54 protein-coding genes (2 of these 54 running past the window's edge) are annotated in these 56,511 nt (G+C 63.4%); 20 read left to right on the top strand and 34 right to left on the bottom strand.

Annotation, left to right across the window (positions count from 1 at the left end):
• The 13 genes from NKI35_RS04770 to NKI35_RS04710 form a co-directional block, all read right to left on the bottom strand.
• A protein-coding gene (locus tag NKI35_RS04770) for a hypothetical protein (protein WP_023668784.1) crosses the window boundary here: on the bottom strand, positions 1-169 show its 5' portion. The gene continues 257 nt to the left of window position 1, outside the view; 169 of the gene's 426 nt are visible here — the first part of the coding sequence; the start codon lies at positions 167-169; its stop codon lies off the left edge, out of view.
• Between the two features lie 10 nt (positions 170-179).
• The gene (gene ptsP / locus NKI35_RS04765) at positions 180-1,763 is read right to left on the bottom strand and encodes a phosphoenolpyruvate--protein phosphotransferase (RefSeq protein ID WP_352738821.1); all 1,584 of its coding nucleotides are present in this window, start codon (positions 1,761-1,763) and stop codon (positions 180-182) included.
• Positions 1,747-2,049 carry an HPr family phosphocarrier protein gene (locus NKI35_RS04760; RefSeq protein WP_023684207.1) on the bottom strand — a complete coding sequence of 101 codons (303 nt, stop codon included), beginning with the start codon at positions 2,047-2,049 and terminating at the stop codon, positions 1,747-1,749. Before NKI35_RS04760 ends, ptsP begins: the two co-directional genes overlap by 17 nt.
• A 21-nt stretch (positions 2,050-2,070) precedes the next feature.
• Entirely contained in the window at positions 2,071-2,460 is a 390-nt protein-coding gene (dhaM, locus tag NKI35_RS04755; protein WP_023690004.1) for a dihydroxyacetone kinase phosphoryl donor subunit DhaM, read from the bottom strand.
• Entirely contained in the window at positions 2,457-3,059 is a 603-nt protein-coding gene (gene dhaL, locus NKI35_RS04750; RefSeq protein ID WP_352738818.1) for a dihydroxyacetone kinase subunit DhaL, read from the bottom strand. Before dhaL ends, dhaM begins: the two co-directional genes overlap by 4 nt.
• Before the next feature lie 70 nt (positions 3,060-3,129).
• Entirely contained in the window at positions 3,130-4,773 is a 1,644-nt protein-coding gene (locus tag NKI35_RS04745; protein WP_352738816.1) for a dihydroxyacetone kinase subunit DhaK, read from the bottom strand.
• A gap of 60 nt (positions 4,774-4,833) precedes the next feature.
• Positions 4,834-5,847 carry an ABC transporter ATP-binding protein gene (locus NKI35_RS04740; protein ID WP_352738814.1) on the bottom strand — a complete coding sequence of 338 codons (1,014 nt, stop codon included), beginning with the start codon at positions 5,845-5,847 and terminating at the stop codon, positions 4,834-4,836.
• Positions 5,840-6,952, bottom strand: coding sequence for an ABC transporter ATP-binding protein (locus tag NKI35_RS04735; protein WP_352738812.1), 1,113 nt, complete (start codon positions 6,950-6,952; stop codon positions 5,840-5,842). Before NKI35_RS04735 ends, NKI35_RS04740 begins: the two co-directional genes overlap by 8 nt.
• 2 nt (positions 6,953-6,954) lie before the next feature.
• Positions 6,955-7,158: a hypothetical protein gene (locus NKI35_RS04730; protein ID WP_023668776.1), complete on the bottom strand. Its 204-nt coding sequence runs from the start codon at positions 7,156-7,158 to the stop codon at positions 6,955-6,957.
• 214 nt (positions 7,159-7,372) lie between these two features.
• Entirely contained in the window at positions 7,373-8,323 is a 951-nt protein-coding gene (locus NKI35_RS04725; protein WP_023690009.1) for a carbohydrate ABC transporter permease, read from the bottom strand.
• Positions 8,320-9,267, bottom strand: a complete 948-nt coding sequence (locus tag NKI35_RS04720) for a carbohydrate ABC transporter permease (RefSeq protein ID WP_352738963.1) — start codon at positions 9,265-9,267, stop codon at positions 8,320-8,322. The genes NKI35_RS04725 and NKI35_RS04720 overlap by 4 nt, the downstream gene beginning before the upstream one ends.
• A 229-nt stretch (positions 9,268-9,496) precedes the next feature.
• A complete protein-coding gene (locus NKI35_RS04715) occupies positions 9,497-10,828 on the bottom strand; it encodes an ABC transporter substrate-binding protein (RefSeq protein ID WP_352738809.1) in 1,332 nt (443 codons plus the stop codon).
• A 254-nt stretch (positions 10,829-11,082) separates the two neighbouring features.
• Positions 11,083-11,781, bottom strand: a complete 699-nt coding sequence (locus tag NKI35_RS04710) for a PIG-L deacetylase family protein (RefSeq protein WP_352738807.1) — start codon at positions 11,779-11,781, stop codon at positions 11,083-11,085.
• 26 nt (positions 11,782-11,807) lie between these two features.
• Between NKI35_RS04710 and NKI35_RS04705 the strand changes: the two genes are divergently transcribed.
• The 5 genes from NKI35_RS04705 (at position 11,808) to nhaA (ending at position 18,769) form a co-directional block, all read left to right on the top strand.
• Positions 11,808-12,698, top strand: coding sequence for a DMT family transporter (locus tag NKI35_RS04705; RefSeq protein WP_023831190.1), 891 nt, complete (start codon positions 11,808-11,810; stop codon positions 12,696-12,698).
• A gap of 40 nt (positions 12,699-12,738) precedes the next feature.
• A complete protein-coding gene (gene hrpB, locus NKI35_RS04700; protein WP_352738805.1) occupies positions 12,739-15,201 on the top strand; it encodes an ATP-dependent helicase HrpB in 2,463 nt (820 codons plus the stop codon).
• A gap of 32 nt (positions 15,202-15,233) precedes the next feature.
• Positions 15,234-16,559 carry an ActS/PrrB/RegB family redox-sensitive histidine kinase gene (locus NKI35_RS04695; RefSeq protein ID WP_023729620.1) on the top strand — a complete coding sequence of 442 codons (1,326 nt, stop codon included), beginning with the start codon at positions 15,234-15,236 and terminating at the stop codon, positions 16,557-16,559.
• Positions 16,560-16,645: 86 nt separating this feature from the next.
• Positions 16,646-17,209 (top strand): ActR/PrrA/RegA family redox response regulator transcription factor, encoded by a 564-nt coding sequence (locus NKI35_RS04690; protein ID WP_112560594.1) that lies wholly within the window; start codon positions 16,646-16,648, stop codon positions 17,207-17,209.
• Positions 17,210-17,581: 372 nt separating this feature from the next.
• Positions 17,582-18,769, top strand: coding sequence for a Na+/H+ antiporter NhaA (gene nhaA / locus NKI35_RS04685; protein WP_023732524.1), 1,188 nt, complete (start codon positions 17,582-17,584; stop codon positions 18,767-18,769).
• Positions 18,770-18,822: 53 nt separating this feature from the next.
• On the opposite strand, the gene NKI35_RS04680 is transcribed toward nhaA, so the two are convergent.
• Positions 18,823-19,323 (bottom strand): MmcB family DNA repair protein, encoded by a 501-nt coding sequence (locus NKI35_RS04680; RefSeq protein WP_352738802.1) that lies wholly within the window; start codon positions 19,321-19,323, stop codon positions 18,823-18,825.
• A 511-nt stretch (positions 19,324-19,834) separates the two neighbouring features.
• On the opposite strand from NKI35_RS04680, the gene rhuM reads away from it, so the two are divergent.
• Positions 19,835-20,830 carry a RhuM family protein gene (gene rhuM, locus NKI35_RS04675; RefSeq protein WP_352738800.1) on the top strand — a complete coding sequence of 332 codons (996 nt, stop codon included), beginning with the start codon at positions 19,835-19,837 and terminating at the stop codon, positions 20,828-20,830.
• A gap of 168 nt (positions 20,831-20,998) precedes the next feature.
• Here the strand turns inward: rhuM and NKI35_RS04670 are convergent, their stop codons facing one another.
• Genes NKI35_RS04670 through NKI35_RS04660 form a run of 3 tightly spaced genes read right to left on the bottom strand, consistent with a single transcriptional unit; the run spans position 20,999 to position 22,837 of the window.
• Positions 20,999-21,289: a hypothetical protein gene (locus NKI35_RS04670; protein ID WP_156932586.1), complete on the bottom strand. Its 291-nt coding sequence runs from the start codon at positions 21,287-21,289 to the stop codon at positions 20,999-21,001.
• Positions 21,290-21,826, bottom strand: a complete 537-nt coding sequence (locus NKI35_RS04665; protein ID WP_023703554.1) for a Panacea domain-containing protein — start codon at positions 21,824-21,826, stop codon at positions 21,290-21,292. It abuts the gene before it with no gap.
• A 57-nt stretch (positions 21,827-21,883) separates the two neighbouring features.
• A complete protein-coding gene (locus NKI35_RS04660) occupies positions 21,884-22,837 on the bottom strand; it encodes an IS1595 family transposase (RefSeq protein WP_352738796.1) in 954 nt (317 codons plus the stop codon).
• On the opposite strand from NKI35_RS04660, the gene NKI35_RS04655 reads away from it, so the two are divergent.
• A complete protein-coding gene (locus tag NKI35_RS04655; protein ID WP_023703553.1) occupies positions 22,836-23,264 on the top strand; it encodes a hypothetical protein in 429 nt (142 codons plus the stop codon). The two genes, NKI35_RS04660 and NKI35_RS04655, sit on opposite strands and share 2 nt — an antisense overlap.
• 259 nt (positions 23,265-23,523) lie before the next feature.
• Here NKI35_RS04655 and cueR read toward each other — a convergent pair whose 3' ends face one another.
• Positions 23,524-23,943: a Cu(I)-responsive transcriptional regulator gene (cueR, locus tag NKI35_RS04650; RefSeq protein WP_352738794.1), complete on the bottom strand. Its 420-nt coding sequence runs from the start codon at positions 23,941-23,943 to the stop codon at positions 23,524-23,526.
• A gap of 238 nt (positions 23,944-24,181) precedes the next feature.
• Here cueR and NKI35_RS04645 point away from each other — a divergent pair, with 238 nt between their 5' ends.
• Positions 24,182-24,799 (top strand): L,D-transpeptidase, encoded by a 618-nt coding sequence (locus NKI35_RS04645; protein ID WP_023692663.1) that lies wholly within the window; start codon positions 24,182-24,184, stop codon positions 24,797-24,799.
• Between the two features lie 183 nt (positions 24,800-24,982).
• Here the strand turns inward: NKI35_RS04645 and NKI35_RS04640 are convergent, their stop codons facing one another.
• The 6 genes from NKI35_RS04640 to NKI35_RS04615 form a co-directional block, all read right to left on the bottom strand.
• Positions 24,983-25,552, bottom strand: coding sequence for a NifU family protein (locus tag NKI35_RS04640; protein WP_023685140.1), 570 nt, complete (start codon positions 25,550-25,552; stop codon positions 24,983-24,985).
• A gap of 187 nt (positions 25,553-25,739) precedes the next feature.
• Positions 25,740-26,231, bottom strand: a complete 492-nt coding sequence (locus NKI35_RS04635; protein ID WP_023672856.1) for a universal stress protein — start codon at positions 26,229-26,231, stop codon at positions 25,740-25,742.
• A 101-nt stretch (positions 26,232-26,332) separates the two neighbouring features.
• Positions 26,333-27,400, bottom strand: a complete 1,068-nt coding sequence (trpS, locus tag NKI35_RS04630) for a tryptophan--tRNA ligase (protein WP_023672858.1) — start codon at positions 27,398-27,400, stop codon at positions 26,333-26,335.
• Between the two features lie 172 nt (positions 27,401-27,572).
• The gene (gene murJ, locus NKI35_RS04625; RefSeq protein ID WP_352738792.1) at positions 27,573-29,180 is read right to left on the bottom strand and encodes a murein biosynthesis integral membrane protein MurJ; all 1,608 of its coding nucleotides are present in this window, start codon (positions 29,178-29,180) and stop codon (positions 27,573-27,575) included.
• 58 nt (positions 29,181-29,238) lie between these two features.
• On the bottom strand, positions 29,239-32,034 hold the full coding sequence (locus NKI35_RS04620; RefSeq protein WP_023685137.1) for a [protein-PII] uridylyltransferase: 2,796 nt from the start codon (positions 32,032-32,034) through the stop codon (positions 29,239-29,241).
• A 33-nt stretch (positions 32,035-32,067) separates the two neighbouring features.
• On the bottom strand, positions 32,068-32,910 hold the full coding sequence (locus NKI35_RS04615; RefSeq protein WP_023698944.1) for a glycosyltransferase family 25 protein: 843 nt from the start codon (positions 32,908-32,910) through the stop codon (positions 32,068-32,070).
• Positions 32,911-33,086: 176 nt separating this feature from the next.
• Between NKI35_RS04615 and NKI35_RS04610 the strand changes: the two genes are divergently transcribed.
• The 4 genes from NKI35_RS04610 to NKI35_RS04595 all read left to right on the top strand — a co-directional run bounded on the left by NKI35_RS04610 (position 33,087) and on the right by NKI35_RS04595 (position 37,776).
• Positions 33,087-35,600 carry a heavy metal translocating P-type ATPase gene (locus tag NKI35_RS04610; protein WP_023831185.1) on the top strand — a complete coding sequence of 838 codons (2,514 nt, stop codon included), beginning with the start codon at positions 33,087-33,089 and terminating at the stop codon, positions 35,598-35,600.
• Between the two features lie 43 nt (positions 35,601-35,643).
• Positions 35,644-36,027 (top strand): CopM family metallochaperone, encoded by a 384-nt coding sequence (gene copM, locus NKI35_RS04605; protein WP_023685134.1) that lies wholly within the window; start codon positions 35,644-35,646, stop codon positions 36,025-36,027.
• 92 nt (positions 36,028-36,119) lie between these two features.
• Positions 36,120-36,965: an aldo/keto reductase gene (locus NKI35_RS04600; protein WP_023685133.1), complete on the top strand. Its 846-nt coding sequence runs from the start codon at positions 36,120-36,122 to the stop codon at positions 36,963-36,965.
• A gap of 52 nt (positions 36,966-37,017) precedes the next feature.
• Entirely contained in the window at positions 37,018-37,776 is a 759-nt protein-coding gene (locus tag NKI35_RS04595; RefSeq protein ID WP_245261098.1) for an MBL fold metallo-hydrolase, read from the top strand.
• 4 nt (positions 37,777-37,780) lie between these two features.
• Here the strand turns inward: NKI35_RS04595 and NKI35_RS04590 are convergent, their stop codons facing one another.
• The 3 genes from NKI35_RS04590 to mutS form a co-directional block, all read right to left on the bottom strand.
• Entirely contained in the window at positions 37,781-38,335 is a 555-nt protein-coding gene (locus NKI35_RS04590) for a TetR/AcrR family transcriptional regulator (protein WP_023703548.1), read from the bottom strand.
• A 66-nt stretch (positions 38,336-38,401) separates the two neighbouring features.
• Positions 38,402-38,866, bottom strand: coding sequence for a nuclear transport factor 2 family protein (locus NKI35_RS04585; RefSeq protein WP_023703547.1), 465 nt, complete (start codon positions 38,864-38,866; stop codon positions 38,402-38,404).
• Between the two features lie 73 nt (positions 38,867-38,939).
• Positions 38,940-41,669 carry a DNA mismatch repair protein MutS gene (gene mutS, locus NKI35_RS04580; protein ID WP_023708202.1) on the bottom strand — a complete coding sequence of 910 codons (2,730 nt, stop codon included), beginning with the start codon at positions 41,667-41,669 and terminating at the stop codon, positions 38,940-38,942.
• 165 nt (positions 41,670-41,834) lie between these two features.
• Between mutS and NKI35_RS04575 the strand changes: the two genes are divergently transcribed.
• The 3 genes from NKI35_RS04575 (at position 41,835) to NKI35_RS04565 (ending at position 46,637) form a co-directional block, all read left to right on the top strand.
• On the top strand, positions 41,835-43,016 hold the full coding sequence (locus tag NKI35_RS04575) for a glycosyltransferase family protein (protein ID WP_032891613.1): 1,182 nt from the start codon (positions 41,835-41,837) through the stop codon (positions 43,014-43,016).
• A gap of 143 nt (positions 43,017-43,159) precedes the next feature.
• A complete protein-coding gene (locus NKI35_RS04570) occupies positions 43,160-45,439 on the top strand; it encodes an NADP-dependent malic enzyme (protein ID WP_023685127.1) in 2,280 nt (759 codons plus the stop codon).
• 124 nt (positions 45,440-45,563) lie between these two features.
• Positions 45,564-46,637: a GGDEF domain-containing protein gene (locus NKI35_RS04565; protein WP_352738786.1), complete on the top strand. Its 1,074-nt coding sequence runs from the start codon at positions 45,564-45,566 to the stop codon at positions 46,635-46,637.
• A gap of 71 nt (positions 46,638-46,708) precedes the next feature.
• Here NKI35_RS04565 and NKI35_RS04560 read toward each other — a convergent pair whose 3' ends face one another.
• Complete coding sequence (locus NKI35_RS04560; RefSeq protein ID WP_023692653.1) at positions 46,709-47,701, bottom strand: adenosine kinase; 993 nt, start codon at positions 47,699-47,701, stop codon at positions 46,709-46,711.
• Between the two features lie 215 nt (positions 47,702-47,916).
• Here NKI35_RS04560 and NKI35_RS04555 point away from each other — a divergent pair, with 215 nt between their 5' ends.
• Together NKI35_RS04555 and NKI35_RS04550 are read left to right on the top strand one after the other, a co-directional pair.
• Entirely contained in the window at positions 47,917-48,819 is a 903-nt protein-coding gene (locus NKI35_RS04555; RefSeq protein ID WP_023746644.1) for a DMT family transporter, read from the top strand.
• A 197-nt stretch (positions 48,820-49,016) separates the two neighbouring features.
• Positions 49,017-49,718 (top strand): sulfate transporter family protein, encoded by a 702-nt coding sequence (locus NKI35_RS04550; protein ID WP_023746645.1) that lies wholly within the window; start codon positions 49,017-49,019, stop codon positions 49,716-49,718.
• 5 nt (positions 49,719-49,723) lie between these two features.
• On the opposite strand, the gene NKI35_RS04545 is transcribed toward NKI35_RS04550, so the two are convergent.
• From NKI35_RS04545 to NKI35_RS04520, 6 genes are all read right to left on the bottom strand, one after another.
• Positions 49,724-50,722 (bottom strand): proline racemase family protein, encoded by a 999-nt coding sequence (locus NKI35_RS04545; protein ID WP_352738783.1) that lies wholly within the window; start codon positions 50,720-50,722, stop codon positions 49,724-49,726.
• A 12-nt stretch (positions 50,723-50,734) separates the two neighbouring features.
• Positions 50,735-51,538: an isocitrate lyase/PEP mutase family protein gene (locus NKI35_RS04540; protein WP_352738782.1), complete on the bottom strand. Its 804-nt coding sequence runs from the start codon at positions 51,536-51,538 to the stop codon at positions 50,735-50,737.
• Between the two features lie 78 nt (positions 51,539-51,616).
• On the bottom strand, positions 51,617-52,435 hold the full coding sequence (locus tag NKI35_RS04535) for a hypothetical protein (RefSeq protein ID WP_352738780.1): 819 nt from the start codon (positions 52,433-52,435) through the stop codon (positions 51,617-51,619).
• A 176-nt stretch (positions 52,436-52,611) separates the two neighbouring features.
• On the bottom strand, positions 52,612-53,271 hold the full coding sequence (locus NKI35_RS04530; protein WP_352515279.1) for an HAD family hydrolase: 660 nt from the start codon (positions 53,269-53,271) through the stop codon (positions 52,612-52,614).
• Complete coding sequence (gene dut / locus NKI35_RS04525; RefSeq protein ID WP_023698959.1) at positions 53,272-53,757, bottom strand: dUTP diphosphatase; 486 nt, start codon at positions 53,755-53,757, stop codon at positions 53,272-53,274.
• Positions 53,758-53,842: 85 nt separating this feature from the next.
• A complete protein-coding gene (locus NKI35_RS04520; RefSeq protein WP_023746649.1) occupies positions 53,843-54,313 on the bottom strand; it encodes an Lrp/AsnC family transcriptional regulator in 471 nt (156 codons plus the stop codon).
• A gap of 114 nt (positions 54,314-54,427) precedes the next feature.
• Between NKI35_RS04520 and NKI35_RS04515 the strand changes: the two genes are divergently transcribed.
• The 3 genes from NKI35_RS04515 to NKI35_RS04505 all read left to right on the top strand — a co-directional run.
• Positions 54,428-54,682, top strand: a complete 255-nt coding sequence (locus NKI35_RS04515; RefSeq protein ID WP_023685117.1) for a DUF6356 family protein — start codon at positions 54,428-54,430, stop codon at positions 54,680-54,682.
• 15 nt (positions 54,683-54,697) lie between these two features.
• Positions 54,698-55,492 (top strand): class II glutamine amidotransferase, encoded by a 795-nt coding sequence (locus NKI35_RS04510; RefSeq protein ID WP_352738778.1) that lies wholly within the window; start codon positions 54,698-54,700, stop codon positions 55,490-55,492.
• 155 nt (positions 55,493-55,647) lie between these two features.
• Positions 55,648-56,511, top strand: partial view of an amidase gene (locus NKI35_RS04505; protein WP_352738776.1) — the 5' portion only. The gene runs 510 nt beyond the window's last position; only the first 864 of its 1,374 coding nucleotides appear in the window; the start codon lies at positions 55,648-55,650; its stop codon lies beyond the right edge, outside the window.

The raw sequence follows: 56,511 nt of genomic DNA, 5'->3' as shown, positions 1-56,511 counted from the left end.
TCGAATAGGCCGCGCTGGAAATCTGGGTGACGAAGCTGCGGTGCTTGCCAAGCGCGTCGGCAAGGCGTTGTCGCATACCCGACGGTCGCTGGTCGATGACCTGCGACAGGATCGTCTTGTAGGCGCGGATCGCCTCTTCGGAGCCGGCTTCTGGTGTCTTGTCGGCCATCTCAGTCATCCTAGACCGATGCATCCGAGATGGCCGCCTTGGCCATGGCGAGTTGGGCGGGAGCCACCGAGAGATCCCGCAGGCCGGCCTCGAGCAGTGCCGGGATCGATGCCGGATCGCCGCCGGCATCGCCGCACAGGCTGACTGGGATTTTCGCGCGCAGGCCAAAAGCGGCAACCGAGCCGACCAGCCGCAACACGGCGGGATGGCGGACAGAATTAAGATGCGCCACGGCTGCGTTATCGCGGGCAGCCGCCATTACATATTGGGTCAGATCGTTCGAACCGATCGAGAAGAAGGCGACATCGGCGAACGCCTCCGGCGCGATCGCCACCGAAGGCACCTCGACCATGATGCCGAGCGGCGGCATTTGCGCGATGCCGCGCGCGGCAAGCCCGGCCTGCTCCTCCACGAACAGAGCGGCGGCGCGTTGGTATTCCTCCGCGACGGCGATCATCGGAAACATCACCTTCAGATTGCCGTGCACCGCCGCGCGCAGCAGCGCCCGGATCTGTACGCGAAACACCTCCGGCCTTGCCAGCGACAGCCTGATGCCACGCAGCCCGAGGAACGGGTTGCTCTCCTCGACGGTGAAGCCCGGCACCGGCTTGTCGCCGCCGGCGTCGACGGTACGGATGGTCACCGGCTTGTCGCCTGCCCATTCCAGCACCTTGCGATAGGCCTGGTATTGCGTCTCCTCGTCCGGCGGCGCCTTGCCGAACAGGAATTCGGTGCGCATCAGCCCGACCCCGTCGCAGGTCGAAATGTCGATGCCGTCGACCTCGGACGGATCGGCGATGTTGACCTGCACGCGCACTGTCGTCCCGGCCCGGGTTACCGCCGGTTTCGCGAGATAGACTCCGGCCTTGTCTCGATGTGCCACAAACGAGGACGAGGACCGGTGGAACGCTTCGATCTCGGTCGTGGTCGGCGAAAGCACGATACCGCCATGCTCCGCATCGAGCAGAGCCAGACCGACGGGATTAGCCGGCGAAGCGCCAAGCCCCACCACCATCGGCACGCCGCGCGAGCGCGCCAGCATGGCGACGTGGCTGGCGGCGCTGCCGGCCCTCAGCGCGATGCCGCCGCCGGTGCTCCAGTCGGTCTCGAGAAAGCGCGTTGGCGCGATGTCCTCGCCATAGAGAATGGCGCCCGCTGGTGGAGCGCTCTCCTGCTCCTCGGTAAGGGCGCGCAGCACGCGGTCGCGGATATCGCTGATATCGGCGGCGCGAGCCCGGAAATAGTCCTGGTCTGACGTTTCGTAGCCGGAGATCTCGGCGTCCAGCGCCTGTCGCCAGGCCATGTCAGCCGGCATGCCGGACGCGATCGCGGCAAAAGCCGGGCCGGTCAGTGCCTCGTCCCCAAGCATGGCGAGCTGGAATTCGAGAATGCCGGCGGCCTCGTCATCGGCGGTTTCGATCAGGGTCGCGAGCCGGTCCGTCGCGCTGGCGATAGCTGCTTCCAATGCGGCCTTCTCGTCCGCGGCGCTCGCCTTGCCCGTGTAGTGCGCGGTGCCGTTGTCGAGGTTGAACAACGGCCCCTCGGCATAGCCGGCCGAGGCCGAAATGCCTTGCAGCCTAAGCGGTTCGGGCATGGCCCGCATCCTCGTCGAAACCGCGTCGCACCAGCTCGGCCAGCGCTCTCACGGCATCATCGGCGCCGTCGCCTGTGGCCCGGATGTGCAGCATGGTGCCTTTCGGCGCCCTGGCCGCCATCACCTTGACGATGCTCTTGGCGTCGAACCATGGGCCGTTGGCGGCAAGCGCAATCTCCACCTCGGCGGCAAAGCTCTTGGCAAGCTTGGTGAACTTCACCGAAGGGCGCGCGTGCAGACCTACCTCGTGGGTGATCAGGACGGTGGCCTCGGCAAATGCGGACATCAGGTCAAAATTCCCGTTCGCTCACGACGGCGACAATTCATGCGCCGTCGCCACCACTTCCTTCAGCGAGGCGCCGCCGGACGCCTCCGTCGCAGCCATCACCGCGCCTTCGACGATCGGCGCGTTGCAGACGACGATCTTCTGCGCCCGCGGCTCGCCGATCATTTCCACCGCCATTTCCGAATTGGTCTCGGCGCCGCCGAGATCGACCAGTATGGCGACGCCCGCCTCCGACCACGCCTTGTCGATGGCGCCCATGATCGCTTCGACGCTGGTGCCGAGCCCGCCATGGCCGTTTCCGCCGCACCATGCAAGCGGCACTTCGTCGCCCACCATCTGCCGCACCATGTCGGCCGTGCCTTCGGCAACCAGCGGCGAATGCGAGACGATGACGATGCCGACATTGCTCATGCTTGGCCCTCGACGGTTTCGGCGACGGTCCGCACCAGCAGCGCCACAGAGCGTCCGCCGGCATCCATATGACCGATTGAGCGGTCGCCGAGGAACGAAGCGCGGCCGCGCAGAGCCTTCATCGGAATGGTCGCCTCGGCCGCCGCGTCGGCGATATCGGCGATTTCCGCGCCTGTCTTTCCCTCCAGCAGCGCGTCATGCACCGGCTGCAGCACGTCGAGCATCGTCTTCTGGCCGACCTGCGATTTGCCTCTGGCGGCCACCGCCTCGATTGCCTTGCCGAAAGCAGCCGTCAGCTTGGGGCGATCCGGCTCTCCTGAAATCTCCTTGCCCAGCGCCAGGAACAATGTGCCGAACAGCGGCCCGGACGCGCCGCCGACCGTCATCACCAGCTTGGTGCCGATCGCCTTCAGCGCCTCGGGCAGCGGCTTTGCAGCGAACGCCCCGGCATCGGCGCGCACAGCCTCGAAGCCGCGCTTCATGTTCAGCCCATGGTCACCATCGCCGATCGCCTGGTCGAGCGCGGTCAACTCTTCCGAGTGAGCGGCGATCGTGTCCGCGGCGGCGGTGATCAGCCTGGCAAGGTCGAACGCTGCCATGTCCAGATTCCCGGTTTCGATCCTGCCGGCAGTATCGCAAGAGTTTTCATTCGACAATCGAAGCATGCCGTCAGGCCGTTGCATGCAGCGCGGCGGCGGCCGCGAACACTTCGGCCACGGCATGGGCGCCAGGGTCGACTACGCCTTGCAATTTGGTGCCAACATAGGCGGAGCGTCCGGCCTTCGCCTTCTCCATGGCAGCGGTCGCCTCGGCGCCGTGCCGTGCCGCTGTAGCCGCGGCATCCAGCCCCTTGGCATCGAGCGCCTTCAGCGCCGGCTCCAAGGCATCGACCATGGTGCGGTCGCCGACCCTGGCGCCACCGTAAAAAGTAATGCGGTCAAGCCCGGCAAGCAGCGCCTTGGACAGGGTTGCTCCGCCGTTCGAAGCCTGAGCCGCCGCCGTGAAGAAGATCGACAGCAAGACGCCTGAGGAGCCGCCCATTGCGACGCCCAGACTATCGCCTATAGTGGCAAGCGTGGCGGCAGGGTCGGCCAGCGGCAGCGCATCGAGCCGTTCCAGCACGCTGCGCGCGCCGGTCGCAACCGTCGAACCGGTATCGCCATCGCCCGCCTTGGCGTCGAGCCCGTTCAGTGTCTCTTCGAGCGCGATCAGCCGTTCGCAGACAGTGACGATCAAACGCCTGGTGCCGGAATCCTGGCTGGCCCTTTGGGCTGCGCTGTTTCCAGCTGCTTTCGCCATAGGCACGATAGCCGGCGCGACGACGGTTTTGGCCGGCATCCAGGCATATGGGCCGACAGGCGCCAGCAAGGCTGCCTCGCGCGCCGCATCGAGCTTGATCAGCGACAGCGAAAAGCCGTTCATGTTGAGCGCCGTCATCAGCGGTCCGGGGCCGATCGCAAGTTTGACGGTTTTGGCCAGCGGCGAGGCCAGCACGGCATTGGCGACCAGCGACATCTCAAGCGGCGGCACCGAGCCGAGATTGTTGATGAGCAACGCGTGGCTGGCGTTCGGGTCGAGCCGCGCGGCCAGCCGCTCCGCCATGATCGCCACCAGCTTGTCGGCGCTTTGCACCGCGATGCGCTCGACGCCCGGCTCGCCATGGATGCCGAGGCCGAGTTCGCCGTCATTTTCGCCGAACCGCTCTTCATGTAGCTGGCCGGGGATCGAGCAGGACGACAGCGACATGCCGAGCGAGATGATGTCCTTCGCCGCCGCGCGAGCGGCTGTAGCAACGGCTGCCAAGTCCTGACCGGTCTCCGACAAATGGCCGGCGATCTTGTGCACGAACAAGGTGCCGGCGACGCCGCGCTGCTGGTTGATACCCGGCAGGGCGATGTCGTCGGCAACGATCGCCATCTCGACGCGAAACCCCTCGGCGCGCGCCTTCTCGGCCGCCAGGCCGAAATTGAGCCGGTCGCCGGTGTAGTTCTTGACGATCAGCAGGCAGCCGGCGGGGCCGGTCACCGCGCGGATGGCCGCCAGCACCGCCTCGACGCTGGGCGAGGCAAAGATCTCGCCCGAAACCGCCGCCGTCAGCATGCCCTTGCCCACAAAGCCGGCATGGGACGGTTCGTGTCCGGCGCCGCCACCGGAGACGACGGCAACTTTCGCCTTGTCCCAGTCGGCGCGCAGCACGACCTTGATCTCGGGGTAACCGTCGAGGCGCGCGAGATCGCCGGAACCGATGGTCCGCAACAGGCCATCCAGCGCCTCGGTGACGATCGTTTCCCTGCGGTTGAAAAAGTGCTTCATCGAGTTCGTCCCGTATTCGCAATCGTCAGTCAGAAGCCGGCGTCTAGACCGCCGAAATCTTCACATCAGCCTTTGTCCGTCGGCGCCGAAATACAGCGGCGAGCGGTAGCGGATCACCACTTTGTCGCCCTCGGCCAGATCCGTATCGGGGTCGGTGAGCGTCACCAGTTTCTTTGGGCCGACCGTAACATGCAGATGGTTCTGGTCCCCGAGATGTTCGACCCAGTCGACGACGCCGTCGGCATGGCCGTTTGCGGTCTTCTCGATCGACAGATGCTCGGTGCGCGCGCCGATGGTCTTGGTTCCGGTCGGCGCCCCACCATCAGGCAGCAGCCCGGCCGGCAGCAGGTTGATCGCCGGCTGGCCGAGGCGGGCCGCGACATGAAGGTTGGCCGGCTCCGAATAGATTGTGCGCGGCGTGCCGATCTGCACCAGCACGCCGTCATTGAGGATCCCGATGCGATCGGCCATGGTCATCGCCTCGATCTGGTCGTGCGTGACATAGAGCATGGTGGCGCCGAGTTCGGCCTGGATGCGCTTGAGTTCGAGCCTGAGATCGGCGCGCAATTTGGCATCCAGCGACGACAGCGGTTCGTCCATCAGATAGATCGACGGTTTGCGCACCAACGCTCGGCCGATGGCGACGCGCTGCATCTCGCCGCCCGACAGTTTGGTCGAGCGGTTGGCGAGCTTGTGGTGGATGCGCACCATCTTTGCCACCTCTTCGACGCGGCGGCGAATCTGGTCCTCCGGTACTTTCCGCGCCGGCGAGCGCAGCGGGAAGGCGAGGTTGTCGTAGACTGACAGATGCGGGTAGAGCGAATATTGCTGGAAGACGAAAGCGGTGTCGCGCTCGGCCGGCGACAGCGTCGTCGCATCGTGGCCGCCAATATCGATCCTGCCGCCATCCGGCCGCTCCAGTCCGGCGATCAATCTCAGCGTCGTCGTCTTGCCGGCGCCGGTCGGGCCGAGCAGCACGACGAATTCGCCATCGGCGATGTTAAGGTCGAGGCCATTGACGGCGACATGATCGCCAAAGCTTTTGGTCACGCCCTTGATGTGCACGTCAGCCATGCTGCGCTCTCCCTTGAGAGGCGGTATCGTGGATCGCGGTGCGCACCGCCCGACCCGAGCCCTTGTCGAACAGCGACAGCCGCGCGCTGTTCAACGTCAGCCCGACGTGATCGCCGGCAGCGAGCCGGATTTCGGCCGGCACCCGCGCCTTGATGATGCCGTCCGCCGTCTCCACCGCCACGATCTGCGTCGTGCCGAGATATTCGGTGCCGTAGATGGCGCCGCGCAGTTTCGACGCATCGTCGAAACGGATGTGCTCGGGACGGATGCCGAGCGCCATGTCGGCGGGCGCAATTTCCTCGCGCACTTCCGGCACCGCCACCTTGGCGCCCTGGACGACGATTTCCTTCGCCCCCTTCGCCAGCCCGCCACCGAAGCCCAGGAAATTCATCGGCGGCGAGCCGATGAAGTCGGCGACGAACATGGTTGCCGGGCGGTCGTAGATTTCGCGCGGGCTGCCGAACTGTTCGATGACGCCATGGTTCATGACGGCGATCTTGTCGGCCATCGACATCGCTTCCATCTGGTCGTGCGTGACATAGACGGTGGTGGCGTGGATGCGGTTGTGCAGCTCGCGCAACTCATGCACCATCAGATCGCGGAATTCGGTGTCGAGCGTGCCGAGCGGCTCGTCCATCAGAAAACACTTTGGCCGCCGCACGATGGCACGGCCGAGCGCGACCCGCTGGCGGTCGCCGCCGGCAAGCCCTGAGACCGATTTGTTGAGCAGGTGGTCGATGCGCAAAAGCTTGGCCGTCTCTTCGACCCGCTGGCGGATCTCGGCGAACGGCATGCCTTGCGCCAGCAGCGGGAAGCCGATGTTCTTGCGCACATTCATATGCGGATAGAGCGCGAACAGCTGGAACACGAAGGCAATGTCGCGCTCCCGCGCCCGGCGCATGGTGACATCCTCGCCGCCGAGCAGGATCTGGCCGCCGGTCGGCAGTTCGAGCCCGGCGATCATGCGCAGCGTCGTCGTCTTGCCGCAGCCTGACGGCCCAAGCATCACGAAGAACTCGCCATCCTCGACGACGAAGCTGGAATCCTGCACGGCGACGAAATCGCCGAAGGCCTTTCTCAAATGTTGGACGCGGATTTCGGCCATGATTATTCCGGGAATTTCGAGACGATGATGAACATCACCGTGCCGGCGAGCATGGTGATGAAGGAGTAGGTGTAGAGCGCCAGCGCGAAGGGCTGGAACAGCATCAGGAATCCAATGGCGATCAGCGTCGTGGCGATATTTTCCATGAGGCCGCGCCGGGCCCAGCGAGGCCAGGATGACTTTTTGGAGATGGCCGGGCGCGTCATGCGTAGCTCCCTTCCTTCTGCCCGGTAACGGGGCGAGACGGTTGCCAGGTGGTTCCCCCACTCCGTCGCTGCTTCGCAGCGCCACCTCTCCCCCCTCCGGAGGGAGAGGAAGGCAGCCTGGCTGAATGAAGTTCGCGTCCTTCCTCTACCCCGTCGATCGGGGGAGAGGTGTCGAGCGAAGCTCGAGGGAGTGGGGGTCGACCTGGCACATCAATCATTTGCGCACCGCCCCAAAAGTGATGCCGCGCAGCAATTGTTTGCGAAGCAGGACGGTGAAAACCAGGATCGGCACCAGGAAGATCGTCGTGCCGGCCGCCACCGCCGGCCAGTCCTGGCCGCCTTCGCCGATGATGGTCGGGATGAAGGGCGGCGCGGTCTGCGCGGTGCCGGACGTCAAGAGTGCGGCGAAGGCATATTCGTTCCAGGCGAAGATCAGGCAGAAGATGGCGGTCGCGGCGATGCCGGTGGTCGCCTGCGGCAGCACGGTGCGCCAGAAGGCCTGCAGCCTGGTATAGCCGTCGATCATCGCCGCTTCCTCATACTCGCGCGGGATCTCGTCGATGAAGCCTTTCAGCAGCCACACCGCCAGCGACACGTTTACCGCCGTGTAGAGCAGGATCATGCCCAGCGCGGTGTCGGACAGGCCGAGCTCGCGGTACATCAGGTAGATGGGAATCGCGACCGCGATCGGCGGCATGAAGCGCGTCGACAGGATGAAGAACAGAAGGTCATCGGCCAGCGGCACCTTGAAGCGCGAGAAACCATAGGCAGACAGCGTGCCGAGGAAGACCGCGCAGAAGGTCGAGCCGAAGGCGATTATCAGCGAATTGACGAAGCGCGGCAGGAAATTGGACGGGCCGGCAATCACCATGTTCCGCTTGCGCGAGGTCTCGTCGCAGAAACCGGTCGCGGGTCCGAGCGAGTTGATGTACTCGGGCGTTTGCCTGGTGCGCGTCGTGAACAGGTTGCAATAGCCCTCGATGCTCGGCTGGAACAGAATCTTGGGCGGATAGGCGATCGAATCCGGCGGCGTCTTGAAGCTGGTGGCAAAGATCCACAGCAGCGGCACGATCGAGATCAGCGCGTAGAGCACGATGATGGTGCCGGCGATCCGCTTCGAATTGGCCGAGGGGGCGACGACGGAGTGGGCAGTGGTCAAGCTCATCTCTGCTTCACCTTGTTCAGCGCCTTGACGTAGATGTTGGCCAGCCCAAACACCGCGACGAACAGGATGATGGCGAAGGCCGAGGAATATCCGGTGCGCCAGCTCTCGAACGCCTGCCGTTTCAGCGTGATGGAAGCGACCTCGGTGGTCGAGCCCGGCCCGCCGCCGGTCAGCAGGTTGACCATGTCGAACATCTTGAAGTTCTCGATGCCGCGAAACAGCACCGCCAGCATGATGAAGGGCAGCGCCATCGGCAGCGTGATCGACCAGAACTGCCGCCAGTTGGAGGTGCGGTCGACCTCGGCGGCCTCATAGATGTATTCGGGGATGGAGCGCAGTCCGGCGAGGCAGATCAGCATCACGTAGGGCGTCCACATCCAGGTGTCCACGATGATGATCGACCATGGCGCCAGCGACACGTTGGACAGCATCTGGATGTCGGTCGGTGGTATCCGGGTGACGAACGAGATGGCGTAGGCGAACAGGCCGATCTGCGGCTCGTAGAGGAAGCGCCAGAAATTGCCGACCACCGCCGGCGACAGCATCATCGGCACCAGGATGATGGTCGTCCAGAAGGCGTGGCCACGGAATTTGCGGTCGATCAGCCAGGCCAGCGTGAAGCCGATCAGCGTCTGCAGCAGGATCGTCCAGAACACGAAATGCGCCGTCGTCTGCATGGCGATCCAGATGTCCTGGTCGCCGAGGATGCGCTGGTAATTGGCGAAGCCGAGGTTCTTCACCACCTCGTTCGGGCGGTTCGCCCGGAAGTTGGTGAAGGACAGGTAGATCGCCCAGAACAGCGGGAAGATGTTGATGGCCAAGAGCAACAGGATCGTCGGCGAGATGAACAGCCAGGCGAGGCCCTTGTCGCTGATGCCCCGGACCTTGCGGGCCAACGGCTCCGGGGTCGCCCGGGCAACGTTCTCCGCAGTCCGATTGAGCATGGTGAGTCCTGCTTCGGTCACGTGGGTCGTCTCTATCATGAATTTATCTGAACTGCGTCCCGTGCCAAGGGCGGCACGGGACCAAGAGCATGATGCCGAAAAGTGTGGAGCGGTTTTCGGACGACATCATGCTCTCTCTCTTTTTAGCCCGAGGCGGACGATTTCTGATCGATTCGGCCTGAAAATCATCCGCCTCTGGGGTCAGGCTCGGGAGGAGCCGTTGGTCCGGTTACATCTTGCCGTCGTCCTGGAACACTTGCGTCCAGTCCTTGACCAGGCCGTCAAGCGCGTCCTTGGCCGAACCCTGGCCGGCAACGACATAGTCGTGGAAGCGCTTCTGCGACGCCTGCAGCAGCGGTGCGTAGCTCGGCTCGGCCCAGAAGTCCTTCACGATCGCCATCGAGTCGAGGAAGGTCTGCGCATAAGGCTGGCTGGATGGGAAGGCCGGGTCCTTGACCACCGCGTTCAGGCAGGAATAGCCGCCGAGCGACCACCATTTGGCCTGCACATCCTTGTTGGCGAACCACTTGATGTATTTCAGCGCCGATTCCTGCTTGTCTGAATAGGACACCACCGAAATGCCCTGGCCGCCGAGCTGCGCAAACTGGGCGCCGCCGGGACCCTTCGGATTGACGAAGTAGCCGATCTTGTCGCCGCCGACATTCTCGTCCTTCTGCAGGCCGGGCCAGGTGAATGCGAAGTTCATATGCATGGCCACCTGACCGGATTTGAAGGCGTCGACGCCTTCGCCCATATAGCTGTTCGAGGCACCCGGAGGCGTGCAGCAATCGTAGAGCGACTTGTAGAACTCCAGGCCTTTGACCGCGTCTGGCGAATTGACGAAGGCTTCCATTTCGTAGGGCTTCTTGGGGTTTTCATACTGGAAGCCGTAGCTGTAGAGCACGTCCATGGCGCCCATGGTGATGCCTTCCGAGCCACGCTCGGTGTAGATCGAAGCGCCATAGACGGTCTTGCCGTCGATCTCGCGCTTCTGGAAGAACTCGGCGACCTGCTTCAGTTGGTCGAAGGTGGTCGGCGGGCCGAGATCCCAGCCATATTTTTCCTTGAATTCCTTTTGCAGCTCCGGCTTGGAGAACCAATCCTTGCGGTAGGTCCAGCCGACGACGTCGCCCATGGCCGGCAGCGCCCAGTAGTTCGGCGTGTTTTTCGGCCATTCGGAATAGCCGACGACTGTTGCCGGCACAAAGTCATCCATGCTGATCTTCTCCTTGTCGAAGAAGTCGTTCAGCTTGACGTAGTGGCCGTTCTCGGCCGAGCCGCCGATCCACTGGCTGTCGCCGATGATCAGGTCGCACAGTTTGCCGTGCGAGTTGAGCTCGTTGAGGAAGCGGTCGGCATAGTTGGTCCACGGCACGAATTCGAATTTCATGCCGATGCCGGTTTCCTTGGTAAAATCCTTGGACAGTTCGACCAGCGCGTTTGCCGGATCCCAGGCGGCCCAGCAAAGCGTCAGGTCTTCAGCGTGCGCCGCGTTCGAGACGGCTGTCGACGCGGTAATCGCCGAGGCCAGCCCCAACGCCAGTTTCAAGCTCGATTTCATGCCTTCCTCCCATTTGCGAAACGCGCCCGGATGGCCGTTTCAAGAACCCCTTAACCCTCGCTCCTCCGAGGGGCTAAACACGGCGCGCTATGCGTCGCCAGGGCGGCGCGGTGCGCCGCAGATGTTTAGTAATTTGTTTAGTGATGCAATTTTTACTAAACAAGGCAAGCGAATTCGTCGCTGCGCCGCAACATGGCGAAACGGCGATTGAAATCGTTGGGAAATGATTGCCGGACGGCTCGCCCGGAAGTTGCTTAGCCGGGGTCGCCTATAATTTTCGTCTGCGGCGTCACCGGCCGAACAGGGGGCGCGGGCGGCAGCAGCGCGCGGATGTCGGCGAAGGGAAAAGTCGGCTCGAATCGGAAGGCCTCGGCCAGGGAGCCGGGAACGCTGTTGCATTGCCCGGCGCGAAACTCATTCTGGACGCGCGCTCTGTCGACATATTGCTCCGGCCACTGCGACTGGTGCGCTCGGATCGCCTGCGTCTTGATATCGCCGTAGGCGGAAATGTCGACGTAATGCGTCGGCGCAAAGCCGGTGCCGCCCATCGTGTCGGCATGCAGCACGGGGACGCCGAACGAGGCCGCGATGCGCACGCCGTCCGACAAAGCACGATGGTCGGCGTGATAGTCGTTGGGGGCATGCGTGATAACCAGATCCGCCGCGGTCTCGCGTATCAGCGCTTTCAGCGAAGCGATCAGTGCCGCATCAGCCACCAGTTCGCCGTCGGGAAAGTCGAGTAAGCGAAGGGTTGCGCCGAGCAGCGCCGCAGCGGCCGCCGCCTCGTCGCGGCGGACACGAGCCAAAACGCTCGGGTCGCCCATGCCGCCCCTGGCGCCATCCGTGGCCACGGCAAAAGTCAGTTCTGCGCCTTGCGTGGCATAGGCAGCCAGCGTACCGAACATGAATATCTCGATGTCGTCGGGATGCGCGCCGAGCGCCAATACCTTCACTGCACTCTCCCCGGAAATGGAAAAACGTGACGAACGGAATCCTGCTCGCCCTCATCGCCTATGCAAGCTATTCGTGCAGCGATGCCGTTATCAAGAGCCTTGGCGGACAGTTCACCGTCTTCGAGATCGGCTTCTTCATCACGCTGTTTGCCGGCTGCTTCCTGTTTTTCAGCCGCCCAGTCGATGAGCGCTGGCGCGACTTCTGGCGCACCGGGCGGCCATGGGCGGTGCAGGCCCGCGCCTGGGCCGGCATCGCCTCGGGCGTGCTCAGCGTCTACGCCTTCACCACCATTCCGCTGGCCGAGACCTATGCACTGATCTTCCTGGCGCCGCTTTGCGTTACCATTCTCTCGACCGTCATCCTGAAAGAAAAGGTCGGTCCATGGCGCTGGCTGGCGGTGGTTGCCGGCTTTGCAGGTGTCATGCTGGTGGTGCGGCCAGGTTTTCGCGAGTTGCATCTCGGACACCTTGCCGCCTTCACGGTGGCCTTCCTTGCCGCGGTCAGCGTCATCCTGATGCGGTCGCTCGCCCAGCAGGAAAAGCGCACCACCATGCTCGGCGTGCTCATCGGTTACGGGCTGCTGTTCAACGGGGCCGGCACCATCGCCACATCGTTCACCCTCCCCAACGCCATGCAGCTGCTGTGGCTGGTGCTGGGCGGCGCCTTTACCGCCGGCGGCCAATTGCTGCAGCTGCTGGCCGCCAAATACGCACCGGCCAACCGCATCGCGCCGACGCATTATTCGCAGATCGTCTGGGCGGTGATCCTCGGTGCGTTGTTCTTCCAGGAGTATCCGGACTGGATATCGCTGGTCGGCTTGGCCGTCGTCGGCGCGTCCGGCCTGCTCACCATGGTGCGCGAGGAGGTGCGGCTGGGCACGGTGCGCTGGAACCCGTTTGCGCGCACGAGGCTTTGAGCCGTTGCACGGTTGTGGTGACCGCTGATATGCGGACGCAATGACGACGAGATCCTTGCCGGAGCTTCCGGTATCCGCCGTGCTGCCGGCCCTGCGCGAGGCGCTCGGCTCCGGCAACAGCGCCGTTCTGGTGGCGCCGCCCGGCGCCGGCAAGACGACGCTGGTGCCGCTGGCGCTGCTCGATGCGCCCTGGCTGGTCGCCGGCAAGATCGTCCTGCTCGAACCGCGCCGGCTCGCCGCCCGCGCCGCCGCCCGCCGCATGGCCGAATTGCTTGATGAAGAGCCTGGCGCCACTGTCGGCTATGCCATGCGCATGGAAAACCGCACATCGGCCCGGACAAAAATCCTGGTCGTCACCGAAGGCGTCCTGGCGCGCATGATCCTAGACGATCCCGAGCTGCCCGGCGTCTCGGCGGTGATTTTCGACGAATTCCACGAGCGCTCGCTCGACGGCGATTTCGGCCTGGCGCTGGCGCTCGACGTGCAGGGCGCGCTGCGGCCGGATTTGCGGCTGCTGGTGATGTCGGCAACGCTCGATGGCGCGCGCGTCGCGAAACTCCTGTCCGGCGCCCCGGTGATCGAAAGCCAAGGCCGTGCGTTCCCCGTAGATGTCAGATACGACGAGCGGCCAGCCGGCGTTCCCATCGAAGACGCCATGGCCAAGGCGATCCGCTCCGCTCTTGCCGGCGAGAGCGGCAGCGTGCTCGCCTTCCTGCCGGGACAGCGCGAGATCGAGCGCACCGCCGAGCGGCTGCAGGGCCGGCTCGGCGCCGACACCGACATCGTGCCGCTCTACGGCCAGCTCGACAACAGGGCGCAGGATGCCGCCATCAAACCGGCGCCGCCCGGCCGCCGCAAGGTGGTGCTGGCGACGTCGATCGCCGAGACCTCGATCACCATCGACGGCGTGCGCGTCGTCATCGATTCCGGCCTGTCGCGGCTGCCGCGCTACGAACCGGCGAGCGGCCTGACCCGGCTGGAGACGGTGCGCGTTTCCAGGGCGTCCGCCAACCAGCGCGCCGGCCGCGCCGGGCGTACACAGCCAGGCGTGGCCATCCGCCTCTGGCGGGCCGAGCAGACGGCGGCCCTTCCCGCCTTCACCCCACCCGAGATTCTGGAAGCCGACCTGTCCGGCCTACTGCTCGATTGCGCCGCCTTCGGCGTCGCCGATCCCGCAAGCCTGTCCTTCCTCGATCCGCCGCCCATTCCCGCGCTCAACGAGGCGCGGGCCCTGCTCCTGGCGCTGCACGCCATCGATGCGGCTGGCCGGCTGACGGAGGCGGGCGGCGCGATGCGCAAGCTGGCCCTGCCCGTGCGGCTCGCACACATGGTCGCTGAAGCCGCTGGCGGCGGCCACGCGCTCGAGGCTGCGATGCTAGCCGTCCTGCTCACCGAGCGTGGTCTCGGCGGCGACGGCGCCGACCTCGAACGGCGCTTGATGCGCTTCCGCACCGAAAAGTCACCGCGCGCCGTTGCGGCAAGGCAGCTTGCCGGGCGATTGGCGAAGGAGGCGGGCGGCGCCAAGAGCAGCGAAACCGCTTCTGCCGGTCTTCTCCTCATCCACGCCTGGCCGGACCGTGTCGCAAAAGCGCGCGGTGAGCGCGGCCGTTTTGTGCTGGCCAATGGCTCCGGTGCAATGGTCGACGCCGCCGATCCGCTGGCCGGCGAGACCTGGCTGGTCGTCGCCGATCTGCAAGGCAAGGCGCAAAATGCCCGCATCACGGCGGCGGCAGCCGTCGACGAGGCCGACATCCGCGCCGCACTCTCCGACAGGATCGAGACGCGCCGCGAGACAAGCTTCGACCGCGAGCGGCGCGCGGCGCGCGTGCGCGAGACCGCCAGGCTCGGCGCCATCACTTTGTCGGAGCGCATGCTGCCCGCACCAACTGGAACAGACGCCGACCGCGCCATAACAGATGCCTTGCGCGAGCACGGCCTGTCGCTGCTGGAATGGGGCAAGGACGGCGAGACGCTGCGCCAACGGCTCGGCTGGCTGCATCGCGGCCTCGGCGCGCCTTGGCCCGATGTTTCGGAACCCGCCCTGCTCGAAGGCCTCGACGACTGGCTGCTGCCGTTCCTTTCGGGCAAGGCATCCTTCGCCGCGATCGATCCCGGCGTGCTGTCGTCAGGCCTGATGGCGCTGGTGCCGCACGAATTGCAGCGCAAGGTCGGCACACTGGCGCCGACCCATTTCGACGCGCCCTCCGGCAGCCATGTGCCGATCCGCTATGACGGCGAATGGCCGGTGCTGGCCATCCGCGTGCAGGAACTGTTCGGCCTTGACCGCCATCCGGCAATCGCCAACGGCACCGTGCCGCTGACGCTCGAGCTGTTGTCGCCGGCGCACCGGCCGATCCAGACGACGCGCGACCTGCCCGGCTTCTGGCGCGGCTCCTGGGCCGATGTGCGCACCGACATGCGCGGCCGCTATCCCCGCCATGTCTGGCCGGAAAATCCGCTGCTCGCTGCGGCCACCGCCCGCGCCAAACCGCGAGGGACCTAGCGCTCGTCCTTTCCCGGCTATAATCCTTGGCCATGATCAACATCGTGCACGCGCCAGACTTCCAGCAAAGCCAGCGGCTGCGCCTCAACACGCTGATCCGGCTGCGCTGGCTGGCCATCGTGGGCCAGAGCCTGGCGGTGCTGGTCGTCGCCTATGGGCTCAAATTCCCGCTGCCGGTCAGCCTCTGCTTCGCGCTGGTCGCCTGCTCGGCCTGGCTTAACCTGGTGCTGACCTTCCGCTATCCGGCAGCGCACCGGCTGACCCCGTTCTCAGCGTTTTTCATCCTGACCTTCGACAGCCTGCAGCTTGCCGGCCTGCTCTTTTTGACTGGCGGCCTCACCAACCCGTTCTCCGTGCTGATGACCGTGCCCGTCGTCATCTCGGCGGCGTCGCTGCCGCTGCGGCTGACTGCGGTGCTCGGCGCGCTGGTCATGGCGGCGGCCACGTTGCTGGTCTTCTTCCACCAGCCGCTGCCATGGTATGAGGGCGCGCCGCTGCCCATGCCATTCATCTATGTCGCCGGCATATGGATGGCGGTGTTTTCCTCGATCGCCTTCACCGCCATCTATGCCTTCCGCGTCGCCGAGGAAGCCCGCCTGCTCGCCAATGCGCTTGCCGCCACCGAACTGGTGTTGCAGCGCGAGCAGCATCTGTCGGCGCTCGATGGCCTCGCCGCCGCCGCCGCGCACGAACTCGGCACGCCGCTCGCCACCATCGCCCTTGTCTCCAAGGAAATGGAGAAGGCGCTGGGTAACGATCCGAAATATGGTGAGGATGTGAAGCTGTTGCGGTCGCAGAGCGAGCGCTGCCGCGAGATCCTGAAGCGGCTGACCAGCCTGTCCTCCGAGGGCGAGGCGCATCTGTCGCGTCTGCCGCTGACCTCGCTGGTCGAGGAGGTGACCGCGCCGCACCGCGATTTCGGCATCTCGATCAAGCTTCGGCCGGGCGAGCGCGTCGGCCCCGAACCGGTGGGACGGCGCAACCCCGGCGTCATCTACGGCCTCGGCAATCTGGTCGAGAACGCCGTCGACTTCGCCCGCAACAGTGTGACGGTGCGATGGAGCTGGGACGAACTCGACGTCACCTTCTCGATCATCGATGACGGGCCGGGCTTTCCCCCCGAAATCATCGATCGCATCGGCGAGCCCTATATGTCGACACGCCAGGGCAACGAGGCTGGCGGTGGCCTGGGTCTCGGGCTGTTCATCGCCAAGACCTTGCTCGAACGCTCCGGCGCCACGCTCGATTTCCGCAATTCGAGCGGACTGGGCGAAGGCGCGATCGTGCAGATATCGTGGCCGCGCACGGTCTTCCTCAACCCGGAATCGGTGGGGATCTCGATGTTCGACACCGCGTAAAAGCCTTGGCGGAGGCGGCAAAATTGGACAATGGCGTTCAGGAACTATATCTGCGTAAAATTAAGGCAGCAGGATTTTTTGAGATAATGACTGGCGAAGAAACAATTGGCGCAATGGTCGAAGGCGAGGACACCTCGCTGCTCATCGTCGACGACGACAAGCCGTTCCTGACGCGGCTGGCCCGCGCCATGGAAACCAGGGGTTTCGTGGTCGAGACGGCCGAGAGCGTCGAGGAGGCAGTGGCCAAGGCGCGCGCCCACCCGCCGGCCTATGCGGTGGTCGACATGCGGCTTGGCGACGGCAACGGCCTCGACGTCGTCGCCGCCATCCGCGAGAAGCGCGACGATGCCCGCACCGTCATCCTCACCGGCTACGGCAACATCGCCACCGCGGTGACCGCGGTGAAGCTCGGCGCCATCGACTATCTGTCGAAGCCGGCTGACGCCGACGACGTGTTTGCAGCGCTCACCCGCACCGCCGGCGAGCGCGCCGCCCCCCCGGAAAATCCGATGTCGGCCGACCGCGTGCGCTGGGAACACATCCAGCGCGTCTACGAAATGTGCGACCGCAACGTGTCGGAAACCGCGCGCCGGCTCAACATGCATCGCCGCACGCTGCAGCGGATACTCGCCAAGCGCGCACCACGCTGAGGTTCACGCGCCGGCGGCGCCGGCCGCCAATTGCCGAACCTCAGCGCTGCCCCTCACCTGCCTGCCGGCATCCTCTCCCCGGTATAGAGACGGGGGAGAGGGGCGCTCTCATCGCCGGTTTCGCCAATCGCCGGCGTTGCAGGAGACGACGGCGAGGCTGAAGCTGCCTCTTTCTCCCCGTCGCTATGTGGGGAGTTGAGGAATGGTCCGCGAAGCGGACGAAAAGCCAACTGCTTGGCTTTTCGAATGACGAACGTCCGGCAGGACAATGAGGGGCGGCGCCAACGCTGGAAACAGTTGCGCTTGCCGTGCCATCGACCTTTGCCCATCATCGGCAATAACGCCGCCGGAAAACCCGGCAACGGAGCACAGATGCGCGACAAGCAGCCGAAATCCATCCTTCGCGAATTCCTCGACGGCGAGGCGGCGGGCGGCATCATCCTGATGGTTGCGGCAGCCCTTGCGCTGATCGTCGCCAATTCACCATTGGCCGAAACCTATTTCGCCGCTCTCCACGCCTATCTCGGCCCGCTCAGCGTGTCGCACTGGATCAATGATGGGCTGATGGCGGTGTTCTTCCTGCTGGTCGGCCTCGAGATCAAGCGCGAGATGCTCGACGGTCAGCTCTCGACCTGGCCGCGCCGCGTGCTGCCGGGCGTCGCCGCCGCCGGCGGCATGCTGGTTCCCGCACTCGTCTATGTCGCCATCAACCGCAACAACGCCGCCGCGCTCTCCGGCTGGGCGATCCCGACCGCCACCGACATCGCCTTTGCGCTCGGCGTACTGTCGCTGCTCGGCAACCGCGTGCCGGCGTCGCTCAAGATCTTTCTCACCGCGCTCGCCATCATCGACGATCTCGGCGCCGTCATCATCATCGCCATCTTCTACACAAGCGGCCTGTCGCTGGCCTATCTCGGTGCGGCCTTCGCCGTCATCGCGGTGCTCATCGTGCTCAACCGCATGCGGGTGACGAGGCTGACGCCTTACCTCGTGCTCGGCGCCGTGCTGTGGGTGCTCGTGCTGAAATCGGGTGTGCATGCGACGCTGGCCGGCGTGGCGCTGGCGCTCACCATTCCGCTGAAAACTTCTCCCGGCAGCGGGCACGATCTCGACCATTCGCCGCTGCACCGGTTGGAGCACGGCCTGCACAAGATCGTGCCGTTCTTCGTCATCCCGATTTTCGGCTTTGCCAATGCCGGCGTGTCGCTGGCCGGCCTCAGCGCCTCTGCCCTGGTCGAGCCGCTGACGCTCGGCGTTGCCGCCGGCCTGGTGCTGGGCAAGCTGGCCGGCGTCTTCGGCTCCTCGGCGCTGGCGATCCGGCTCGGCTTCGCCGACCTGCCGGTCAATGCCGGCTGGCTGCACATGATCGGCATTTCGCTGCTCTGCGGCATCGGCTTCACCATGAGCCTGTTCATCGGCCTGCTCGCCTTCGCCAACGACATGGCGCTGCAGGACGCCGTCAAGGTCGGCATCCTGGCGGGGTCCTTCGTTGCAGCGCTGCTGGGTGCCGCCGTGCTCCTGATGGCGCCGGCGGCAGGGGTGGAGGAGGTGGTGGAGTAGGTGTTCTTGGGTTCCTCGCCCCCGCAAAGCGGGGCGAGGAACTTGAGCTTCGTCTACTCGCTCTCTCCCGCCAGCGCCGGCACCGCCACACCCGCCAGTTCCGCCGCCAGCAGCCGCGCCGCACCCGCCCGTGCGATGCGCAGCATCAGCGCCTTGCGCGTTGCCGCCGCCATCCGGTGCTCGGGCGCATCGCGCAAAATCTCGGCGCCGTAGCCGTCGGACAGGATGAAGCCGCATTCCTCCGGAAAAATATCCGAGGGCACGCCGGGATGCGTGGCGAAGAAGAAGCGGTCGGAGTGCAGCCGGTAATCAGGCCATTTGCGGTCGACGCGAAAATCCTCGATCGAGGATTTGATCTCGATGATCCAGATGTCGCCCTGCCTGGTCAGCGCCACAAGGTCGGCGCGCCGCCCGGTGGCCAGCGACAGTTCGGGCAGCACATGCATGCCCATTTGCATCAACAGCCGCTGCACGCCACGCCGCACCAGCATGGCGCGTTCCGACTGGCGGCCATCGATCAGGGGATTGAGGAGAATCGAGGAGATGATCGGCATGGCAGCCACCATGCCAGATTTTGTTCACGGTTTGAACCCTGTGTGACCAGGCGATTATCCGGTTGACAAACCCAAAGTGAAATAGGATTATATGCCTGACAGGCCGGCGCAGGGGACAATTCAGGCCCTGCTATCAATCTTTAATATATAACTCAAAAAAGGATACAATTATTCCAATAATTACGGCGATATGAAGTGCTATATAGACGTATAGCAGAGGTTTTCTATCGGTCTTTTTCCACCTATTTGTTCTGATATCTAAAAGACTGAAATATATAAATATCATGACTGGCGTTGCAGCAAAAAGAAACATCGGAAGTGGCACGGAGCGCCTCAAAGAATCTATGGAACGCGAAACATACCGTGCGCAATTTCCGAAAGCTACCCAGCCGTAGGGGAATGGCTCCCCTTCCAAGATCACGAAATAATCACTGTGGGATCATCGCAAGCCGTATTCGCGCACTGGTATCAGTGCATGCTAATTGTATGAATCAGCGAATCGGAGCGGCTAATGGCCATTAAGCGCGAAGACGGATTTGAACGAGAACTAGAGCGGCTAGCACAATTGAGCGGCAGCGAAACCACTGAAGACAGGTTGCTTGTCTATGGGACCGACAAGGGCATCAAGATCGATATTCGATATGCGGGCGAAACACTTTGGATGACACAGGCCCAAATAGGTCAGTTATTCGGGAAGACGGTCTCGACCATATCGCGCCATATCAGGAACGTTTTTGAAGAGGGTGAATTGGTTGAAGAGGGCAATTTGCAGAAAACGCAAATTGCTGGTGCCACCAAACCGGTCGCTCTCTACAGCCTCGATGTCATCATCTCGGTTGGCTACCGCGTTAATTCGAAACAGGCCACTCAATTCAGGATATGGGCGACCGAGCGTTTAAAGGAAATCCTCTTGAAAGGATGGTCCATTGACGTCGCTAGGATGAAGAACCCAGAGAGCCGCGACCATCTAAAAGAGCTAAAGGAGACCATACGAGACATCCGATCTTCGGAGGCAAACCTATATCGGGAAGTTCGTAGCATCTGCGCAATGTGCCAAGACTATGACCCGCAATCCGAGGAGTGGCGAAACTTCTATGCGGGGATGCAGAACAAGCTCTTGTGGGCGGTCGCGTCTAAGACCGGCCCGGAGTTGATTTTGGAGCGGGCCAATGCCGATGCGGAAAACATGGGCCTTACAACCTGGGCAAATGAAAACATCCGGAAAAATGATGTTTGGATCGCTAACAATTTTCTAGCTGGCGCGGAGATCAGGGAGAAAAACCGGCTGACAACAATGCTTCTCGACTATTTCGAGGATCAGGTAGACATCGGACGGCTTGTCATGATGGCTGAAGCAGAAGAGAGAATGAACGGGTTTATTAAGTTCAACAATCGTCCGCTTCTAACGCACCTTGGAAGCGTCAAACGTGAGAAGGCACAGGCTCACGCCGAACGCCAGTTTGAGAAATTTAAGGAAAAGCGTCGAACTTTGCGACAAGGAGGCTAGGCGCCAATCTTTTTCGGCTTTTCACGGTGTCTCCGAACCAGTGCCTTTATTTGCTCCGCTGAGAGCTTCGGAGCGCGGGCTACCTTTCCCACGGCAGCTTCAAAAGTGGCGTCGGATGGATCGCCCTTTAGCTTCCGAGCGGCATCTCGGAATTTGTCGATTTGCTGCTTAGGCTCTTCCGGCTTGTCCGTATGGGGCATCTCGAAAATCCGCATAGTGGATGATGATTAGATTGGGGTGGATCTCATAAATCACTTCGATTGAAGGCATATCGATTGAGCGGGCTCCGTCGAACACATAGCCTCGAATGGAGCCGGTATCGTTCAATGGACTGCCGCAGTTCTCGTCACGCACAATGGTCCAAGTCACGTCTTCCCAAGCGTCGAAAGCCCTTGACCATTTTTCTTCGGCCAAATCTCTCGCGAGGCGCACGCGGTCTTCCTCGCGGCAATCCTTCATTTACATCAAACCCAGTTCCCTAGCGCGTGCGCGCAACCGAGTTGTCTCAGCGTCGTTAGGCTCACGGCCACGTCCAGCCAAGATAGAGTGGAACGGCAATGGCTCTTTCATCTTCGCGATTTCCCACCCGTAATCGTGAGAATATTCGCTCACTGATTTTGCCGTGTGCTTTCCGTCAATCTCTTTAATCCAGTAATCAATTTCCTTGGTTTCGTCGGGGTGGAAGACATTGCGCGGGGGCGGCACAAGGCCCTTGAAGACCCACTCATCATCAGTGCCTCGCCACTGCTCTACCAAGCGCAACGCCACCAGTTCATTGCGCACGTACATTCCATCGCGCGGGATAGGACCGTGCTTTTCGCGGATATAGGGTGCGCCTGTAATTGATTGGCCGGTCAACACGAAACTGCGGGCATCTGAGAACCACGCGACCTTGTACAGCTTGGTGGCGCCAAATCCAGCGCGAGCACCAGCGCCCCATATCACATAGTGAAATAGGTGCTTTAGGCGCTCTCTGTCATAAGGCCTGTCTGCCATTGCTCGCGTACGCCTTCGTACTAACCATGAGGCGAACCTACTGTTAGATAGGTTATCTCATGCCTCCTGACGATACATTAAACGCTTACCTTTTGCACCTACGAGCGCGATAAAAGCGCGGGTTCCGTCATCAACTCCCAAGGCAATGCGGTTGCTATAACGGAAGTCGAACTCTGCCAGATAGCGGTGCAAGTGCTGCTCACCGCAATGCTGATAGACGCCTTTCATGCCGCGCTTGAAAATCGAATAGAAGCCTTCCACGGTGTTCGTGTGGATGGTCTTCTCGCCTTCGTAGCGCACGTACTCGTCCTTGGAATGCGTGACGACATCGTGCGAGGCGAAATCCTGGCTGGCACGGCGATAGATGCCGCTTTCGTCGCTCATCAATGCGCTCTCGCGAGCGATGTTGGCGCGAACGATTGGCATGACGTTGCCCATGCGGGCCGTATCGACGTGGAAGGAACGGGCGCGGCCACCACGCTCTACCAGCGTAACGACCGTGTTCTTGTGAGCGCCACCGCCACGTTTGACGGGAGCGTTAGCGAGACGGCCAATGTAGGTCTCGTCAACTTCTACGGTCTTGCCGTTGCCGCCAAGCGGGGAGAAGTCGCCAGATGCCATTGCAAGGCGAATGCGGTGGCACAGGAACCAAGCGGTCTCATACTTGCATTCGAGTATGCGGTGCATCTGGTGAGCGCTGATGCCCTTCTTAGAGGCACACATAAGGTGGATAGCCTGAAGCCACTTGGTGAGCGGCATATGGCTTTCCTCAAAGATCGAACCCATACGGACGGTGAACTGCGAGCGGCAAGCGCTGCACTTGTACAGGCCGTGACGCTCGACACCATTGGGGTTCTTCTTGGACGGCTTGGTGCGAACGCCCTTCAATGCGTAGTGGCGATCAACAGAGCCGCACTTGGGGCAAACCGGACCATTCGGCCACAAGATGCCTTCCACATGCTCGAAAGCCTTGGCTTCGTCGTGGAACTCGGGGCGGGACAGAACGGACATGGAAATCTCCTATGCCCTTACCCCACGTAATCACTTTGGGTTTGTCAACCGGATAATCGCCTGTGACCATGGCGATCGTATGGTTGACAAACCCATAGGCGAATTTTCTCTCGCAATGATAAGAAGCACGGTCCTTGGCACGAGGGGAGACACCATGGGGTTTTTGGGATTCATCAACCGGCTTTTCCCCGCGACCGAAGAGTTGCGCCGGTACTCAGCGATCGCGGGTCCCTATTCATTCATGTTTCTGGTGAAGCGCATCCCAGCCGAAAACCGGAAATTCGTACGCTTCCGCCTCAGCCATATGGGAGCGGTCCAGGATAGTTGCACATTCAGCGTCGAGGAGTTCGGTTCCCTCGTTGATGCCGTCCTGAAGACAAAGGCAGAGCTAGATGACCCACTGCTCACGAGCGCTACCCAGCCGTAGGGGAATGGCGGCGATTATACGGTTGACAGAACTGAGGCTACAACTTGATCCGAGCGCCTTCCGCGATCGCACCATATCTGTATCGGCGCGGTCTGGTATTGCTCCGGAACGCCCCTGCGTCCGCCGATCAACTTCCGTTCTTAGCTATAAGGCGCCCGGACTAAAGTCTTGCGCCGTGAACGCAAAGGTCTGATGTAACCGCTTTGGTTCCGTTCTTGTCCCTTGGACGTTCCCGTATTTTAGTCAGTCGAGATACTACCTATATGGCCGAAGCCGGCCTGTTCTCGAGTAGCGCAGCCCCCGCAATGTCATCCAAAATCGGGCAATCCGGCCGGTCGTCACCATGGCAGGCATGGATCAGCGTCTGCAAGGTCGTGCGCATCGACTGCAGCTCGCGCACCTTTTCCTCGATGGCGCTGACATGGGCGGCGGCAATCTCGCGCACATCGTGGCTGGCGCGGCTGCGGTCCCGGTAGAGCGCCATCAGCTGGCGGCAATCGTCGATTGAAAAGCCGAGGTTGCGGGCGCGGCGCAGGAAGGCTAGCCGATGGATGTCGTCGCTGGAATAATCGCGATAGCCATTGCCGGCGCGCGCCGGGGCGATCAGGCCGATCTCTTCATAGTAGCGGATGGTCTTGGCCGGCAGGCCGGACCGCGCCGCGGCGTCGCCTACATTCATTGTGATTCCTCGATGTGGTTCCCTGATTCTAGGCTATCCGACAGGACCGACCATTGTTTTTCCTTCACAATCCCGTGAGTCCTGTTGCCGAAATGCCATAGTTGACGGCTTACCGGCACGTAAGCTCCTGCATATAGGCATCGCGCGCTTGGCAAGCAAAGCAAATGCCAGCATGAATGGTTTCAGGAAAAGCGGCCGTAACGTGTCGCGACATCTTGGCGGGGCATCGGACCATTTCATGCGCATGAAGTCATTTGCAATCGTCGCCGCACTTGCGTTGTCGGCCGCGATCTCGGGTTGCAGCACGATCGGCTCGCAACTGTTCACCAACAACTACGGTTCGGTGAACGATGCAGGCTACCAACTGCCGCGCATCCCGATCGAGAGGGTGCCGCTGAAGTACCACCGGCAAGAGGTGAACTACGACACCTCGGAAAAGCCGGGCACCATCGTCGTCGATACCCAGAACAAGTTTCTCTACTTCGTCGAAGGCGACGGCCGGGCGATCCGCTACGGCATCGGCGTCGGCCGCGAAGGCTTTGAATGGCACGGCACCGCCCATATCGCGCTGAAGCGCGAATGGCCGACCTGGACGCCGCCGCGGCAGATGATCCAGCGCCAGCCGGAGCTAGCGAAGTTCGCGAGCGGCATGGAGCCGGGCTTGAAGAACCCGCTCGGCGCGCGCGCCATGTATCTGTTCAACAAGGGCGGCGACATGGGCTACCGCCTGCACGGCAGTCCGGAATGGAATTCGATCGGCAAGGCGATGTCGTCAGGCTGCATCCGGCTGATGAACCAGGACATCATCGACCTCTACGACCGCACGTCGGTCGGCGCCAAGGTCATCGTGATGTAGGGACCATGATCCGGAACCGAGGTCCACGAAAGCGAAAAGTGGAACCGGTTTTCGGGAAGACCATGGTCAAAATAGGCGTTACCCTTCGTACGCGGACCGTCTAGGCAACAACGGACGTCCAAAACAGAAAACCGGGCAATCTGGCCCGGTTTTTTGTTGCTCGCTCGAATGCGTGAAGGGGTCTTAGGAGACCTGCTCGACCTGCTGTACTTCCGGCACGAAGTGGCGGAGCAGGTTCTGGATGCCGTGCTTCAGCGTCGCCGTCGAGGACGGGCAGCCGGCGCAGGCGCCCTTCATGTGCAGGAACACGGTGCCGTTCTCGAAGCCGCGGAAGGTGATGTCGCCGCCATCTTGGGCAACCGCCGGGCGCACCCTGGTGTCGAGCAGTTCCTTGATGGTGATGACCAGTTGCTCATCGGCCTTGTCGTAGAATTCGCCGGTCTGGCTGGTCTCGGCGGCGGGGCCGGCGTTGACCATGACGGGCGCGCCCGACATGAAATGCTCCATGATGGCGCCCAGGATCGCCGGCTTCAGGTGCTGCCAGTCCGGGCCGTCCTTGGTCACGGTGATGAAGTCATAGCCGAAGAAGACGCCGGTCACGCCGGGGATCTCGAACAGCCGGCCGGCCAGCGGCGAGGCGCTGGCTGCACTGTCGGCGTCGCGGAAATCGGCGGTGCCTTCAACAAGGACTTCCTTGCCGGGCAAGAACTTCAGCGTTGCCGGGTTCGGCGTCGATTCGGTCTGGATGAACATGGCCGTCTCCGTGCCCAGTCGGGCAGCTAGTTTGGAATGGTTCTAAATAGGCTCAATCGGCTGGACATTCAAGCGAAACGCGTCGCTCAAAATGGCTGGCTGGCGGAATGTTTTGCTGGCTGGGAATGAATCCCGCGCGGGCTATAAAATCCATCCGAAACCGCTTCACACTTTCCGGCATCACTCTTTATGCGAGGCTGTCGATCTCCTCGTCGGAAAGGTTCTGCGGCACCACTGTGACGGGAATAGGGAAGGCGGCGCCCTTGCCGGCAACAGCCCCGACCAGCGGCCCGGGTCCTTCCTTGCCGGCACCTGCCGCCAACACCAGGATGGCGATGTCCTGATCTTCCTCGATCAGCTTGTGGATCTCTTCGGTAGGCTTGCCTTCGCGCACTACCATCTCGGGCTCGATGCCGAGCTTCTGGCGCACCTTGTTGGCGTAGCCGTCGAGTGCCGCGCGTGCCGTGGCATTGGCCTCCTCGCGCATGATCTTCTCGACGCCCAGCCAGTGCTGAAAGTCGTCAGGTGTGATGATGTAGAGCAGCACCAGCGTGCCGCTGGTGCTCTGCGCCCGCTTGGAGGCGTAGGCGACGGCGCGCTCGCACTCCGGCGTGTCGTCGATGATCGTCAGGAATTTCCTGCGATGGCCGGCTTCGCGACTGAGGCGTTTGGAGACCATGTCTATCTACTCGATGTTTTCGGCCGCAATCTGCCACCGCGACAGACCGGCGGCAAGCCGCCGGCCTTGGGCCAGAATGGTGCGGTGCACTGACGGTAGGATCAGCCCTGCAACAGGCCGATAATGTCGCGTACCGTCTTCATGGTGGTCTCAGCCAGCGCGCCGGCGCGTTCGCCGCCGTCTCTCAGCACCGCGTCGACATAGGCGCGGTCGCCCTCGATACGGCGCATCTCGCCGGCGATCGGCGCCAGTTTTTCCACGGCAAGGTCGGCGAGCGCCGGCTTGAACACGGAAAACTGCTGGCCGCCGAATTCCTTCAGCACGTCCGCCTTCGACATCTCGGCCAGCCCTGCATAGATGCCGACCAGGTTTTCCGCTTCCGGGCGGCTTTCCAGGCCGTCGACTTCGCTTGGCAACGCTTCCGGGTCGGTCTTGGCCTTGCGGATCTTCTTCGAGATGGTGTCGGCATCGTCGGTCAAATTGATGCGGGACAGATCCGACGGGTCCGACTTCGACATCTTCTTGGAGCCGTCGCGCAGGCTCATGATGCGCGCCGCCGGCCCGCCGATCACCGGTTCGGTTATCGGGAAGAACCCGTTTACCGTCTCTTCGCCAACCTGCATCTCGACGCCGACGCCAAGACTGGCGATGCGGCTCGAAAAATCATTATTGAACTTTTGCGCGATGTCGCGGGTCAGCTCCAGATGCTGCTTTTGGTCCTCGCCCACCGGCACATGGGTGGCGCGGTAGAGCAGGATGTCGGCCGCCATCAGCGAGGGATAGGCAAGCAGGCCCAGCGAGGCGTTCTCGCGGTCCTTGCCGGCCTTGTCCTTGAACTGCGTCATCTTGTTCATCCAGCCGATGCGCGCCACGCAGTTGAAGATCCAGGCAAGCTCGGCATGCTGCATCACCCGCGACTGGTTGAAGACGATGTGCTTCTTCGGGTCGATGCCGGAGGCAAGGAAGGCCGCGGTAATCGAGCGGGTCTGGTCGGCGAGGTCGTCATGGACGAGTTGTGCCGTCAGCGAATGCAGGTCGACGACGCAATAGATGCAGTCTGACGTGTCCTGCAGGGCGACGAATTTCTTGATGGCGCCGAGATAGTTGCCGAGATGCAGATTGCCGGTCGGCTGTACCCCGGAAAAGACGAGCTGTTTGAAGGCGGTCATGGGTTCCTCATGGCTTGTGGAGGGCCGTATAAGCGTGATTCCGAAAAGTTGCAGACTTTTCGGAGCCAATCACGCGGCTGGAAACCACGCGCGGCGAAAGTCTTGCGACGGCGCGCTTATGGACGAAGGGGCGGAGAGGATCAAGACCGGTGTTGCTGTTAGCTCGCCCGGACTATTCGTCCAGATCGGCGTTTGGCGCTGGCGCCGCTGCCTTGCCCGAGCCGCGTTTCACATTGCGCCGGATCATGCCGAAATCGGCGCCGCCGGTGGCAAAGGCCGTGACGAAGTAGAGAGCCGCTCCGCCGGCCACGAGCGCCAGCAGCGTCACGGCCTTGATCACCAGTGGCGAGCCGGGGCCGAGCCTGACGGCCAGCCAGTGCTCGGCGAAATAGAGCGCCACCGCCATCACCGCAGCCGACAGCACCAGGCGCGGAATGCGCTTCAGCAGCGGCGCGTCGCGGCCCCAATGGCCGCGTCGGATCAGCACGGCAAGCAGCATCACAGCGTTGACCCAGCCGGCCACGGCCGAGGCCACCGCAATGCCGGGCGCGCCCATTTTCGGGAACAGCGTCAGTGCCGTGATCACGTTCACGCCGACCGAAATGGCGGCGAACATCATCGGCGTGCGCGTATCCTCGCGGGCGAAATAGCCGGGAGTGAAGGCCTTGATCAGCACGAAGGCCGGCAGGCCGAGGCCGAAAATCGCCAGGATCGCGGCCACGGTCGGCGTCGAGCCGTTGGCGGCGAAGGCGCCGCGCTCATAGACCAGCCGCACGATCGGCTCCGCCATTACCCAAAGGGCCGCCGCCGCCGGCAAGGTCATGAACAGCGTGAACTCGACCGAGCGGTTCTGCAGATTGGCCGCCTCGACCAGATTGCCCGATTTCAGCGCCCGCGACAGCTCCGGCAACAGCACGATGGCCACCGCGACGCCGACGACGCCGAGCGGCAGCTGGTAGATGCGGTCGGCGTAAGCAAGCGAGGACACGGCGCTGTCCTGCGCCGACGCGATCGCCGTGCCGATCAGCTGGTTGATCTGGGTGATGCCGCCGGTGATCGCCGCCGGCAGCGCCAGGATCAGCAGGCGCTTGACGTTGGGCGTCATCTTCGGCCGGCGAAAGCCGATGGCGATGCCGGCATTGCGCACAGCCACCCAGACAATGGCGAGCTGTACCAGCCCCGCCGCCAGCACGCCCCAGGACAGGCTGAAACCAACCTCACGGGCATCCATGCCGTGGTACCAGGCGTAGCCGAGCACGCTGATCAGGATGATGTTGAGGAATGCGGGCGCCACGGCAGCCGCGAAATAGCGGCGCAGCGAATTCAGCATGCCGGCCATCATGGCTGCGAGCGACATGCAGATGAGATACGGGAACATGATCGTCGCCAGCAGGACGGTCGTCTCGAATTTGCCCGGCGTGTCGGCAAAGCCCGGCGCCACGAGATAGCGCACGATCAGCGGCATCGCCAATTCCATGACGATGGTCAGCGCCAGAAGTGCGGTGAACAGGACGCCGAACACTTCCTCCGAAAAGCGCTTGGCGCCGTCGGTGCCGTGAGTCTCGATCTCCTTGGCAAACAGCGGCACGAAAGCGGCGTTGAAGGCGCCTTCGGCAAACAGCCGGCGAAACGTGTTGGGAAACTGAAAGGCGGCGTTGAAGGCGTCCGCCACCGGCCCGGTGCCGAGTGCGGCCGCCATCAGCATTTCGCGGCCAAAGCCAAGGGCGCGGCTCATCAGCGTGCCGGACGCAACCGTGGCGAATTTCTTGACGAGGCTCATGCGCGGGGAGATTGCCTGGATGATTGGGACAAAGGGGGTGATTGGGACAAAGTGATGGTCACTCGGCCGCCGCCTTGGCCTTGCCGCCGCGCTCTGGGACAACGCCTTCAAGCGCCGCGATCAGCCTGGCGTGGATGGTGGCGGTGCGTGCCGGGTTGTCGATCTTCTGCCCCGTAAGGTCGGTGACATAGAAAGTGTCGATCACCTTCTCGCCGAAGGTGGTGATGTGAGCCGAGGCGATGTCGAGCGAGAGATCGGACAACGCACTGGTGATTTCCGACAACAGCCCAGGCCGGTCCAGTCCCTCGACCTCGATCACCGAAAACCGGTTCGACAGCGTGTTGCGGATTTCGGCGCGCGGCGGAATCTTGAACACCTTGGCGCCGCGCCGCGGCCGGGTGCGCTTCTCGATCATCTCCGGCAGCCAGCTCTTGCCCGACAGCACGTCCTCGATCAGCCGGCCGACGCGCTCGGCGCGACGGCGCTCATCCTCATCGCGGTCGAATTCCCGTGAGATCAGGATGATGTCCAGCGCGCGGCCGTCGGACGTGGTGAAGATCTGCGCGTCGACGATGTTGCCGCCGGCTCCCGCGCAGGCGCCGGCAATGACCGAAAGCAGGCGCGGATGATCCTGCGCCAGCACGGTTATCTCGGTCACCGCCTCGAATTGGTGGGTCCTGACCACGGTGGCGAGCTTCTTGCCTGCCGCGTCGGCTTCGCGGATGAATTCGGCATGGCGCAACTGATCGGGGAGGTCGACCGTCAGCAGATAGTTCTCATAATGCAGGCCGACATAGCGCTTGCGGGCCTTGTCCGGCCAATCGGCCAGCGCCTCGGCCAGCCGCTCGCGCGCCGCCGCCGTCCGCTTGGCGCGCGACACTTCCGAGAAGCCGCCGGTCAAAAGCAGTTCGGTCTCGTAGTAGAGCGTGCGCAGGAGCTGGCCCTTCCAGCCGTTCCACACGCCCGGCCCGACACCCCTGATGTCGCAGACGGTCAGGATCAACAGCATTTTCAGCCGCTCGACCGATTGCACGATCGAGGCGAAATCCTCGATCGTCTTGCGGTCGTTGAGGTCGCGCGTCTGCGCCGTCATCGACATCACCAGATGGTTCTCGACCAGCCAGGCGACTGTCTCGGTGTCGGCCGCCGACAGCCCCATATGCGGGCAGATGCGGCGCGCGATCCGGGCGCCGGCCTCTGAGTGATCCTCCGGCCGGCCCTTGGCGATGTCGTGCAGCAGCACCGCGACATAGAGTGCCTCGCGGCTCTTCTCTAGCCCCGGCATCAGCGTGTGCGAGAGCGGATGCACCTTTTCGCCGTCGCCGCGCTCGATCTCGGCCAAGACGCCGATGCAGCGGATCAGGTGCTCGTCCACCGTATAGTGGTGGTACATCGAGAACTGCATCATGGCGACTATTCTGCCGAAATCGGGGATCAGCCTGCCGAGCAGGCCGGCCTCGTTCATACGCCGCAAATTAAGCTCGGCATTGCGGTCCGAGGTCAGGATGTCGAGGAACAGCCGGTTGGCCTCCTCGTCGCGCCGCAGCGACTTGTTGACCAGACCGAGCGAGCGGGTGAGCAGCTTCAGCGCATCGGGATGGAACTCCAGCCCGTGCTTGTCGGCGAACCAGAACAGCCTGAGCAGATTGACCGGGTCGCGCTCGAACACGCTGTCGTCGGCGACGTTGATGCGGTGATTGTCGACAATGAAGTCCGACGTGCCTGCCAGCTTGCGCTTGCGGCGCTGGAAGGTGAGGAAGATGCGGTTGAAGCCGGGCACATGCTTGGCCTGCTCTTCCTCGAGCGCGGCGCAGAAGATGCGGGTGAGGTCGCCGACATCCTTGGCGACGAGGAAGTAGTGCTTCATGAAGCGCTCGACCGCCGACAGACCGGGATGGGTGGTGTAGCCGAGACGTTCGGCAATCTCGCGCTGGATATCGAAATGCAGCCGTTCCTCTGGCTTGCCGGTGAGGAAATGCATGTGGCAGCGCACCGCCCAGAGGAAATCCTCGGCCTTGAGGAATTCCCGGTATTCGGCCTCGGTGAACACAGCCTTGTCGACCAGTTCCTCGCCTGTGCGCACGCGATAGAAGTATTTGGCGATCCAGAACAGCGTCTGCAAATCGCGCAGGCCGCCCTTGCCGTCCTTGACGTTGGGCTCGACCAGATAGCGGCTTTCGCCGGCCTTGGCATGGCGATCGTCGCGTTCGGCGAGCTTGGCCTGCACATATTCCGGTCCGGTGGTGCGCACCACTTCATGGTCGAAGCGGGTGAGCAATTCGTCGAAGAGCTTCTGTTCGCCCCACAGGAACCGCGCTTCCAGGATCGTGGTGCGGATGGTGATATCGCTGCGCGACAGCCTGAGACACTCGTCGATGTTGCGGGTGGCGTGGCCAACCTTCAACCCGAGGTCCCACAGCATATAGAGCATATATTCGACGATCTGTTCGCCCCACGGCGTCTGCTTGTAGGGCAGCAGGAACAACAGGTCGATGTCGGAGCCCGGCGCCAGCGTGCCGCGGCCATAGCCGCCGACGGCAACGACCGCCATGCGCTCTGCGGTCGAGGGGCTTTTCACCCGGTAGACGTGGGTCGCGGCGAACTCGTAGAGGGCGCGGATGATCTCGTCCATCAGATGCGACAGCCGGGCGGCGCATGCCGTGCCGCTGCCATCGTCCATCAGCATGCGCTCGGCAACCTTGCGGCCCTCGGTCAGCCGATCCTTCAGCAGCCGGAGCGCGCCGACGCGCGCGCCGGGCTCGGCGCCGCTGGCCGCCGAGATCAGCGCCGTCATGTCGCGGCGCAAAGCCTCGCTGTCGATCAGCGCGTCGAGCTTGAGGGAGATTTTTGCCATGGATTGCCGGTGGGCCTCGCCTTTGCGCGGCGTCTATAGCGCGTTTTCACGGCGCTGTGTATGGGGCGGACGGACGCGTCGGCCGCGATACCAGAAAGGGATGATCATCTCGCGCCGGAGCCGGAAGAGATCGGCGATCTGCCGCGTCAACCGCCTGGCCTCGATCCTTACCTTGGCGGTGATTGGCTTCTGGCGCTGTTTGCCTATCCCGCTTGCCACCCATTCCTCTGTTCGCTCCTGCTTCAGCAGGCTTGGCAATCTCACCGGACTGTCGCCGAGGAATTGTGCCTGCAGGCACAATGCCGGGACGAGTTGGTAAATGACCTTGTCGGACGAGGTCGCAAAACGCGGATTGAAGATGAGGTGATCGACGGGAATGCTGATCTCCTTCGTTGCCGCAAGAAGGTCCTGCGCGGCCTGTCTGGACAGGATGTATCCCGCCGTACCGATATGGAGCCCGTGCAGTCTGCTCGCAGAAAAACCGTGGCCGCAGGCGACTTGCTTGCGTGAAATTACGGTCCGGTTGAAGAACGTTTCCAACTTGACGATGTCCGCATCGGCGGGAATCCAGCCCGCATCGGCAAGCAAAGCACCGGCTTTGTCCGGGAAAACGACATCGTCCTCGAAAATCGCCGCGTAAGCATCCTCACCTGTCGCGATCATCGACCAACACTGTTGGTGGCTGAGCAGGCAGGCAATCTCGGCGTCGGCCAGGCGCAAATGCTTCTTGCCCTGCGGCATTTCGGCCAGATCCGGCCGATCTCGCGCATCGATGGCGGCGACCCGCTCGAAGGCGATGCCGATGCGCGCGAACTCCGCCGTTACATGGGCGAGGCGATCGCGGGACCGATCGAGATTGATAATCAGGCATTTCATTTGGGTGGGATCGATGCAGTGGGACGCGCGTCCATAGCATGGGAACAAAGTTGCGTAAGCGATTTTCCCTCGATGTGCGCGATGACGGCCACGATCGAAAAGTGGAAATCGCCCCTTGACCTTCCAGTTACTGGAAGCACTACCTCCTCACCCAGACAGATATAAGGCACTTTTCGATGGCGCATTCCGAGCATCACCACCACGCGCACGCGGCCGATGGCAACTGCTGTACGGCAAAGGCTGCTGAGCCGGCCGCCGAAGCAGTGGTGCGCGATCCGGTCTGCGGCATGAGCGTCGATCCGGCAGCCGGTAAGCCGACGGCCGAGCATGGCGGCCGTCTCTTTCACTTCTGCAGCGAGGGTTGCCGTACGAAATTCGTCGCCGGGCCCGAAAAATACCTGACCGCCACCGACCCCGTCTGTGGCATGAGTGTCGACCGCGCTACCGCCAGGCATTTTTTCCGCCACGAAGGCCAGGGTTTCTATTTCTGCTCGGCCGGCTGCCGGGCGAAGTTCGAGGCCGAGCCGCAAAACTATCTCGGTGACAGGCCGACGCCGTCGCCAGTGCGGAAAGGCACGCAATACACCTGCCCGATGCATCCCGAAGTGATAAGAGACAAGCCCGGCTCCTGCCCGATCTGCGGCATGGCGCTTGAGCCGATGGGCGTTCCCACTGGCGATGAGGGCCCGAACCCCGAACTGGTAGACTTCACCAGACGGTTCTGGGTCAGCGCGGTGCTGTCCCTGCCGCTGCTGATCGTTGCCATGGCGCCGATGCTCGGCCTGACGTTCCAGGCGTTTGTCGACGGGCGAACGATGGTCTGGCTGGAATTGGCGCTGGCCAGCCCCGTCGTGCTGTGGGCGGCCTTCCCGTTCTTCCACCGAGGCTGGGAGTCGCTGGTCAACCGCAGCCCCAATATGTGGACGCTGATTTCGCTCGGTGTCGGCGCTGCCTATCTCTACAGCGTGGCGGCCACTCTGTTCCCGGACATTTTTCCACACCAGTTCCGCGGTCATGGCGGCACAGTGCCGGTCTATTTCGAGGCAGCCGCCGTCATCGTCGCGCTGGTATTCCTCGGTCAGGTGCTCGAATTGCGGGCGCGCGAAAAGACCGGCTCGGCCATCCGTGCGCTGCTCGACCTGGCGCCGAAGACGGCACGGCTGATCGGGGAGGACGGCTCCGACACCGACGTGCCGCTCGTTGCGGTCAAGGCCGGCGACCACCTACGCCTCCGTCCGGGCGACGCCGTGCCGGTCGACGGCACTGTAACGGAAGGCCGTTCCTCCATCGACGAATCGATGATCTCGGGCGAGCCGCTGCCGGTCGAAAAAACGAAAGGCGATGCCTTGACCGGCGGCACGCTCAACAAGAACGGTTCGCTGATCATGCGCGCCGAAAAGGTAGGCTCCGAAACGACGCTTTCGCGCATCGTCGAGCTGGTCGCAAAGGCGCAGCGTTCGCGCGCGCCGATTCAAGGTTTAGCCGATCGCGTCTCCTTCTACTTCGTGCCGGCCGTCGTGCTGGTCGCGCTCATGGCCTTTGCCGCCTGGGCGATCTTCGGTCCCGAACCCAGCTTGATCTTTGCCATCGTCTCGGCGGTCTCGGTGCTGATCATCGCCTGCCCCTGCGCGCTCGGCCTGGCGACGCCGATGTCGATCATGACTGCTACCGGGCGCGGGGCGCACGCGGGCGTGCTGATCAAGGACGCGGCCGCGCTCGAGCGCTTCGCTTCGGTCGACACGTTGATCGTCGACAAGACCGGCACCTTGACCGAAGGCAAGCCTCGCTTGACCGATGTCGTCGCTGCCGAAGGCCTGTCTGAGAATGAATTGCTGGCGCTCGCCGCCGGCCTGGAAAAAGGCTCGGAGCATCCGCTGGCCGAGGCCATTGTCGGCGGCGCCGGCGAACGCGGCCTGACGCTCGTTGAGGCCGGCGGCTTCGACGCCGTCACCGGCAAGGGCGTATCCGGCACGGTGTCTGGCAGGAAGGTTTCGCTCGGCAACGCCGCCATGATGGCCGATGTCGGCATCGACACCGCTTCCCTGTCGGCCAGGGCCGAGGCGCTGCAGGCAGAAGGCAAGACGGCGATGTTCGTTGCGGTGGACAAAAAACTGGCCGGCATTGTCGCGGTCGCCGATCCGGTCAAGGCAACGACAGCCGAGGCGATCAGGGCGCTGCACGACAGAGGCTTGCGGATCATCATGGCGACCGGCGACAATGAATGCACGGCGCGCGCCATCGCCAAAAGCCTTGGCATTGACGAGGTGCGCGCCGGCCTGCTGCCGGAACAAAAGGCAGCCCTTGTCGAGGAGTTGCGTGCGAAAGGTGCGGGCGTCGCCATGGCCGGCGACGGCGTCAACGATGCGCCGGCCCTGGCCAGCGCCGATGTCGGCATCGCCATGGGCACCGGCGCCGATGTCGCTGTCGAGAGCGCCGGCATTACGCTGGTCAAGGGCGATCTCAACGGCATCGTCAGGGCCCGAACGCTCGCCCAGGGGACGATCCGCAACATCCGCCAGAATCTGTTTTTCGCCTTCCTCTACAATGTGCTTGGCGTGCCGGTTGCCGCCGGCGTGCTCTATCCGCTGACCGGCACGCTTTTGTCGCCGATGCTGGCGGCGGCGGCCATGAGCCTGTCTTCGGTTTCGGTCATCGCCAACGCATTGCGGCTGCGGACGTTGAAACTCTGAGCAAAGCCCCCAGATACGAATATCAATCAACAGGAGATCATGGATGACCTTGGCTAAGAAGATCGTGCTTTTGATGATGGCGGCGGGAATGCTGCTTGCCGTTTTCCTCGAAAGCGTCCCGGCGCAATCCGAAGAGATGAAACACGACATGGGCGCGATGGGCGCGCAAGGTCCTTCGACCGACGGCTACAAGGCGGCGATGGACAAGATGCACACCGACATGATGATCGAATATTCCGGCAATGCCGATGTCGATTTCGTGCGCGGCATGATCCCGCATCATCGGGGCGCGATCGACATGGCCAAGGTGGAACTCGCCAATGGCAAGGATCCCGAAATCCGCAAGCTGGCCGAAGATGTCATCGCCGCGCAGGAAGCCGAGATCGCCAAGATGCAGGCCTGGCTCGCCGCCCATCCGGCGAAGTAAGGCAGCAACGGCCATGCCGGAGAGATTCATTCTGGATTTCTCTCCGTGCTTGTGATGCCATTCGCATCGATTACACGGCGCCAGGAGCCCACATGCCATCGACGATAAGAGCCACCACACTGCCTTCGGGCGAGGCCGTCCAGGTGCTGGGACAGGGCACATGGAAGATGGGCGAGGATTCCCGCCGCCGCGCCGGCGAGGTCAATGCCCTGAAGCTCGGGCTGGACCTCGGCATCACGTTGATCGACACCGCTGAAATGTATGCCAGCGGCGGCGCCGAGGAGGTGGTAGCGGAAGCCATTGCCGGGCGCCGCGACGAACTCTTTCTTGTCTCCAAGGTATTGCCGTCCAATGCCTCGCGCGCCGGCGTGGCGCGGGCCTGCGAAAACAGCTTGAAGCGCCTGCGCACCGACCGCATCGATCTCTATCTCCTGCACTGGCCGGGCAGTGTGCCTCTATCTGAAACCGTCGAGGCTTTCGAGGCGCTGAAGGAGGCCGGCAAGATACGCCACTGGGGTGTCAGCAATTTCGACACCGACGAAATGGAGGAGCTGACCGGCCTGTCGTCTGGCAATCATGTCCAGACCAACCAGGTGCTCTACAATCTGTCGCGGCGCGGCCCCGAATTCGATCTCGCACCGTGGAGCCGGCAGCGCGGCATCCCGCTGATGGCCTATTCGCCGGTCGAGCAGGGCGCGCTGGCGCGCAATTCCAGGCTGGAAACCATCGCCGCCCGCCACAACGCCACGGCAGCACAGATCGCGCTTGCCTGGGTGATGGCGCAGCCCGGTGTCATCGCCATCCCGAAGGCGAGCAGCCAGGAGCATGTCCGCCAGAATGTTGCCGCGCTCGACATCGAGCTGACGGCCGAAGACCTCGCCGAACTCGACCGCGCCTTTCCACCGCCGACGCGCAAGCGCGGGCTGGAGATGATCTAGATTGGAACGGGTTTCGACCGGGTATCATCATACGGCGTATAGAGTCGGAGCCATGACGGTCACGTCGCTGCGCGACGGTTACGTCGACATGCCAATCAGGCGGCTGCGCCAGCCCGGAGACCGGACATTCGGTGACAACCTGCCCTCGCATGTACCGCTCGTCGACGGTGCGCTCAGGCTGTCGGTCAACGCCTTCGCCATCGATGACGGCGACGACATCACGCTGATCGACACAGGGGCTTCGAACGCCTGGCACCCGACAATGGGGCACCTGCCCGAGGCGCTGCGCGAGGCGAAGATCGCCACCGACCGGATTCGGACTGTTGCTTTCACCCACACCCATCTCGACCATATACACGGGCTCATCCTTGCCGATGGTGACGACGGCTTCCCGCAGCTCTCTCGCCTGCTTGTCCCGCGCGCTGAGCTCGGCATGTTTCGCGACGTGGCGAGGCTGGAACGCTTCCACGATCGCGCCCAGCCTCTCGATGCTGGACAGCGCGTCAGCGCTGACATCGATACGATCGGCTCCGCTGGCCATGAAGCCGGCCACACTTGCTTTCGCGTTGTGAGCGCAGGCGAAACACTGTTGATCTGGGGCGACATCGTACATGTGCCGTCGCTTCAATTCGATCGACCCGAGATCACGTGGGAATTCGACGCAGACCAGCAGCAGGCGAGGGCAAGCCGGTTGCAAATGCTGGCGCTTGCGGCCAACAACGACTGCTACGTTGCCGGCGCGCATCTTGATTCGCCCGGCGTCGGCCGGGTTTTTCGAACCGAGACGGCTTTCCGCTTCGAGCCCTTGTAGCACTCTAGCCGAGCGCCGCCCGCGCCCGTCGCAACGCGCGGGAAAACACTGCCGTGTCGTCGAAGGCGCGTGCCAGCGTGAGCGCGCCCTGGATGGCGCCGACCGCTTCTTCGGCGAGTTCGTCCGCCCTGTCAGCGCTGTGCCCGCTTCGGGTCAGCGCTTCGGCAAGATGCGCCACCCAGCGGCCGAAGTAGCTTCTGATCGCGATGGCGAAGAGGTCGCGGGATTCGTCCAGCGCGAAGGCGCCGATCAGGCACACCTGGCGGCCCGACCGGAAATAGCTCTCGGTCGCTTCGAACATCCGGTCGATGCCCGTACGAGGGTCGGCCCTGTCCTGCAACGGCACGAAGACATTCTCCTCGAACCAGCCATCTATATGGGCAATGACAGCCGCCGCCATCTCTTCCTTGCCGCCGGGGAAGAAGTGGTAAAGGCTGCCTTTGCCTAGGCCGGTCGCCGCACCGATCCGCGCCAGGCTCGCCCCTTCATAGCCGTGTTCGCGGAAAACCTCGCCGATGATGGAGAGCAAATCGGCGCGATCGGGCGCGATCCTGCGCATGCGCTAGTTTTTCCGCTTGAGCATGATCTTTGCCGAAAACCGCGACACAGCTCTAGGGATCATATTCTAAAGTCCGAGTTCGGACAGGCCGGGATGGTCGTCCGGCCGGCGGCCGAGCGGCCAGTGATATTTGCGCTCACCCTCGGCGATCGGCAGGTCGTTGATGCTGGCGACGCGCCTACGCATCAGTCCATCCGCGTCGAATTCCCAATTCTCGTTGCCGTAGGAGCGGAACCAGTGGCCGCTGTCGTCGCGCCATTCATAGGCAAAGCGCACCGCGATGCGGTTGTCGTTCCAGGTCCAGACCTCCTTGATCAGCCGGTAGTCCAGCTCGCGCGCCCATTTGCGCGTGAGGAAGGAGACGATCTCATTTCTGCCCGAGACGAACTCGGCGCGGTTGCGCCAGGTGCTGTCTTGCGTATAGGCGAGCGAAACCCGTTCGGGATCGCGGCTGTTCCAGGCGTCTTCGGCCATGCGCGCCTTCTGCGCGGCGGTCTCGGCGGTGAAGGGCGGCAGCGGCGGACGGCTCATGTCATTCTCCCATCGGCAAAGGCGATGGCGAGCATTGTACCAATCGGTACAATTGGTCAAGGCCGAAATCGGGCTAGGTTTTCCCCGCCAGCCCCTTCAGCCGGTAGAGCGCTTCCAGCGCCTCGCGCGGCGTCATCTCGTCTGGATTGATCTCACCCAGCGCTGCGCCCAATGCGTCGCTCTTCGCAGGCTTTGCCGCTTCCCGCTTCATTGCCACCGAAAACAGCGGCAGATCGTCGACCAGTCGGTTGGCCTTGCCGGAGACATCGCCTTCCTCGAGCTGATGCAGCACCTCTTTGGCGCGGCCGACCACCGCTTCCGGCAGACCGGCAAGTCGAGCGACCTGAACGCCATAGGAGCGATCGGCGGCACCCTTGCCGACCTCGTGCAGGAAGACGACGTCGCCTTCCCATTCCTTGACCCGCATGGTGACGTTGGAAAGGCGCGGCAGTTTGCCGGACAGCGCCGTCATCTCGTGGAAATGGGTGGCAAAGATCGCCCGGCAGCGGTTCTTCTCGTGCAGGTACTCGACCGCCGCCCAGGCGATCGACAGGCCATCGAAAGTGGCGGTGCCGCGGCCGATTTCGTCGAGGATCACCAGCGCCCGCTCACCGGCCTGGTTGAGGATCGCCGCCGTCTCGACCATCTCGACCATAAAGGTGGAGCGGCCACGCGCCAGATCGTCCGAGGCGCCGACGCGCGAGAACAACCGGTCGACGACGCCGATATGGGCCGATGTCGCCGGCACGAAGGAACCGGTTTGGGCGAGGATGGCGATCAGTGCGTTTTGCCGCAGGAAGGTCGACTTACCGCCCATATTCGGACCGGTGAGCAGCCAGATCGCGCCGGCCTTGGCCCCGTCTTGCGGCGACAGATCGCAATCATTGGCGACGAACGGCCCTTCGCCCGAACGCCGCAGCGCCTGTTCCACCACAGGATGGCGCCCGCCCGAAATGTCGAAGGCAAGGCTGGAATCGACCAGCGGCCGGCACCAGGCTTCGCTCTCCGACAACAGCGCGAGCGCCGCCGACACGTCGAGCACGGCGAGCGCATCGGCGCCGGCGCGGATCTTCTGCGCCTCGCCGACCGCCTCAGCCGTCAGCGTATCGAAAGCGGCAAGCTCGATGCTCAGCGCCCGGTCGGCGGCATTGGCGATCTTGGTCTCGAGTTCGGCAAGTTCGGTCGTGGTGAAACGCATGGCATTGGCCATGGTCTGGCGGTGGATGAAGCGCGCCTTGGCGCCGTCGCTTCCGGTCATGATTGAATGGTGGTTGGCCGTCACCTCGATGTAATAGCCCAGCACATTGTTGTGCCGGATTTTCAGCGAGCGGATGCCGGTCTCCTCGATCAGCGAGCGCTCCAGTCCGGCGATCACCTTGCGCGATTCGTCGCGCAGCGCCCGCATTTCGTCGAGTTCGGCATGGTAGCCGCCGCGCACGAAGCCGCCGTCGCGCCTCAGCAGCGGCAGTTCCTCGCCAAGAGCCTGGGTCAGATGCTCGGCCAGCGCGCGCGGCAGCGCCTTTATCGCGGCAAGTGCCGCGGTCAGCTCAGCGGGCAGGACGGTCGTTCCGAACAGTTCGGCAATGGTGGCCGCCGCTTCGAAGCCGGCACGCAGCGCGCCGAGGTCGCGCGGGCCGCCGCGGTTGAGCGCCAACCGCGACAGCGCTCGCGGCATGTCGGCGACGCTCTTCAGGCTTGACCGCACCGCCTGGCAGAGCCGCGTCTCGGCGCGGAAGAACGATACCGAATCAAGCCGGGCGGCAATCGCCGCCGGATCGGTCAGCGGCGCCATCAGCCGGTCGGCGAGCAGCCTGGCGCCGCCGCCGGTGACCGTGCGGTCTATAGCCTTGAACAGCGAGCCGTCGCGGCTGCCCGACAGCGTGCGCAACAGTTCCAGATTGCCGCGTGTCGCAGGATCGATGAACAGCGTCGAGCCCTGCTCCTCGCGTTCGGGACGCGACAAAGGCGGCCGCTCGGCCTTCTGCGTCTTTTCGACGTAGGCGATGGCGCCCGAGATCGCCGACAATTCGGCGCGCGAGAAGGCACCGAAACTGTCAGGCGTCGCCACTTCGAAGAAGCGCGCGATCCGCCCCGCTGCCGAAGCCGAATCGAAAAGCGACGGCGGCTGCGGGCTGGCGACGCGGCCGATGACGTCGAACACCGGCTTCAGCTCGGGATCGTAAAACACCGGCTCGGCGACGATCAGCTCGCGCGGGTCGACGCGGAAGACATCGGCCAGCAGGCGGTCGGCCGTGGTTTCGGCGACGCGGAAGACGCCGGTCGAGATCTCGATCCAGGCCATGGCGAAGGCGTCACCGCTGTTGCCGCCCTTCACCCGCCCTAGCGCCATCAGGAAGCTCGATTCCGACGGCGCCAGCAATTTATCCTCGGTGATGGTGCCGGGCGTCACCAGCCGCACGACGTCGCGGCGCACCACCGATTTGCCGCCGCGCTTCCTGGCTTCCGCCGGGTCCTCGATCTGCTCGCAGACGGCAACGCGAAAACCTTGGCCGATCAGCTTTTGCAGATATTCGTCGGCCGCATGCACCGGCACGCCGCACATCGGAATGTCGTTACCCTGGTGCTTGCCGCGCTTGGTCAGGACGATGCCCAGCGCCTTGCTCGCCTTTTCGGCGTCGTCGAAGAACAGCTCGTAGAAATCGCCCATGCGGTAGAACAGCAGAGAATCCGGGTTCGCCGCCTTGATCTCGATATATTGCTCCATCATCGGCGTGACGCTGCCGACGGGCGCAGGCGGTGTCACCTCGGGGGCGTCGGTTTCTGCTGAAGTGTGCATGTTCATGCCCGCACGCTAGCAGATGTGGGTGCGGGGTTTAATGCCGGCGGCCCGAAAAGCAGGGGACGACCGGCCTCGACGGCGGCTTGTGCTCCCTCTACGCCGGGTGAAGCCGTTGGTTGCTTCGGGCGCCAACCAGACCCTATGATCGCCATGGCGGGGATAAGCGGCATGGATCAGGACAAACAGGAGGCGTTCGAAGAGCTGGTCGGTCCGGCTGGATCGGCGCTTGAGCGCCTGCTGCTGTTGGCGGCGCGGCGCGTCCACCGCACCAAAAGCAAGCTTAGGGGGACAGTGCGCAAGCGCGTCCCCTTCCTCCTGCCGACACGGGGACCGCTGTCCGATCTCGATAGCGGCATCGAGATGTCGCTGCATGTGCTCAGCCGCGACCCGCTGGTGCTCTATGTCCCGATTGGCGGAGCCCGTCCGCTCTATCCGCTGGCGGCCCTTGGCCGGCGCCTGGCGGGACGGCGCGTCACCTTCCTGACGATGCAGACCTGGACCATGGAGCGGCCGGCTGTCATCGCCCGGATGGGCCGCGATCTCGCCTGGTATGCCGGCCGGTTTCCGCTGCACGAAATCATCTTCCTGTGCAACACCGAGGAAGAGCGCCGTCTCGTCGCGGCTGCGGGCGGCAATGCCATCTTCTCCAACCACAATCTGATGGTGTCGGAGGATATATTCCGGCCGCTGCCGGACGTGCCGGTCGAATTCGACGCGGTCTACAATGGCCGCATCTCGCCGATCAAACGCCATCACCTGGCCTTCGACATAGAGCGGCTGGCCCACATCACCTATTCGATCGGCGAATTGCCGCCGGTTGCCGCCCGCGCCTTTGTTCGGCGACTGCAGGCGCGTTCGCCGCTCCACCAGATCGCCAATCCGCTCGTCGACGGCTGGCCGGGCAAGCTGACGGCGCAACAGGTCAACCGCGTCTACAACCAGGCCGCCGTCGGGCTGTGCCTGTCGGCCGTGGAAGGAGCGATGTACTCCTCGATGGAATATCTGATGGCCGGCCTGCCGATCGTCAGTACGCCGAGCCTTGGCGGTCGCGACGTCTATTTCGATCCGGATTATTGCATCGTCGCCGATCCGGAACCGGCTGCCATTCGCCGCGCCGTCGAGACGCTGCGAGATCGTGCCATACCGCGTCAGCACATCCGCCGCCGCACGCTGGAGAAGGTTCACGCCCAGCGCATCGAACTCATGGCGTTCCTGACTGCATTGCTGCGGCGCAAGGGAAGCCGTGCGCCACCCATCGAGACGTGGCCTTTCCCCGGCACAGACGGCATGATGCGACGGGGAACGGTGCGCGAAATCGCTGCCTTCGTCAGCGAGCCAGAGCCGACGTGACGCCGTTCGACTTCGGGAGATTTCGCTGCGGGCGTGAAGATTGCTTGGCGGTTTACAGCGGTGGCGTGTAGCCTTGATTCAGAAGTTTCAAAAACACACACCCGTCTCAAGGGTGCGGCACCGGCGAGGAAATCAAAAGCATCATGGCCAAGAAAACCGAAAACAGCGGCCCCTCCGTCAGCGCCGAGGAGGCGCTGGAATTCCACGCCATGGGCCGCCCCGGCAAGCTGGAGATCGTCGCCACCAAGCCGATGGCGACGCAGCGCGATCTGAGCCTCGCCTATTCGCCGGGTGTCGCGGTTCCTGTGCTGGCCATCGCCGAAGACCCCAGCCGCGCCTTCGACTACACGACGCGCGGCAACATGGTCGCCGTCATCTCCAACGGCACCGCCATTCTCGGCCTCGGCAATCTCGGCGCGTTGGCCTCCAAGCCGGTGATGGAAGGCAAGGCGGTGCTGTTCAAGCGCTTCGCCGATGTCGATTCCATCGATCTCGAGGTCGACACCGAGGATGCCGACGAATTCATCAATTGCGTGCGCTTTCTCGGCCCGTCCTTCGGCGGCATCAACCTGGAAGACATCAAGGCGCCGGAATGCTTCATCATCGAGCAGCGCCTGCGTGAATTGATGGACATCCCGGTCTTCCATGACGACCAGCACGGCACCGCCATCATCTCGGCCGCCGGGCTGATCAACGCGCTGGAGATCACCGGCCGCGACATGAAGACCACGAAAATGGTCTGCAACGGCGCCGGCGCCGCCGGCATCGCCTGCATCGAACTGATGAAGGCGATGGGCTTTGCCCCCGAGAACATAATCCTGTGCGACACCAAGGGCGTCGTCTACCAGGGCCGCACCGAAGGCATGAACCAGTGGAAGTCGGCGCATGCGGTCAAGACCGACACGCGCAGCCTGGCCGAGGCGCTGGACGGCGCCGACGTCTTCCTCGGCCTGTCGGCCAAGGGCGCATTGACCACCAAGATGGTGCAGTCGATGGCCAAGAACCCGATCATCTTCGCCATGGCCAATCCCGACCCGGAGATCACGCCGGAGGAAGTGGCCGAAATCCGCACCGACGCCATCATGGCCACCGGGCGTTCCGACTACCCCAACCAGGTCAACAATGTGCTGGGCTTCCCCTACATCTTCCGCGGTGCGCTGGATGTCAGGGCCACCACCATCAATGACGACATGAAGATCGCCGCAGCGAGAGCGCTGGCCGACCTGGCGCGCAAGGACGTGCCCGACGATGTCGCCGCCGCCTATCAGGGCAACCGGCCGAAATTCGGCCCGAACTACATCATCCCGGTGCCGTTCGATCCGCGCCTGATCTCGGCCATCCCGCTCGCTGTGGCCAAGGCGGCGATGGAGTCAGGCGTCGCCCGCAAGCCGATCCTCGACCTCGACCGCTACGCGCAGGAACTGTCGGCCCGCCGCGACCCGATCGCCTCGACCTTGCAGCGCATCTACGACCGCGTCCGCCGCCAGCCCAAGCGCATCGTCTTTGCCGAGGGCGAGGAAGAACAGGTGATGCGCGCCGCCGTCTCCTATGTGAACCAGAAGCTCGGCACCGCGATCCTGCTCGGCCGCGACGATGTCATCAAGGAAAACGCCAGGCACGCCGGCATCGACCTCAACAAGCAAGGCATCGAGATCATCAATGCCAGGCTGTCGCGCCGCAACGGCATCTATACCGATTATCTCTACGAGCGCATGCAGCGCAAAGGCTTCCTGTTCCGCGACTGCCAGCGGCTGATCAACAACGACCGCAACCATTTCGCCGCCTGCATGGTGGCGCTGGGCGATGCCGACGGCATCGTCACCGGCGTCACCCGCAACTATTCCACGGCGCTTGACGATATCCGCCGCGTCATCGACGCCAAGCCCGGACACCGCGTCATCGGCGTCTCCATCGTGCTCGCGCGGGGCAAAACAGTCCTCGTCGCCGATACCGCCGTGCACGACATGCCCAATGCCGAGCAGATCGCCGACATCGCCGAAGAGGCGGCGGGATTTGCCCGCCGCATGGGCTACGAGCCGAGGCTCGCCATGCTTGCCTATTCGACCTTCGGCCACCCGCAGGGCGAACGCTCCGAGCGGGTGCAGGAAGCGGTGCGTATCCTGGACAAGCGCCGCGTCGATTTCGAATATGACGGCGAGATGGCCGCCGACGTTGCGTTGAACGCCCGCGCCATGGCGCAGTATCCGTTCATCCGGCTGACCGGCCCGGCCAACGTGCTGATCATGCCGGCGTTCCACTCGGCCTCGATCTCGACCAAGATGCTGCAGGAACTCGGCGGCTCCACCGTCATCGGCCCGCTGCTGGTCGGCCTCAACAAGCCGGTCCAGATCGTCTCGCTGAACGCCAAGGACTCAGACATCGTCAACATGGCTGCGATCGCGGCCTATAGCGCGGGAGCCTGATTGGCGGCAAAATCGCCAACCCATAAGAGATTGATAATATTCGGCTGCTATAGGGAACGTTCTCGCCCCCTATGGCCTTATGGCATTGGCGGCGCGCTCAGACCGCCAAAACGGGGGTGCGGCCATGAAGCATGACACGGCATCTGTGGTCGGCCAGGGGGTCTATCACGACGAGCGCCTGGATGCGCTGCTGAGCATCACCGGCCGCATGGACGGTTATCTCTACCGTTGCCGCAACGATGCGTCCTACACCATGCTCTACATCAGCGACGGCATTTTCACCGTCAGCGGTTATCGGCCGAGCGACTTCATTCAAAATGCCGTGCGCGACTATGTCTCGGCCATCCACCCGGATGATCTCGCTGCCGTCTATGCCGCCGTCGATACCGCGCTCGAGGCGCGCTGCAACTGGAACGTCGACTACCGCATCGTGCCGCAGGTCGGCCAGCCGCTCTGGGTCCGCGAGATCGGCGGCGGCGTCTGGGACGAGGCCGGCGAACTGGAATTCCTGGAAGGTTTCGTCGTCGACATCAGCGACCGCAAGGTCGTCGAGGATCTCAACGCCGAGCTGCTGCTCGAACTCAAGGCCGCCAATGAGGAACTCTCCGTACAAAAGCGCGAGATCGAGCTGGCCAAGCAGCACAGCGACCACTCGGCCAACCACGATGCATTGACCGGCCTGCCCAACCGGCGCGCCTTTCACAACGAGCTGAGGTCGGTGATCGACCGCTGCGACAGCACCGGCCAGGCGGCCGGCCTGCTGTTCATCGACCTCGATAGGTTCAAGAAGGTCAACGACACGCTCGGCCACGAGGCCGGCGACGCGCTGCTGCATGAGGTGGCGGGTCAGCTTCGCACCGTCCTGCGCAGCGCTGATTTCGTGGCGCGGCTCGGTGGAGACGAGTTCGCATTCCTGTTTTCAGGAGAGGCTAGCCGGGCCCGACAGAAGGCCGTGGGCGTCGCCGAACGTATCCTGGAAAAGCTGCGGATCAAGGTGCCGACGCCGAATGGTGCCATCCATGTTGGTTGCACCGTTGGCGTCGCCATCTACCCGGCGGAAGCGTCCGATTCGGAGGCGCTGATAACGCTCGCCGACCGACTGATGTACATCGGCAAAAAGAGCGGCCGCAACCGGCTGGTCACCGCCGGGGCTTTGGAACCCGGGCCTACGTCCGACGACCTTCGCCGCACCGCCTGAGCGGAGCGCCGGACAGCCTGATCCGGCGGGAACCCCTCATCTGGCTCGGCGCTGCGCGCCGAAAGACGGCCCTACAGCAACCCCGCCAATTGGGCCGCGCTGCGCAGGTTTTGCCGCGGCCGTGGCCCGAGCTGCTGGATCACCAGCCCGGCGGCCAGCGAGCCGAGATCGCCGCAATCCTTCAGGCTGCGCCCCGAGGTGTAGCCGTAGAGGAAACCGGCGGCATAGAGGTCGCCGGCGCCGGTGGTGTCGACCAGTTCGCGGATCGTCGTCGCCTGAATGGTGACGGTCTCGTCGCCGCGCACGATCACCGAGCCTTTTTCGGAGCGGGTGACGGCGGCAATCTTGCAGTCTTTGCGGATAGCCGCCAGCGCCTCGTCGAAGGATTTTGTCTGGTAGAGCGACTTGATCTCGTGGCTGTTGGCAAAGACGATGTCGACAGTGCCCGAGCGCATCAGCTCGAGGAACTCGTCCCGGTAGCGGTCGACGCAGAACGAATCCGACAACGTCATCGACACTTCGCGCCCGGCCTCGTGTGCGAGCTTCGCCGTCTGCCGGATCGCCTCCTTGGCGCGCGGCGGATCCCACAGATAGCCCTCGAAATAGGTAACCTTGGCGCCGGATGCCTTGTCGGCCTCGACGTCTTCCGGGCCGAGTTCGACGCAGGCGCCGAGATAGGTGTTCATCGAACGCTCGCCATCGGGGGTGACGAATATCATCGAGCGCGCCGTCGGCGGCTGTCCCTCAAGCGGCCTGGTGTCGAAGGCAACGCCCTGGGCATGGATGTCATGGGCGTAGATTTCGCCGAGCGGATCGTTCGACACCTTGCCGAAGAAGGCGGCGCGGCCGCCGAAGCTGGCGACGCCCGCCGCCGTGTTGCCGGCGCTGCCGCCCGAGGCCTCGATCGCCGGCCCCATGCGGCTGTAGAGCAGCTCGGCGCGCTTGGTGTCGATGAGGTTCATCGCACCCTTGATGATGCCGTTGGTCTCGAGAAAAGCGTCGTCGCACTGGGCGATGATGTCGACAATGGCATTGCCGATGCAAAGCACGTCAAAATCCGGCATCAATGTCTCCGCCTCGGAACCTGCCGGCTTTCTGCCGCGCCCGGGCGGGTCTACAGCATCACCCCGAAAAATGGCAACCGATTTCCATCCTTTGCCGGCCCAAGCCGGCGCGCGCGCCTGGGACGAGGCTCCATCACAGTTCGACCGTGGCCGAAGCATCTGACCGCCGGGTCGCCTACAAGCTTGGCCTCAAATCAAGCGCTGGAAGCACCCGCATGCAAGCAAAGACCGACATGACCACCGAACTGGCGCTGCTTGGCGTGCTGGCCGCCCTGTGGGGCGCGTCCTATACCTTCATCAAGATCGGTGTCGAGACGATCCCGCCGATATCCTTCATCGCTGCCCGCACCTTGATTGCCGGCGCCATCCTGCTCGCGCTGATCCGCTGGCGCGGCCTCGCCATGCCCAAGGACAGCGCGACCTTGTGGCGGTTCATGGTCCAGGCCTGCCTCAACAGCGTCGTGCCGTTCACGCTGATCGCCGCCGCCGAGCGCTCCATCGACGCCGGTCTGGCCACCATTCTCAACGCGACCTCGCCGATCTTCACCTTCCTGCTGACCGCGCTCATCACGCGCCACGAAACCGTAACCGCACGCAAGCTGTTCGGTGTCGGTGCAGGCATCGCCGGTATTTGCCTGATCGTCGGCACCCAGGCGCTTGGCGGGCTCGGCCATCAATTGTGGGCGCAGCTTGCCGTCATTGCCGCCACGGTCTGCTATGCCGGCGCCGCCATTTTCGGCCGCGGCTTTAGGGGACTCGACCCGATGCTGCCGGCCGCCGGCTCGATGCTGTGCGGCGCGGTCATCCTCGTCCCCTTGAGCCTGGCCTTCGACCGCCCGTGGACCCTGTCGCCTTCAATGGCGTCGATACTGGCCTTGTTGGCATTGTCGGTGTTCTCCACGGCGCTGGCCTTCTGCATCTTTTTCCGCCTCATCCACACGCTTGGTTCGGTCGGCACGACGTCGCAGGCCTATCTGCGCGTGCCGATCGGCGTCGGCATCGGCGTCGTGTTCCTCGGCGAGAGCCTTGGGCCGACAGCTTTCTGGGGCATGGGCTGCGTCGTCGCCGGCGTTGCGGCAATGACCATCCCAGCCCGCTCCCGGGCGCTGGCGCGCTAGATCGTGATGAGATTTGGTTGAAATCTCATCATGATCTAACCCTTTGTTGGAGCATGATCTTTTCCAAAAACCGGTACCCACTTTTTGGGATCATGCTCTAGTTCCCGTCCGGAATTGCGCCCGCTCCAGCAGGCTTGCGGCTGACAGGGTCTCAGCCTATGTCGGAGATATCCGTTCGTTCCTGGGGGTGAAACGCCGTGATCTTCAACGCTGCCCGCGCCGCCTTCAGCCGGCTGTTTTCTCCCGAATTCCGCGCGGTTTTCCTGAAGACGCTGGGCTTGACCGTGCTGGCGCTGGTCGCGTTGTGGTTCGTCTTGACCGGGCTTGTCGATTGGCTGGCGCTGCCATGGGTTCACTCCTTGCTGCCCGGCCTGCCGTCCTGGGCCGGATGGCTGAGCGGCATCATCGCTGCCATCGCGCTTGCCTTCGGGATGGCGCTGCTGATCGCGCCGGTGACGGCAATCGTGGCCGGCCTGTTTCTCGACGACATCGCCGAAGTGGTCGAGCGCACCGACTATCCGGCCGATCCCGTCGGACGCGCCATGCCGGCGCTGCGCTCGCTCGTGTTGTCGGTGAAATTCTTCGGCGTCGTCATCCTGGGCAACATCGTCGCCTTGCTCCTTCTGTTGGTTCCAGGCGTCAACATCGCCGCCTTCTTCATCGTCAACGGCTATCTGCTCGGACGTGAATTCTTCGAATTCGCCGCCATGCGCTTCCGCCCGGAAGATGAGGCGAGGGCGTTGCGCCGGAAATATGCCGGCACCGTCTTTCTGGCCGGGCTGCTCATCGCTGCCTTCCTCGCCGTGCCCCTGCTCAACCTGCTGACGCCGCTCTTTGCCGCCGCCATGATGGTGCATCTGCACAAGGCGGTCGGCGCGCGGGAGAGCGCCGGGCGATAGGCCTATCAACGCAGAAGAAAACCGCGTCCCAATTCGTCATCCGGCTCGACGGTGAATTCCGCCCGGCCCGAATAGTAGGCGCGGCCGCCGACGCGGGCGATGATCGCATCATGCGGGCCGGCCATGGTCGTGCGCGCCACCGCTCCGGAAAAGCGCGAGCCGGCGATGCTTTCGAAGGACCGCTCCTGACCAGGGTTGATCTCACCCTTGGCATGCATTGCCGCCAGCCGCGCGGTGACGCCGGAGCCGGTCGGCGAGCGGTCGACCTCGGCATCGGCAAAGACGCAGATGTTTTTTGTTGCCTCGCTGGAGAATGCATCGTGTCCATCGGTGAGGATGGTGCCGTAGAGGAAAGCGAGATCGGCATGGTCAGGATGCGATAGAGGGAACGCCGCCTTCAGCCGCTCGGTCAGCGCGGTTGCCGCGTCGACGAAATCGCGCACCCGGCTGCGGCCGAACTCCAGGCCGAATTGATGGCAGTCAGCCAGCGCGTAGAAGGCGCCGCCATAGGCGATGTCGAACGCAATCTTGCCGTGTCCCCCCAATTCGATTTTTTGGTCATGGGCAAACAGAAAGGCCGGCACGCTTTCGAACGACACCGATCCCGCTTTGCCGTCCTTGACCTCCACCGAAGCGACGACCAAGCCGCACGGAGCCTCGATGTTGACCGTGGTGATTGGCTCCTGTTTGGGCACCAGGCCTTCGTCAACCGCGTAGCGGCCTAGCGCAATGATGGCGTGGCCGCACATCGTCGAATAGCCCTCGTTGTGCATAAACAGCACGGCCAGCTCGGCGCCGGGCAGGTCGGGCTCCACCAGCAGCGCGCCATACATGTCGTAGTGACCACGCGGCTCGAAGATCAGCAGCTTGCGCAAATGGTCGAGGTGGTCGCGCACATAGGCGCGCTTTTCCAGGATCGTGCCTTTGGGAATGTCTGGATAGCCGCCGGTGACGATCCTGAGCGGCTCGCCGCCGGTGTGCATGTCGACGACGGTGAGCGTCATGCGCCGGGCCCCTTAGCCTGAGGATTTGGAAAACAGCGCCTGCAATTTGCCGAACGGCATGGCGGCGCGGGTGAAGCCGAACGTGCCGTCCTGCTGGATCTCGCGCGCCGCGGTTTCCAGCATGCCGAAGGCGAAATTGGTCAGCCACGGACCGAGCGAGATGCGCTTGACCCCGGCCATGGCAAGGTCGGCGATGGTGAAGGCCGGCAGTGCCATGACGTTGACTGGCCTGCTCACCGCCGAGCAGATGTTCCGGATGGTCTCGACATCTTTGAGGCCGGGCGCATAGAGCACATCGGCGCCGGCCTTTTCGAAGGCCTGCAGCCGCTTGATCGTGTCGTCGAGATCCGGTTTGCCCCAAAGGAAATTCTCGGCCCGCGCGGTGAAGACGAAATCATGCTTGAGCGCCCGTGCGGCTTCAGCAGCAGATGCAACGCGCTCGACGGCGTGTGAAAACTCATAGATCGGCTTGTCGGGATCGCCGGTATGGTCCTCGATCGAGCAGCCGGCGAGACCTGCCGCTTCGGCCGCAAAAACCGTCTCGGCGGCACTCGTCGCGCTGTTGCCCTTGCCTTTCTCGAGATCGGCCGACACCGGCAGGCTGGTCGCCGCCGTCAGCTCGCGGCAATGGTGGATCATCGCTTCGAACGTTACTGCGCCGTCGGGCAGGCCGCGCGAGAAGGCAAAACCGGCGCTGGTGGTCGCCAGCGCCTTGAAGCCGAAGGAGGCCAGGAGCTTGGTCGTGCCGACATCCCAGGGATTGGGCATGACGAAGGTCGAGGCGTGCAGGTCGCGAAAGATCTTGCCCTTGTCCATGAGTGCTCCCTTCAGATGCGGAAATGTCGGCAGATTTCTATCGTGCAGAAATGCACCGGGCAAACGAATGCGGTTGGCTCAGAAGCGTTTGGCGTTCTCTCCTGCCAGTTTGTCCAGCGCGTCGGAATCCTTGACGTAGTGCAACGTCTTTTTGTCCCAATGATAGGTAACGGAAATTGCGTGGGCTTCAGGCTTGGGGGGCTGGTCGTCGCAGCTCTCGCCGTTGAGCACCGTGGCGTCGGTCACCGTCACTTTGACCGCGGCATAAGGCTGTCCGTCAGTGATCGTCTGGAAAGCAACATCCTGCTTGCGGCTGTAGGCGCACAGGTTCTCATCGAAGGTGAAGATCATGTCGATCAGTTGGAATTTGTCGTCGCGCACCATGATCAGCGGCGTGATCGCGTAGTTTTGGCTTGAATTGAAATGCGCGCTCATGGTGATCACGATGTCGTCGTTCGGCCCAACGGAAAGCTTGCCCGGTTCACGGAAATAGGTGCCGCGGTCGAGCGCGACATTGACGGCGTCGAGCAGCTTCGGCTTGTCTGTGATGTCGTAGAGCGCCAGCACGGCATAGCCTTCGGCGCTGTCGGGAGAGTCGCCGAGGTCGTAGAGCATCGCCAGCCGGTCCTTGCCCCCGGCCTTGATGGCGAGCACGCCGGCGTTGGAGAGGCCCGATGTCTCAGGCGGCGAACCGCCGCCATCCGGTCCCTCGATGTGGCGCATCCCGATCGGCAATCCACCCCGGTAGAAACCGTTGCTGTCACCTGCGAGGCCGGGAATGACCATCCTTGCGAGGTCCAGATAGGTCACATCCATGTGGCCGGGGATGGCGCTGCCGAATTCCGGGAAGCTGACGGCTTGCGCGCCGGCTGCGGTCCAAAGCCACGGCAGCAGCACAAGCGCTAGAGCAATTTCAGGAAAAGTGTGTGCGGTTTTCCGGCCGGAAATTGCAACAAAACAAAAAGATAGAGCGGTTCGCCGTTTCCATGAAACGGTGAAACGCTTTAGGATGGAGCGAAGCAGGTTCGTTGGCATGGGCGCCTCAGGCTGGCCGCGCGGAACCTAACACAGCTTCAGTGGATCGGCACCAGCCCGGCAAGTTCGCGCATGTCGTCAAACAGGACGCCGCCGGCGCTGGCCAGGCCATCGCGGTCGGAATAGGGATCGCCATGATAGGAATAGACACGCATGCCCGCGGCAATGCCGGCCTGCGTGCCGGCAACGCTGTCCTCGATGACGATGCAGTCGGCCGGCGCAAAACCCATGGTCTTTGCCGCATGCAGGAACAGGTCCGGGAACGGCTTGCCGCGGCTGACCATGGTCGAAGAGAACATGGCATGCTCGAACAGCGGCAGCAGCCCGGTCTGGCCGAGCGTGATGTGCATCTTCGAGATACGCGCAGAAGTGGCGACGCAATAGGGAATGCCGGCCGCGCGAACCGCCTCGATGAAGTCGCGCACATAGGGGATCGCCTCGACGCCATGCGCAAACAGATCGGGCAGGCCGGCATTCCAGCGATCGACGAAATCGGCGCCGAGCCGCACCGTGGTCGTCTCTTCGATTTCCTTCTGCACCGCAGCCATGCTGCGGCCGGAAAAATATTTGCGGCAATATTCGAATGTGGTGGGATAACCGGCGGCAACAAACCACTCGGCAAGCCGCCGGTTGGCAAGGTTCTCGGTGTCGACCAGGATACCGTCGCAGTCGAAGATGACCAGTTTCGGTATGCTCATTCAGGCGGTGCCGGTCGATCCGAACCCGCCCGCGCCGCGCGTCGTGGCGCCGGCCAGCGAGCGCTCCTCAACCGTCACCTGCGTCACCGCGGCAAAGACGATCTGGGCAATGCGCATGCCGCGCGTCACCGCGAAATCCTCGTCGCCGAGGTTGACCAGCAGCACCTTAACCTCGCCGCGATAGTCGCTGTCGACCGTGCCTGGTGAATTGAGGACGGTCAGCCCATGCTTGAAGGCAAGGCCGGAGCGCGGCCGCACCTGGCCTTCCATTCCTTCGGGAATTTCCAGGATCAGACCGGTCGGCACCAAGGCGCGCTTGCCAGGCAGGATCAGCAGCGGCCGGTCTTCCGGCACCGCGGCGCGCAGATCCATGCCGGCGGCGCCGGTGCTTTCATAGGCGGGAAGAGGAAGTCCATCTCCATGCGGCAACCTGACGAAGCCGACAGTGGGACCAATGACGGAGGAATTTTGGAAGGCTGCGCGCATAAAATCGATCCTATCGGCGCGAACGGCGATTCGGTCAACTCGTCCGCAGGCCTATCAACGGCTTTCTTTCAGGCGTCAGTGTGACCTAGCGCAATTCCACCGGAACGACGGTCGTCTCCTTGATCTCCTCCATGACGAAGGAGGCCGAAACGTCCGACAGCGCCACCTTGGCGATCAGCCGCTGATAGAGCCGGTCATAGGCCTTCATGTCAGCAACGCGGGCGCGCAGCACGTAGTCGAGATCGCCGGACATGCGATAGACCCCGGTGATCTCGGGAAAACCGGTCACCGCCGCACGGAACTTCTGCAGCCAGTTCGGGTCATGATTGGAGGTGCGGATCAGGATGAACACCGAAAGTCCGAGCCCGAGCTTGTCGGCATCGACCAGCGCCACCCGTCCGGTGATGACGCCGTCCTCTTCCAGCCGCTTGACCCGGCGCCAGCAGGCGTTGCGCGACAGCGACACTTTTTCGGAGAGCTGATCGACCGACAGTGTGCCGTCGCGTTGCAGCTCGGCCAGCAATCTTCGGTCGATTTCATCGAATTCAAGCGCCATGTTGGGATGAATGTCCCGAACGACGGCGTTAGACAAGGACAAATTGAGACCGATGAACCTTTACCCCGTGGCAGGATACCCACATCGGGGCTTATCCCGGCAGGAGGGATCACCATGACGACGCTGTTTTCGAAGCTGTTCACCTCTCACCCGGCCAAGGTGGGCGAGACCTATTTCAGCCATATGGCCTTTGCCGCCTGGTTCTGCTCGCGCCTCCTGATGGCCGCTGGTGCGGCACTCGTTCACGCTTTCTTGCCGTTTCTCTTCGAAACTACGGCAAGCCGAATCGTTCGCGAACTCTATGAACGGACGCACAACAGAGGCTCGCACGCGGTCAAGGAGCCCCAGGCTCTCTTGGATCGCGCCTAGGATTGGTTAGAAGCGATGTGCCGATGGGCGGCCTATCTGGGTGACGCGGTCTTCCTCGAGGACGTCGTCACCGCGCCTTGCCACTCGCTCATCGCCCAGAGCCATTGCGCCCAGGAAGCCAAGTCGCCGACCAATGGCGACGGTTTCGGCCTTGCCTGGTATGGCGACCGGCCCGAGCCCGGCCTCTACCGCGACATCCTGCCGGCCTGGTCGGATCCCAATCTGAAAAGCCTGTGCCGGCAGATCAAATCCGGCCTGTTCCTCGCCCATGTCAGAGCGTCGACCGGCGGCGCCACCAGCCGCATGAACTGCCATCCCTTCATCTCCGGCAGCTGGTCGTTCATGCACAACGGCCAGATCGGCGGCTTCGAAAAGATCCGCCGCGCGCTGGAGAACTCGCTCTGCGACGCCGTCTTCGACCAGCGCGAGGGCACCACCGATTCCGAATTGTTTTTCCTGCTGATGATCGACGAGGGTCTTGCTGGCGACCCGCAAGGGGCAGTATCGCGCGCCACCGCTCGCGTCATCGAGGCATCGCGCCGCGCCGGTCTGGAGCCAGCCTTGAAACTGACCGCAGCGTTCTCGGATGGGCAGGCGCTCTATGCCGTGCGCTATGCCAGCGACGATCACGCGCCGACGTTGTACACGTCGGTGCGCAACGGCGGCCGTTGCATCGTTTCCGAACCCTTCGACCGCGAAGGCAGCGACTGGCAGGCCATTCCGCCGGCGAGCTTTGTCACGATCAGCGGCGATGGGATGGTTATTCGGCCGTTCGTGCCGGCAACTGCGAAGCTCGCGCTGGTGGGCTGATCGAAGGAAACAGGGTAGGCCGCATTCCTTCGCGCCCCCCTCAACCGAACCGGTCAGCGCAATTACGATCAAGCGTTCCCTGTCCTAGAAATGCTGAACTCACTTCAAGCCGCGCCTGCCATTTGGCGAAGGCGCCGACTGCCGGAGCATTCGCCATGGACCTAGTCTTCTCCTCGACCGTCGACCTCGCCGCCACGATTGCGGCGCGAAAAATCTCCGCCGTTGAGGCGCTAGACGCGCAACTGGCGCAGATTGACCTGCATAACGAGGCGGTCAACGCGGTCGTCAATCTCGATCGGGAAGGCGCCCGCGAGCGCGCGAAACAAGCCGACGCGGTGCAGGCGCGCGGCGATGCGCTCGGACCGCTGCATGGCGTGCCTTTCACGTTGAAGGACATGCACCAAACCGCTGATATGAAGACCACGGTTGGTTTCGCACCATTCGCCGACTATGTGGCAAAGGCAGACAGTCCGGTCGTCGCCCGATTGAAAGCCGCAGGCGGCATCCTGATTGGAAAGACCAATGTCGCGACCATGCTGGGCGACTGGCAGTCAGACAATCCGCTGTTCGGTCGCACCAGCAATCCTTGGAACCTATCGCGCACTTCAGGCGGCTCCAGCGGTGGCGCCGCGGCAGCAGTGGCGACCGGGATGACGCCGTTCGATGTCGGAACCGACATGCAGGATTCGATCCGCCTGCCGTCGGCTTTTTGCGGCGTCTACGGGTTGAAACCGACCGAGCACCGCGTGTCGCTGGCCGGCGCCTTCCCCGATCCGAACGGCGCGGCGCGCAGCGTGCGGCTGATGTCCTGCCTCGGCCCGCTGGCGCGCAGCGTGGAGGATCTTGCGCTGATCTACAAAATCATCGCCGGCCCGGACGGAGCAGACACCGACCTCGCGCCGGTGCCCGTAGAGGCCATGCCCAGGCTCGACCTCAAGACATTGCGCATCGCCGTCGCGCCGTCCTTCCCCGGCTTTCCGGTGGCTGGTAAAATCGCTGCCGCGGTCGAAAGCCTGGCC

The organism is Mesorhizobium sp. M0676 (assembly GCF_040320535.1).
GTDB lineage: Bacteria > Pseudomonadota > Alphaproteobacteria > Rhizobiales > Rhizobiaceae > Mesorhizobium.
This window is presented reverse-complemented; position numbering and strand designations above follow the sequence as displayed.

Excerpts from the sequence above, each read along its gene's own strand:
- ptsP (WP_352738821.1), bottom strand. The coding sequence starts at position 1,763 with ATGCCCGAACCGCTTAGGCTGCAAGGCATTTCGGCCTCGGCCGGCTAT.
- NKI35_RS04760 (WP_023684207.1), bottom strand. The coding sequence starts at position 2,049 with ATGTCCGCATTTGCCGAGGCCACCGTCCTGATCACCCACGAGGTAGGT.
- dhaM (WP_023690004.1), bottom strand. The coding sequence starts at position 2,460 with ATGAGCAATGTCGGCATCGTCATCGTCTCGCATTCGCCGCTGGTTGCC.
- dhaL (WP_352738818.1), bottom strand. The coding sequence starts at position 3,059 with ATGGCAGCGTTCGACCTTGCCAGGCTGATCACCGCCGCCGCGGACACG.
- NKI35_RS04745 (WP_352738816.1), bottom strand. The coding sequence starts at position 4,773 with ATGAAGCACTTTTTCAACCGCAGGGAAACGATCGTCACCGAGGCGCTG.
- NKI35_RS04740 (WP_352738814.1), bottom strand. The coding sequence starts at position 5,847 with ATGGCTGACGTGCACATCAAGGGCGTGACCAAAAGCTTTGGCGATCAT.
- NKI35_RS04735 (WP_352738812.1), bottom strand. The coding sequence starts at position 6,952 with ATGGCCGAAATCCGCGTCCAACATTTGAGAAAGGCCTTCGGCGATTTC.
- NKI35_RS04730 (WP_023668776.1), bottom strand. The coding sequence starts at position 7,158 with ATGACGCGCCCGGCCATCTCCAAAAAGTCATCCTGGCCTCGCTGGGCC.
- NKI35_RS04725 (WP_023690009.1), bottom strand. The coding sequence starts at position 8,323 with ATGAGCTTGACCACTGCCCACTCCGTCGTCGCCCCCTCGGCCAATTCG.
- NKI35_RS04720 (WP_352738963.1), bottom strand. The coding sequence starts at position 9,267 with ATGCTCAATCGGACTGCGGAGAACGTTGCCCGGGCGACCCCGGAGCCG.
- NKI35_RS04715 (WP_352738809.1), bottom strand. The coding sequence starts at position 10,828 with ATGAAATCGAGCTTGAAACTGGCGTTGGGGCTGGCCTCGGCGATTACC.
- hrpB (WP_352738805.1), top strand. The coding sequence starts at position 12,739 with ATGACGACGAGATCCTTGCCGGAGCTTCCGGTATCCGCCGTGCTGCCG.
- NKI35_RS04695 (WP_023729620.1), top strand. The coding sequence starts at position 15,234 with ATGATCAACATCGTGCACGCGCCAGACTTCCAGCAAAGCCAGCGGCTG.
- NKI35_RS04690 (WP_112560594.1), top strand. The coding sequence starts at position 16,646 with ATGACTGGCGAAGAAACAATTGGCGCAATGGTCGAAGGCGAGGACACC.
- nhaA (WP_023732524.1), top strand. The coding sequence starts at position 17,582 with ATGCGCGACAAGCAGCCGAAATCCATCCTTCGCGAATTCCTCGACGGC.
- NKI35_RS04680 (WP_352738802.1), bottom strand. The coding sequence starts at position 19,323 with ATGCCGATCATCTCCTCGATTCTCCTCAATCCCCTGATCGATGGCCGC.
- rhuM (WP_352738800.1), top strand. The coding sequence starts at position 19,835 with ATGGCCATTAAGCGCGAAGACGGATTTGAACGAGAACTAGAGCGGCTA.
- NKI35_RS04670 (WP_156932586.1), bottom strand. The coding sequence starts at position 21,289 with ATGAAGGATTGCCGCGAGGAAGACCGCGTGCGCCTCGCGAGAGATTTG.
- NKI35_RS04665 (WP_023703554.1), bottom strand. The coding sequence starts at position 21,826 with ATGGCAGACAGGCCTTATGACAGAGAGCGCCTAAAGCACCTATTTCAC.
- NKI35_RS04655 (WP_023703553.1), top strand. The coding sequence starts at position 22,836 with ATGGAAATCTCCTATGCCCTTACCCCACGTAATCACTTTGGGTTTGTC.
- NKI35_RS04660 (WP_352738796.1), bottom strand. The coding sequence starts at position 22,837 with ATGTCCGTTCTGTCCCGCCCCGAGTTCCACGACGAAGCCAAGGCTTTC.
- cueR (WP_352738794.1), bottom strand. The coding sequence starts at position 23,943 with ATGAATGTAGGCGACGCCGCGGCGCGGTCCGGCCTGCCGGCCAAGACC.
- NKI35_RS04645 (WP_023692663.1), top strand. The coding sequence starts at position 24,182 with ATGCGCATGAAGTCATTTGCAATCGTCGCCGCACTTGCGTTGTCGGCC.
- NKI35_RS04640 (WP_023685140.1), bottom strand. The coding sequence starts at position 25,552 with ATGTTCATCCAGACCGAATCGACGCCGAACCCGGCAACGCTGAAGTTC.
- NKI35_RS04635 (WP_023672856.1), bottom strand. The coding sequence starts at position 26,231 with ATGGTCTCCAAACGCCTCAGTCGCGAAGCCGGCCATCGCAGGAAATTC.
- trpS (WP_023672858.1), bottom strand. The coding sequence starts at position 27,400 with ATGACCGCCTTCAAACAGCTCGTCTTTTCCGGGGTACAGCCGACCGGC.
- murJ (WP_352738792.1), bottom strand. The coding sequence starts at position 29,180 with ATGAGCCTCGTCAAGAAATTCGCCACGGTTGCGTCCGGCACGCTGATG.
- NKI35_RS04620 (WP_023685137.1), bottom strand. The coding sequence starts at position 32,034 with ATGGCAAAAATCTCCCTCAAGCTCGACGCGCTGATCGACAGCGAGGCT.
- NKI35_RS04615 (WP_023698944.1), bottom strand. The coding sequence starts at position 32,910 with ATGAAATGCCTGATTATCAATCTCGATCGGTCCCGCGATCGCCTCGCC.
- NKI35_RS04610 (WP_023831185.1), top strand. The coding sequence starts at position 33,087 with ATGGCGCATTCCGAGCATCACCACCACGCGCACGCGGCCGATGGCAAC.
- copM (WP_023685134.1), top strand. The coding sequence starts at position 35,644 with ATGACCTTGGCTAAGAAGATCGTGCTTTTGATGATGGCGGCGGGAATG.
- NKI35_RS04600 (WP_023685133.1), top strand. The coding sequence starts at position 36,120 with ATGCCATCGACGATAAGAGCCACCACACTGCCTTCGGGCGAGGCCGTC.
- NKI35_RS04595 (WP_245261098.1), top strand. The coding sequence starts at position 37,018 with ATGACGGTCACGTCGCTGCGCGACGGTTACGTCGACATGCCAATCAGG.
- NKI35_RS04590 (WP_023703548.1), bottom strand. The coding sequence starts at position 38,335 with ATGCGCAGGATCGCGCCCGATCGCGCCGATTTGCTCTCCATCATCGGC.
- NKI35_RS04585 (WP_023703547.1), bottom strand. The coding sequence starts at position 38,866 with ATGAGCCGTCCGCCGCTGCCGCCCTTCACCGCCGAGACCGCCGCGCAG.
- mutS (WP_023708202.1), bottom strand. The coding sequence starts at position 41,669 with ATGAACATGCACACTTCAGCAGAAACCGACGCCCCCGAGGTGACACCG.
- NKI35_RS04575 (WP_032891613.1), top strand. The coding sequence starts at position 41,835 with ATGGATCAGGACAAACAGGAGGCGTTCGAAGAGCTGGTCGGTCCGGCT.
- NKI35_RS04570 (WP_023685127.1), top strand. The coding sequence starts at position 43,160 with ATGGCCAAGAAAACCGAAAACAGCGGCCCCTCCGTCAGCGCCGAGGAG.
- NKI35_RS04565 (WP_352738786.1), top strand. The coding sequence starts at position 45,564 with ATGAAGCATGACACGGCATCTGTGGTCGGCCAGGGGGTCTATCACGAC.
- NKI35_RS04560 (WP_023692653.1), bottom strand. The coding sequence starts at position 47,701 with ATGCCGGATTTTGACGTGCTTTGCATCGGCAATGCCATTGTCGACATC.
- NKI35_RS04555 (WP_023746644.1), top strand. The coding sequence starts at position 47,917 with ATGCAAGCAAAGACCGACATGACCACCGAACTGGCGCTGCTTGGCGTG.
- NKI35_RS04545 (WP_352738783.1), bottom strand. The coding sequence starts at position 50,722 with ATGACGCTCACCGTCGTCGACATGCACACCGGCGGCGAGCCGCTCAGG.
- NKI35_RS04540 (WP_352738782.1), bottom strand. The coding sequence starts at position 51,538 with ATGGACAAGGGCAAGATCTTTCGCGACCTGCACGCCTCGACCTTCGTC.
- NKI35_RS04530 (WP_352515279.1), bottom strand. The coding sequence starts at position 53,271 with ATGAGCATACCGAAACTGGTCATCTTCGACTGCGACGGTATCCTGGTC.
- dut (WP_023698959.1), bottom strand. The coding sequence starts at position 53,757 with ATGCGCGCAGCCTTCCAAAATTCCTCCGTCATTGGTCCCACTGTCGGC.
- NKI35_RS04520 (WP_023746649.1), bottom strand. The coding sequence starts at position 54,313 with ATGGCGCTTGAATTCGATGAAATCGACCGAAGATTGCTGGCCGAGCTG.
- NKI35_RS04515 (WP_023685117.1), top strand. The coding sequence starts at position 54,428 with ATGACGACGCTGTTTTCGAAGCTGTTCACCTCTCACCCGGCCAAGGTG.
- NKI35_RS04510 (WP_352738778.1), top strand. The coding sequence starts at position 54,698 with ATGTGCCGATGGGCGGCCTATCTGGGTGACGCGGTCTTCCTCGAGGAC.